This window comes from Peribacillus sp. AS_2 (assembly GCF_026891895.1).
Lineage (GTDB): Bacteria > Bacillota > Bacilli > Bacillales > DSM-1321 > Peribacillus > Peribacillus frigoritolerans.
Genome location: NZ_JAPTGA010000010.1, coordinates 115,188 through 172,339, shown reverse-complemented (window position 1 = coordinate 172,339; position 57,152 = coordinate 115,188). Strand labels below are relative to the sequence as shown.

The 57,152-nt window shown below is 38.8% G+C and carries 64 protein-coding genes, 2 pseudogenes and 1 riboswitch (1 of these 67 only partly in view); of the genes and pseudogenes, 24 read left to right on the top strand and 42 right to left on the bottom strand.

Annotation, left to right across the window (positions count from 1 at the left end):
* From OTG27_RS18565 to OTG27_RS18555, 3 genes are all read right to left on the bottom strand, one after another.
* Nucleotides 1-751, bottom strand: the 5' portion of a protein-coding gene (locus tag OTG27_RS18565; protein ID WP_268937709.1) for a sigma-54 interaction domain-containing protein. Its footprint begins 920 nt before the window's first position; 751 of the gene's 1,671 nt are visible here — the first part of the coding sequence; the start codon lies at nt 749-751; the stop codon falls past the left edge of the window.
* A gap of 64 nt (nt 752-815) precedes the next feature.
* On the bottom strand, nt 816-1,991 hold the full coding sequence (locus OTG27_RS18560; RefSeq protein ID WP_268937708.1) for an acetyl-CoA C-acetyltransferase: 1,176 nt from the start codon (nt 1,989-1,991) through the stop codon (nt 816-818).
* On the bottom strand, nt 1,988-2,935 hold the full coding sequence (locus OTG27_RS18555; protein WP_268937707.1) for a 3-hydroxyacyl-CoA dehydrogenase family protein: 948 nt from the start codon (nt 2,933-2,935) through the stop codon (nt 1,988-1,990). The genes OTG27_RS18560 and OTG27_RS18555 overlap by 4 nt, the downstream gene beginning before the upstream one ends.
* 246 nt (nt 2,936-3,181) lie before the next feature.
* Here OTG27_RS18555 and OTG27_RS18550 point away from each other — a divergent pair, with 246 nt between their 5' ends.
* Both OTG27_RS18550 and mleCBF read left to right on the top strand, forming a co-directional pair.
* On the top strand, nt 3,182-3,958 hold the full coding sequence (locus tag OTG27_RS18550; protein ID WP_034309729.1) for a 3-hydroxybutyrate dehydrogenase: 777 nt from the start codon (nt 3,182-3,184) through the stop codon (nt 3,956-3,958).
* A 288-nt stretch (nt 3,959-4,246) separates the two neighbouring features.
* A complete protein-coding gene (mleCBF, locus tag OTG27_RS18545; protein WP_268937706.1) occupies nt 4,247-5,089 on the top strand; it encodes a CBF family alpha/beta fold macrolide esterase in 843 nt (280 codons plus the stop codon).
* Nucleotides 5,090-5,149: 60 nt separating this feature from the next.
* Here the strand turns inward: mleCBF and OTG27_RS26535 are convergent, their stop codons facing one another.
* Nucleotides 5,150-5,329 carry a YjcZ family sporulation protein gene (locus OTG27_RS26535; RefSeq protein WP_307730119.1) on the bottom strand — a complete coding sequence of 60 codons (180 nt, stop codon included), beginning with the start codon at nt 5,327-5,329 and terminating at the stop codon, nt 5,150-5,152.
* Nucleotides 5,330-5,612: 283 nt separating this feature from the next.
* Here OTG27_RS26535 and OTG27_RS18535 point away from each other — a divergent pair, with 283 nt between their 5' ends.
* The gene (locus OTG27_RS18535) at nt 5,613-6,155 is read left to right on the top strand and encodes a hypothetical protein (RefSeq protein ID WP_268937705.1); all 543 of its coding nucleotides are present in this window, start codon (nt 5,613-5,615) and stop codon (nt 6,153-6,155) included.
* On the opposite strand, the gene OTG27_RS18530 is transcribed toward OTG27_RS18535, so the two are convergent.
* Complete coding sequence (locus OTG27_RS18530; RefSeq protein WP_268937704.1) at nt 6,133-6,354, bottom strand: DUF4083 domain-containing protein; 222 nt, start codon at nt 6,352-6,354, stop codon at nt 6,133-6,135. The genes OTG27_RS18535 and OTG27_RS18530 overlap by 23 nt on opposite strands.
* 765 nt (nt 6,355-7,119) lie before the next feature.
* Here OTG27_RS18530 and OTG27_RS18525 point away from each other — a divergent pair.
* Together OTG27_RS18525 and OTG27_RS18520 are read left to right on the top strand one after the other, a co-directional pair.
* Nucleotides 7,120-7,884, top strand: a complete 765-nt coding sequence (locus OTG27_RS18525; RefSeq protein WP_268937703.1) for a hypothetical protein — start codon at nt 7,120-7,122, stop codon at nt 7,882-7,884.
* Between the two features lie 149 nt (nt 7,885-8,033).
* Nucleotides 8,034-8,855, top strand: a complete 822-nt coding sequence (locus tag OTG27_RS18520; protein ID WP_268937702.1) for a hypothetical protein — start codon at nt 8,034-8,036, stop codon at nt 8,853-8,855.
* A gap of 563 nt (nt 8,856-9,418) precedes the next feature.
* On the opposite strand, the gene OTG27_RS18515 is transcribed toward OTG27_RS18520, so the two are convergent.
* The 3 genes from OTG27_RS18515 to OTG27_RS18505 form a co-directional block, all read right to left on the bottom strand.
* Nucleotides 9,419-9,871 carry an SRPBCC family protein gene (locus OTG27_RS18515; protein ID WP_057276932.1) on the bottom strand — a complete coding sequence of 151 codons (453 nt, stop codon included), beginning with the start codon at nt 9,869-9,871 and terminating at the stop codon, nt 9,419-9,421.
* Between the two features lie 152 nt (nt 9,872-10,023).
* A complete protein-coding gene (locus tag OTG27_RS18510; RefSeq protein WP_268937701.1) occupies nt 10,024-10,896 on the bottom strand; it encodes an AraC family transcriptional regulator in 873 nt (290 codons plus the stop codon).
* A 103-nt stretch (nt 10,897-10,999) separates the two neighbouring features.
* Nucleotides 11,000-11,452, bottom strand: a complete 453-nt coding sequence (locus OTG27_RS18505; protein ID WP_268937700.1) for a GNAT family N-acetyltransferase — start codon at nt 11,450-11,452, stop codon at nt 11,000-11,002.
* A gap of 221 nt (nt 11,453-11,673) precedes the next feature.
* Here OTG27_RS18505 and OTG27_RS18500 point away from each other — a divergent pair, with 221 nt between their 5' ends.
* Nucleotides 11,674-11,853, top strand: coding sequence for a small acid-soluble spore protein H (locus tag OTG27_RS18500; RefSeq protein WP_054399815.1), 180 nt, complete (start codon nt 11,674-11,676; stop codon nt 11,851-11,853).
* A 205-nt stretch (nt 11,854-12,058) separates the two neighbouring features.
* Here the strand turns inward: OTG27_RS18500 and OTG27_RS18495 are convergent, their stop codons facing one another.
* From OTG27_RS18495 to OTG27_RS18485, 3 genes are all read right to left on the bottom strand, one after another.
* A complete protein-coding gene (locus OTG27_RS18495) occupies nt 12,059-12,571 on the bottom strand; it encodes a DUF3189 family protein (RefSeq protein WP_063575302.1) in 513 nt (170 codons plus the stop codon).
* 195 nt (nt 12,572-12,766) lie between these two features.
* Nucleotides 12,767-13,876, bottom strand: coding sequence for a D-alanyl-D-alanine carboxypeptidase family protein (locus tag OTG27_RS18490; protein ID WP_268565491.1), 1,110 nt, complete (start codon nt 13,874-13,876; stop codon nt 12,767-12,769).
* Between the two features lie 558 nt (nt 13,877-14,434).
* Entirely contained in the window at nt 14,435-15,406 is a 972-nt protein-coding gene (locus OTG27_RS18485) for an acyltransferase family protein (protein ID WP_268937699.1), read from the bottom strand.
* A 350-nt stretch (nt 15,407-15,756) separates the two neighbouring features.
* On the opposite strand from OTG27_RS18485, the gene OTG27_RS18480 reads away from it, so the two are divergent.
* Nucleotides 15,757-16,149, top strand: a complete 393-nt coding sequence (locus OTG27_RS18480) for a thiol-disulfide oxidoreductase DCC family protein (RefSeq protein ID WP_268937698.1) — start codon at nt 15,757-15,759, stop codon at nt 16,147-16,149.
* A 76-nt stretch (nt 16,150-16,225) separates the two neighbouring features.
* Here the strand turns inward: OTG27_RS18480 and OTG27_RS18475 are convergent, their stop codons facing one another.
* From OTG27_RS18475 to OTG27_RS18445, 7 genes and pseudogenes are all read right to left on the bottom strand, one after another.
* Nucleotides 16,226-17,572, bottom strand: a complete 1,347-nt coding sequence (locus OTG27_RS18475) for a DUF3238 domain-containing protein (RefSeq protein WP_268937697.1) — start codon at nt 17,570-17,572, stop codon at nt 16,226-16,228.
* 135 nt (nt 17,573-17,707) lie between these two features.
* Entirely contained in the window at nt 17,708-18,154 is a 447-nt protein-coding gene (gene gsiB / locus OTG27_RS18470) for a glucose starvation-inducible protein GsiB (protein ID WP_063575296.1), read from the bottom strand.
* Between the two features lie 170 nt (nt 18,155-18,324).
* Nucleotides 18,325-18,528: pseudogene (locus OTG27_RS18465) on the bottom strand (KGG domain-containing protein); the annotation flags it as partial.
* Nucleotides 18,529-18,684: 156 nt separating this feature from the next.
* Entirely contained in the window at nt 18,685-18,840 is a 156-nt protein-coding gene (locus OTG27_RS18460; protein ID WP_034309764.1) for a YvrJ family protein, read from the bottom strand.
* Nucleotides 18,841-18,880: 40 nt separating this feature from the next.
* Nucleotides 18,881-19,099 (bottom strand): DUF2922 domain-containing protein, encoded by a 219-nt coding sequence (locus tag OTG27_RS18455; protein ID WP_268937696.1) that lies wholly within the window; start codon nt 19,097-19,099, stop codon nt 18,881-18,883.
* A 42-nt stretch (nt 19,100-19,141) separates the two neighbouring features.
* Entirely contained in the window at nt 19,142-19,360 is a 219-nt protein-coding gene (locus tag OTG27_RS18450) for a DUF1659 domain-containing protein (protein WP_053536156.1), read from the bottom strand.
* A 145-nt stretch (nt 19,361-19,505) separates the two neighbouring features.
* A complete protein-coding gene (locus OTG27_RS18445) occupies nt 19,506-19,787 on the bottom strand; it encodes a DUF2798 domain-containing protein (RefSeq protein WP_268565924.1) in 282 nt (93 codons plus the stop codon).
* A gap of 129 nt (nt 19,788-19,916) precedes the next feature.
* Between OTG27_RS18445 and OTG27_RS18440 the strand changes: the two genes are divergently transcribed.
* Nucleotides 19,917-20,780 (top strand): LysR family transcriptional regulator, encoded by an 864-nt coding sequence (locus OTG27_RS18440; protein ID WP_268937695.1) that lies wholly within the window; start codon nt 19,917-19,919, stop codon nt 20,778-20,780.
* Nucleotides 20,781-20,926: 146 nt separating this feature from the next.
* Nucleotides 20,927-21,586: a hypothetical protein gene (locus OTG27_RS18435; RefSeq protein WP_034309777.1), complete on the top strand. Its 660-nt coding sequence runs from the start codon at nt 20,927-20,929 to the stop codon at nt 21,584-21,586.
* Between the two features lie 43 nt (nt 21,587-21,629).
* Here the strand turns inward: OTG27_RS18435 and OTG27_RS18430 are convergent, their stop codons facing one another.
* From OTG27_RS18430 to OTG27_RS18415, 4 genes are all read right to left on the bottom strand, one after another.
* On the bottom strand, nt 21,630-21,884 hold the full coding sequence (locus OTG27_RS18430; RefSeq protein WP_034309781.1) for a sigma-G-dependent sporulation-specific acid-soluble spore protein CsgA: 255 nt from the start codon (nt 21,882-21,884) through the stop codon (nt 21,630-21,632).
* Between the two features lie 108 nt (nt 21,885-21,992).
* Entirely contained in the window at nt 21,993-22,190 is a 198-nt protein-coding gene (locus tag OTG27_RS18425; RefSeq protein WP_034309784.1) for a helix-turn-helix transcriptional regulator, read from the bottom strand.
* 28 nt (nt 22,191-22,218) lie between these two features.
* Entirely contained in the window at nt 22,219-22,710 is a 492-nt protein-coding gene (locus OTG27_RS18420; protein WP_268937694.1) for a DUF6773 family protein, read from the bottom strand.
* A gap of 268 nt (nt 22,711-22,978) precedes the next feature.
* Entirely contained in the window at nt 22,979-23,548 is a 570-nt protein-coding gene (locus OTG27_RS18415; protein WP_268937693.1) for a dihydrofolate reductase family protein, read from the bottom strand.
* 190 nt (nt 23,549-23,738) lie between these two features.
* Between OTG27_RS18415 and OTG27_RS18410 the strand changes: the two are divergent.
* The 3 genes and pseudogenes from OTG27_RS18410 (at nt 23,739) to OTG27_RS18400 (ending at nt 26,946) form a co-directional block, all read left to right on the top strand.
* Nucleotides 23,739-24,662: pseudogene (locus tag OTG27_RS18410) on the top strand (NAD(P)-dependent alcohol dehydrogenase).
* Between the two features lie 292 nt (nt 24,663-24,954).
* A complete protein-coding gene (locus OTG27_RS18405; protein ID WP_268937692.1) occupies nt 24,955-25,422 on the top strand; it encodes a DUF7878 domain-containing protein in 468 nt (155 codons plus the stop codon).
* Nucleotides 25,423-25,794: 372 nt separating this feature from the next.
* Nucleotides 25,795-25,898, top strand: a riboswitch (purine riboswitch).
* Nucleotides 25,899-26,076: 178 nt separating this feature from the next.
* Nucleotides 26,077-26,946, top strand: coding sequence for a 5'-methylthioadenosine/S-adenosylhomocysteine nucleosidase (locus OTG27_RS18400; RefSeq protein ID WP_268937691.1), 870 nt, complete (start codon nt 26,077-26,079; stop codon nt 26,944-26,946).
* 106 nt (nt 26,947-27,052) lie between these two features.
* Here OTG27_RS18400 and OTG27_RS18395 read toward each other — a convergent pair whose 3' ends face one another.
* The 3 genes from OTG27_RS18395 to OTG27_RS18385 all read right to left on the bottom strand — a co-directional run bounded on the left by OTG27_RS18395 (nt 27,053) and on the right by OTG27_RS18385 (nt 28,814).
* Nucleotides 27,053-27,424 (bottom strand): hypothetical protein, encoded by a 372-nt coding sequence (locus tag OTG27_RS18395; protein WP_063575287.1) that lies wholly within the window; start codon nt 27,422-27,424, stop codon nt 27,053-27,055.
* A gap of 161 nt (nt 27,425-27,585) precedes the next feature.
* Complete coding sequence (locus tag OTG27_RS18390) at nt 27,586-28,311, bottom strand: ZIP family metal transporter (RefSeq protein WP_268937690.1); 726 nt, start codon at nt 28,309-28,311, stop codon at nt 27,586-27,588.
* Nucleotides 28,312-28,475: 164 nt separating this feature from the next.
* Nucleotides 28,476-28,814 carry a hypothetical protein gene (locus tag OTG27_RS18385; RefSeq protein WP_034309801.1) on the bottom strand — a complete coding sequence of 113 codons (339 nt, stop codon included), beginning with the start codon at nt 28,812-28,814 and terminating at the stop codon, nt 28,476-28,478.
* Between the two features lie 197 nt (nt 28,815-29,011).
* Here OTG27_RS18385 and OTG27_RS18380 point away from each other — a divergent pair, with 197 nt between their 5' ends.
* Complete coding sequence (locus OTG27_RS18380; protein ID WP_268937743.1) at nt 29,012-29,506, top strand: L,D-transpeptidase family protein; 495 nt, start codon at nt 29,012-29,014, stop codon at nt 29,504-29,506.
* Nucleotides 29,507-30,049: 543 nt separating this feature from the next.
* The gene (locus OTG27_RS18375) at nt 30,050-30,598 is read left to right on the top strand and encodes an SMI1/KNR4 family protein (protein WP_268937689.1); all 549 of its coding nucleotides are present in this window, start codon (nt 30,050-30,052) and stop codon (nt 30,596-30,598) included.
* Between the two features lie 50 nt (nt 30,599-30,648).
* On the opposite strand, the gene OTG27_RS18370 is transcribed toward OTG27_RS18375, so the two are convergent.
* The 4 genes from OTG27_RS18370 to OTG27_RS18355 all read right to left on the bottom strand — a co-directional run bounded on the left by OTG27_RS18370 (nt 30,649) and on the right by OTG27_RS18355 (nt 34,685).
* Nucleotides 30,649-30,852, bottom strand: a complete 204-nt coding sequence (locus OTG27_RS18370) for a hypothetical protein (RefSeq protein ID WP_063590236.1) — start codon at nt 30,850-30,852, stop codon at nt 30,649-30,651.
* A gap of 233 nt (nt 30,853-31,085) precedes the next feature.
* Entirely contained in the window at nt 31,086-32,687 is a 1,602-nt protein-coding gene (locus OTG27_RS18365) for a sodium:solute symporter family protein (protein ID WP_095393152.1), read from the bottom strand.
* Nucleotides 32,688-32,828 (bottom strand): hypothetical protein, encoded by a 141-nt coding sequence (locus tag OTG27_RS18360; RefSeq protein WP_153246165.1) that lies wholly within the window; start codon nt 32,826-32,828, stop codon nt 32,688-32,690.
* Nucleotides 32,829-32,927: 99 nt separating this feature from the next.
* Nucleotides 32,928-34,685 carry a sigma-54 interaction domain-containing protein gene (locus OTG27_RS18355; RefSeq protein WP_268937688.1) on the bottom strand — a complete coding sequence of 586 codons (1,758 nt, stop codon included), beginning with the start codon at nt 34,683-34,685 and terminating at the stop codon, nt 32,928-32,930.
* 335 nt (nt 34,686-35,020) lie between these two features.
* On the opposite strand from OTG27_RS18355, the gene OTG27_RS18350 reads away from it, so the two are divergent.
* The 7 genes from OTG27_RS18350 to OTG27_RS18320 all read left to right on the top strand — a co-directional run bounded on the left by OTG27_RS18350 (nt 35,021) and on the right by OTG27_RS18320 (nt 40,298).
* On the top strand, nt 35,021-36,979 hold the full coding sequence (locus tag OTG27_RS18350) for an oxidoreductase (protein ID WP_268937687.1): 1,959 nt from the start codon (nt 35,021-35,023) through the stop codon (nt 36,977-36,979).
* Nucleotides 36,980-37,193: 214 nt separating this feature from the next.
* Nucleotides 37,194-37,412, top strand: coding sequence for a helix-turn-helix transcriptional regulator (locus tag OTG27_RS18345; protein WP_034309806.1), 219 nt, complete (start codon nt 37,194-37,196; stop codon nt 37,410-37,412).
* A 17-nt stretch (nt 37,413-37,429) separates the two neighbouring features.
* Entirely contained in the window at nt 37,430-37,828 is a 399-nt protein-coding gene (locus OTG27_RS18340) for a hypothetical protein (RefSeq protein ID WP_268937686.1), read from the top strand.
* An 89-nt stretch (nt 37,829-37,917) separates the two neighbouring features.
* Nucleotides 37,918-38,751 carry a hypothetical protein gene (locus OTG27_RS18335; RefSeq protein ID WP_268937685.1) on the top strand — a complete coding sequence of 278 codons (834 nt, stop codon included), beginning with the start codon at nt 37,918-37,920 and terminating at the stop codon, nt 38,749-38,751.
* Nucleotides 38,752-39,114: 363 nt separating this feature from the next.
* Nucleotides 39,115-39,354, top strand: coding sequence for a hypothetical protein (locus OTG27_RS18330; RefSeq protein ID WP_268937684.1), 240 nt, complete (start codon nt 39,115-39,117; stop codon nt 39,352-39,354).
* A gap of 17 nt (nt 39,355-39,371) precedes the next feature.
* Nucleotides 39,372-39,527, top strand: a complete 156-nt coding sequence (locus OTG27_RS18325; RefSeq protein WP_268937683.1) for a YvrJ family protein — start codon at nt 39,372-39,374, stop codon at nt 39,525-39,527.
* Between the two features lie 180 nt (nt 39,528-39,707).
* Complete coding sequence (locus OTG27_RS18320; protein WP_268937682.1) at nt 39,708-40,298, top strand: sigma-70 family RNA polymerase sigma factor; 591 nt, start codon at nt 39,708-39,710, stop codon at nt 40,296-40,298.
* A 193-nt stretch (nt 40,299-40,491) separates the two neighbouring features.
* Here OTG27_RS18320 and OTG27_RS18315 read toward each other — a convergent pair whose 3' ends face one another.
* Together OTG27_RS18315 and OTG27_RS18310 are read right to left on the bottom strand one after the other, a co-directional pair.
* On the bottom strand, nt 40,492-42,909 hold the full coding sequence (locus OTG27_RS18315; RefSeq protein WP_268937681.1) for a DEAD/DEAH box helicase family protein: 2,418 nt from the start codon (nt 42,907-42,909) through the stop codon (nt 40,492-40,494).
* Nucleotides 42,902-43,228 carry a nucleoside triphosphate pyrophosphohydrolase gene (locus OTG27_RS18310; protein WP_034309825.1) on the bottom strand — a complete coding sequence of 109 codons (327 nt, stop codon included), beginning with the start codon at nt 43,226-43,228 and terminating at the stop codon, nt 42,902-42,904. Before OTG27_RS18310 ends, OTG27_RS18315 begins: the two co-directional genes overlap by 8 nt.
* Nucleotides 43,229-43,348: 120 nt before the next feature.
* On the opposite strand from OTG27_RS18310, the gene OTG27_RS18305 reads away from it, so the two are divergent.
* Complete coding sequence (locus OTG27_RS18305; RefSeq protein WP_268937680.1) at nt 43,349-43,762, top strand: (deoxy)nucleoside triphosphate pyrophosphohydrolase; 414 nt, start codon at nt 43,349-43,351, stop codon at nt 43,760-43,762.
* 5 nt (nt 43,763-43,767) lie between these two features.
* On the opposite strand, the gene OTG27_RS18300 is transcribed toward OTG27_RS18305, so the two are convergent.
* The 11 genes from OTG27_RS18300 to OTG27_RS18250 form a co-directional block, all read right to left on the bottom strand.
* Nucleotides 43,768-45,705, bottom strand: a complete 1,938-nt coding sequence (locus OTG27_RS18300; RefSeq protein WP_374941270.1) for a DUF3427 domain-containing protein — start codon at nt 45,703-45,705, stop codon at nt 43,768-43,770.
* Nucleotides 45,606-46,571: a DEAD/DEAH box helicase gene (locus OTG27_RS18295; protein ID WP_268937678.1), complete on the bottom strand. Its 966-nt coding sequence runs from the start codon at nt 46,569-46,571 to the stop codon at nt 45,606-45,608. Before OTG27_RS18295 ends, OTG27_RS18300 begins: the two co-directional genes overlap by 100 nt.
* A 245-nt stretch (nt 46,572-46,816) precedes the next feature.
* Nucleotides 46,817-47,371: a hypothetical protein gene (locus OTG27_RS18290; RefSeq protein WP_268937677.1), complete on the bottom strand. Its 555-nt coding sequence runs from the start codon at nt 47,369-47,371 to the stop codon at nt 46,817-46,819.
* Between the two features lie 150 nt (nt 47,372-47,521).
* Nucleotides 47,522-47,971, bottom strand: coding sequence for an SMI1/KNR4 family protein (locus OTG27_RS18285; protein ID WP_268937676.1), 450 nt, complete (start codon nt 47,969-47,971; stop codon nt 47,522-47,524).
* Between the two features lie 304 nt (nt 47,972-48,275).
* Nucleotides 48,276-48,731, bottom strand: coding sequence for an SMI1/KNR4 family protein (locus OTG27_RS18280; RefSeq protein ID WP_268937675.1), 456 nt, complete (start codon nt 48,729-48,731; stop codon nt 48,276-48,278).
* A gap of 93 nt (nt 48,732-48,824) precedes the next feature.
* Nucleotides 48,825-49,169: a tRNA-Val4 gene (locus OTG27_RS18275; RefSeq protein ID WP_268937674.1), complete on the bottom strand. Its 345-nt coding sequence runs from the start codon at nt 49,167-49,169 to the stop codon at nt 48,825-48,827.
* A complete protein-coding gene (locus OTG27_RS18270; RefSeq protein WP_268937673.1) occupies nt 49,166-50,905 on the bottom strand; it encodes a T7SS effector LXG polymorphic toxin in 1,740 nt (579 codons plus the stop codon). Before OTG27_RS18270 ends, OTG27_RS18275 begins: the two co-directional genes overlap by 4 nt.
* Before the next feature lie 279 nt (nt 50,906-51,184).
* Nucleotides 51,185-52,012, bottom strand: coding sequence for a MetQ/NlpA family ABC transporter substrate-binding protein (locus tag OTG27_RS18265; protein WP_063594653.1), 828 nt, complete (start codon nt 52,010-52,012; stop codon nt 51,185-51,187).
* 18 nt (nt 52,013-52,030) lie between these two features.
* Nucleotides 52,031-52,693 carry a methionine ABC transporter permease gene (locus tag OTG27_RS18260; RefSeq protein WP_268937672.1) on the bottom strand — a complete coding sequence of 221 codons (663 nt, stop codon included), beginning with the start codon at nt 52,691-52,693 and terminating at the stop codon, nt 52,031-52,033.
* Nucleotides 52,686-53,435, bottom strand: a complete 750-nt coding sequence (locus OTG27_RS18255; protein ID WP_268937671.1) for a methionine ABC transporter ATP-binding protein — start codon at nt 53,433-53,435, stop codon at nt 52,686-52,688. The genes OTG27_RS18260 and OTG27_RS18255 overlap by 8 nt, the downstream gene beginning before the upstream one ends.
* A gap of 231 nt (nt 53,436-53,666) precedes the next feature.
* Entirely contained in the window at nt 53,667-54,179 is a 513-nt protein-coding gene (locus OTG27_RS18250) for a helix-turn-helix domain-containing protein (RefSeq protein WP_268937670.1), read from the bottom strand.
* Nucleotides 54,180-54,343: 164 nt separating this feature from the next.
* On the opposite strand from OTG27_RS18250, the gene OTG27_RS18245 reads away from it, so the two are divergent.
* Together OTG27_RS18245 and OTG27_RS18240 are read left to right on the top strand one after the other, a co-directional pair.
* On the top strand, nt 54,344-55,642 hold the full coding sequence (locus OTG27_RS18245) for an MFS transporter (RefSeq protein ID WP_268937669.1): 1,299 nt from the start codon (nt 54,344-54,346) through the stop codon (nt 55,640-55,642).
* A gap of 34 nt (nt 55,643-55,676) precedes the next feature.
* On the top strand, nt 55,677-56,660 hold the full coding sequence (locus OTG27_RS18240; RefSeq protein ID WP_268937668.1) for an ornithine cyclodeaminase family protein: 984 nt from the start codon (nt 55,677-55,679) through the stop codon (nt 56,658-56,660).
* The last annotated feature ends 492 nt before the right edge of the window (nt 56,661-57,152 follow it).

Below are 57,152 nucleotides of genomic sequence, written 5' to 3'. Positions count from 1 at the left end.
AATGATCAAACGTGTATGAGGCCTTATTTCTCTCGCGAAAATCGCCTTTGTACTTTTTCAGCTCTACTTCAAGAGAATTTATCCGCTTGGAAAGAGCGGTGAATTGCCCGACATTCTTAAAAAGAATCTTCCCGACCGCCCCTATTAACTTGCCTTGTTTCCTTATCGGGGAACGGGTCGCAATTATATAATTATCTTTAATTTTTTGTAATTCAGCGACCTCTTGCTTGCCAGTTTTGGCGACCACATGCATACGGGTGTTTTCAATGACCTCCGTTACATGTTTCCCTATGGAGCTTTCCTGATCGACCCCAAGAAAATCCGCATAAGCATGGCTCAGCATTTGGACATACCCTTCCGTATCGACCATCACCAAGCCGTCATAGGCAAATTCGATAATATCCTTAAACAGAAGTTCTTCATGATTATCGATATTAAGAAAATCACTTTTATTATTTGTAAATAACAGGAGATAAATCTGATACTCCTCATCCCCCATTTGAATGATGGCCTTTCTGACAATCCCATTATTCTCATTCAAACGGATCGGAGTATTTACAGCTGGTACAAGGTTTTTTTCTAAAATCAAATGTATTTGCCGATCAAATTGATTCTCGGCAAAAGCCTCGGATAATACGCGATTGCATAGAACGATTTCTTTTTCGTTTTTCGTTACCAAAACACCAAAAGGCAATTCTTCCAATATCGCATTCACTAATTCCAATTGAATCGTTTCAATATCGCTGGCCATTCCTCTTCTCCTTAACCCGTCTGAAGTTTCCTCCATTATATCATAGGAAAATGAGGCCAAGTCATTACCGTTCCACAATCAGCGCAGTTCCCTGTCCGCCGCCGATACATAAGGTGGCAAGGCCTGTTTTTGCATCCCGGCGCTTCATTTCATACAATAAAGTCACTAAGATGCGGGCACCGGAAGCACCTACCGGATGACCCAGGGCAATCGCCCCGCCATTCACATTCACTTTCTCCGGCTTCAGTTCAAGGTCCTTAAGCACGGCGAGTGACTGTGCCGCAAAGGCTTCATTCACTTCCATCAATTCAATATCATCTATTGTCAATCCCGCTTTTTCCAAAGCTTTCCTTGTTGCAGGAACCGGACCGTATCCCATGATTTTCGGATCAAGCGCAGCGTTTGCATATGACTTGATTGTTGCTAATGCTTCCAGTCCCAGCTCGTCCGCTTTTTCTTTAGACATCAGGACTAACATCGCACCCCCATCATTGATTCCGGAGGCATTACCTGCCGTAACCGTTCCATTTTCCTTAAATGCAGGACGCAGCTTCGTTAGCTGGTCGATCGTCAGTCCATGACGCGGGTGTTCATCCTGTTCCACCAAAATTGTCTTTCCTCTGCGTTTATATTCAACAGGTACGATTTCCTCTGCAAATCGTCCCTCAAGCTGTGCCTTTTCAGCCTTCAGTTGGCTTTCTAAAGCAAATTCATCCTGCTTTTCACGGCTGATTCCCCACTGCTCGGCGATATTCTCCGCAGTCACGCCCATATGATATTGATTAAATACATCCGTTAAGGCGTCATATGTCATGGAATCGACCGCTTCAGCATTGCCCATTTTCTGTCCAAAACGATAATTTGGAAGTAAATACGGAGCATTGCTCATGCTTTCAATCCCCCCGGCAAGAATCACATCCGCATCACCAAGGGCAATGAATTGCGCTCCCATTATGACCGTACGGAGGCCAGATCCGCAAAGTTTATTAATGGCCATGGCCGGCGTTGTTTCCGGAATCCCTGCATGAATCGCAACCTGACGTGCCACATTTTGCCCTAATCCAGCAGATAGAATATTCCCAACCAATACCTCATCGATCATGTCAGCCGAAATATTTGCCCGCTTAATCGCTTCCTTAGCTGCCACGACTCCCAAGTCAACCGCCGAAACATTGGCAAGACTGCCTCCAAACGCACCAACCGGTGTTCTTGCTGCCCCTACAATCACCACTTCTCTCATAATACTTCCTCCTTCTCCATTTTTAATTTTCCCAGTTTAATAAAATTACGGTCCCTCTCATTGATTTTTTGAGAAACGGTAGATTCTTCATACGTAAAAATGCCTTCTCCCGACTTCGTCCCAAGCTTTCCCTCAGCCACCAAATCACGAATCAAATCAGGAGCTTCCTTACTCTGGTCCAATACCGGTGAAACATTATCGAAAACACGCTGCCATGTATCAAGTCCGCCAAAATCGGCAATCTCGATCGGCCCGGTAAATGCCCAGCGAAAACCTGGTCCAGCCGTTATCGCCGTATCGATATCCTCGGCATCGGCAACGCCCTCTTTTAATAGATAAAAGGCTTCACGCATCAAAGCAGTCTGGAGACGATTGGCAATGAACCCTGCTATTTCTTTTTTCAAGAGAATCGGAGACTTGCCGATTTTACGCATTAAATCCATGGTTGTCTTGACGATTTCCGGCTTCGTTTCGTCATGCTGAACAATTTCAACCAATGGAACCAAATGGCCAGGATTAAAGAAATGCGTGATGACCATTCGCTCCGCAAACGAGGCCTTCTCCATCAATTGGGAAATCGGAAAGGTCGATGTATTTGAAGCAACAATTGCATCCGGTTTGATTATTTCCTCCAGTTGCTGATATAGATTTAATTTCAGCTCGATGACTTCCGGAATCGCCTCAATGATAAAATCAGCATCCCTTACTGCCCCTTCCAAGTCCACGCTGTATGTAATATTCGCTAAAGCACCTTGCTTTTCCCGATCAGTCAAAGCCCCTTCTTCCATGAGCAATGATAGATTCTCAGAAATTCGATTTTGGGCATGGTATAGCAGCTCTTCCTTTATATCGTTAATGGTGACGAAATACCCGCTAACTGCAAAAGACTGAGCGATCCCACTACCCATTACACCTGAACCGATAATGGCTATTTTTTTAATCATCCAGCTTCCCCTTTCCGTTTCAATTACCTTTATTTACTCACCTTTTTATATATGCAATATCCATGCCAATGATAAGGGGAAATAAAATTCTTTTTTTATCTTGAAAATCATGATAGACTCTTACTCATTAACCTAAACCATATTTTTATACCCTTCCCTTTATATACTTACTCTACGGAATACTTCCCTGTTCACGACATAAAATGACAGACTTGGACCATTACATTTTTATTGGAGGAATGTAATATGGTTAAAGATAAAGTGGCGATAATTACCGGATCTGCTAGAGGAATCGGCTTTGAGATTGGAAAGATATTTGCTGAAAATGGAGCAAAGGTCGTTTTGTCCGACCTTGATCAAAACACAGTTGAAAAAGCTGCTCTAGACCTAAGGAACAACGGCTTGGAGGTTATCGGCTTAAAAGCTGACGTAACAAGTGAAGAGGATATTATCCAACTAATCAAACAAGCTAAAGACAAATATGGACGAATCGATATTTTCATCAATAACGCCGGCCTTCAGCATGTTGCACCAATTGAAGAGTTTCCAACTGAAAAATTCGAACTGATGATCAAAATCATGCTGACCGCGCCATTCATTTCAATTAAGAACGTTTTGCCAATCATGAAAGAACAAGGCTTCGGCAGAATCATCAACATCTCTTCCATTAACGGCCTGATTGGATTCGCCAACAAAGCCGCATACAATAGTGCCAAACACGGTGTAATCGGCTTGACGAAAGTCGCTGCCCTGGAAAGCGCCTCTTTTGGCATAACCGTCAATGCCCTTTGCCCAGGATACGTAGACACGCCTCTCGTCCGCGGTCAATTGGAGGACCTGGCAAAAACAAGACAGGTACCGTTAGAAAGCGTTTTGGAAGAGGTCATCTATCCACTTGTCCCACAAAACCGCTTACTCGATGTAAGTGAAATTGCCGATTACGCCATTTTCCTTGCAAGCGACAAAGCTCGGGGCATCACAGGCCAGGCAGTCGTATTAGATGGCGGATATACCGCTCAATAAAATGCATGTTAAAACCCCGAATAAACGGCACCAAAAAGTGCTCCTTATTCGGGGTTTTCTGTATGGAAATGTGGAAAAAATTGGTGGCGAAAAGATATGCCCCATGTTAAAGTAATATAGGGATACCTCCCATTTTACAACGATTAAAAGGAGGCCGCGTCATGATTATTAAGTGGGTTAGACTGCGATAATGAAAAGCGCAGGCCAATCATCATGCTCCGGAAAGTATATATTGATCTGCGCCATCGTAACGGCTATTGGATAATATTTAATACGGAGGTAAAAAACATGAGTGAACAGATACTGAAAATCAATAAAGTCGATATATGTACTGAAAGTTTTGGAAACCCTAAGGACCCTGCCGTGCTTTTGATCATGGGAGCGATGTCTTCATTAGATTGGTGGGATGATGATTTCTGTCTCCGCCTTGCCGATTCGGGGAGATTTGTGATTCGCTACGACCATCGGGATCTGGGACGGTCTACCGTTTATGAACCCGGTACCTCCAACTATACAATAGCGGATTTGGCTGACGATGCCGCGGGTGTCCTGGACGCTTATTCCATAGAACGTGCTTCTATCGTTGGGATGTCCCTAGGCGGTATGATCGGACAGATTCTTGCCTTAAGATATCCGGAACGCGTAAATACGCTTACGCTAATTGCTTCAAGCGTGTTCGGGACTGTAATGGAAAAACTGCCTCCAATGGACCAGAGCATATTGGATCATCATGCAAAAAGCGCTTCCATTGATTGGTCAAATCGGGAGACGGTCATCGCTTATCTTGCGGATGGATGGAAAACTTTAGCCGGTTCCAAACCCTATGAGCAGGAAAGAATGCATAAACTGGCAAAAAGAGAAGCAGACCGTGCCAAGCAGCTACCGAGCAGATTCAATCATGCCATGCTTGCTGGAGGAGACGAATATTTCGATCGAATGGGTGAGATTTCCATACCTGTCCTCATCATCCACGGCACAGAAGATCCAGCCTTGCCATACGAGCACGGACTTGCTCTTGCGAAAGCCATCCCTCAAGCTGAATTAGTGACTCTTGATGGATCAGGGCATGAAATTCATAGTGACGACTGGGATATGATTATCGAATCAGTCATAAAGCTTACTTCGCGATAATTAAAAAAGTTTGCATAAAGGAAGCCGACCAATAAAGGTCGGCTTTTCTTTATGCATTTGTTAGCAGAAACCGCCATATCCTTGAACGGGATAACAGCAATCGTTACCTCCATTGTTGCCGCCAAAACAAGCAGCTCCAACAATGATTAAAAGGATAAACAATACGACTATAAAAGCGAAACCGCCACCAAATCCACCAACATCGTTACCGCAATTTGAATCATGACCACAATTTGACAATAGAAACATCTCCTTATTTGTTTTAGGAGGAAAAAATTAAATGGGTTAATTCAACTTATGTTCTAAATAGGATAATGACACAAAAATCACTAAAAACTTTTTTCAACCACCCGCACGACCTAAAATTAACAGTTTTTCAGCGCCTATTTTTACTGTTTAGAGATTTCATACAGCTCCGCCTGACACCTTATTTACTCATTGAAATTAATGATTGTTTTACGACATCTAATTCCCACTAACTTAAGCTTATTGTACAATAAAGGTAAAAAGGTCCGAGGTATTTATGATAAAAGGAAATTCTTATATTCTTGTTTTTTCCATGGCTGTTCTGTTGACAATCATACTTGTTTCAACTACTCCAATAATAATTAAAACGTTACTCGCTTTTATAACGATTGCGTTCGTATTTCCTGTCATTAGGAAATCTCTGTTTAAAGACAAATTCAGAAAAATTAAAGTGGCCTTCTACTCATCAGTGACCTTTACAATTGGTTTATTTCTAGTCTCGTATTTTGAAGAACCATCCTTTAAAATGGATGGAGATTTCCTGATCATTATGGTTGTGCTTTTTTATAGTTTGATTGGGAATTTCTTTTATGGTTTACCAGTATCACTAATTTCTGAATTCATCTCAATGAAGTTTTCCAATATACGTTTCTGGTTATCTGGATTCATACATATTGGTTTCGGATTGGCTACATACTTAATTGACCCGGGAGGTTTCTTTATCTTTGCGGTTATATGCTCCATAATCTTTTTTGCACTAGATGAAATCACTAAGTTATATTCGACTTCTTATTCACCTAACCAGAAAACAAAAAAATGAAAAAAAGGATAAAAAGAAATGACTCTCTTTTATCCTTTTCAAGCAGCTCAATGACTCTATCAGGTTTTTTTTCTATGTTATTGGATTTGTTTAGCCTTGCAAGAAGAGAACGAACAAAAAAGTAAACTGCAAAAATCATACCAAGCAACAAAATAAACATAATAAGTTGATATACTAAATCACCGATATTGATACCCAAAGAACCCCACTCCTTTCTTCTTTTCTTATATCTAATAAACAGGACATAGAGTCGACAAAAAACTATTACTATAGTTTTTTAGATATCACTTTTATTTCTTTATATATTTGTGTAAGTACTATTTGTATATTATAGGGATACCGACTGCAAGTCCCACCAATGGCGAATAAGGCCCAGCGAAGGTAAAGAGCGATACAAGTGTAATAGTTATATATATTGATATAATTAACGCTGCCATAAATATTTCTCCTTTTTTGGATAATTATAGCATACGTGCACAGTCCGAAAATACTTCGGCTGTCTTGCTTCCCTGGCACTTAGTATTCAAAAGAAATAACAATATATAAAAGTAATAATTCCCCCTCTATAAACCTCATGAATTTAAAAACGAAATTTCAGACCGCCTTAAAAAGAGCCTAGGACTTCTTTGTTCACTTTTTGTAAAAAGCGAGCAAAGAAGTCCTTTTTGGGTTATCTATATTTTCGCTGGCATAACTTAGCTTTTTGCTTCCCTTTATATTCGTCCATTTCTTTACTCGCGTTCCATACTTCCTCTAATGCCAAATTATATAAGTGTAAGCCCGATAAATATTTACGACTTGTCCGGAAATATAAGCAACCTGTCCAAGCAATTACCTTATTTTATTAATACTATATTTTGTAACTACAACGAAAATGCTTTTGGCAGTGCTTTAGTACGGTTCGATACTACACTCCATTTCATTTTCGAAAAAAAAAATAGTTACAAGAAAGGATTGAGATTTTATGGGAAATTTCAGTAAACAAAATCCAATGCACAGCAACTGGGGCTCTGCCTGTTCCGACAGCGACTGGGGTATGGGCAATGATTCAAGATTTGGTCATGATTCCAAATTCAAAAAATCATGTAACGTTTGTAAGTCTCAAGACGCTTCTGCTTGCAATTGCAATTTTAGAGCTCCAGCTCGCCAACTCGCTGCACCATTAAACAGCGACTGTGTCCTAGTTAATTCAGTTGTAGGCTCAAAAGCGGTACAAAAGGTTGCAGAAACAACACTTCCTTTTACCGCGTTTGCTCCTGTTATACCAGCTGGATCCACAATTAGAACAGTATCTGTTGTACCGAATCTAGCTGGTATTACCCGTAACACGACAATTATTAGGGACAAAGTTGTTAACATCGGGCTTATTCCTGTAACTGTTACGGTAACGTTTACGGCACCAGGAACAACCACTCCTGTTTTAACAGCCACACTTGCAACTAGTTTACCATTCCAGGAGCATACAGATTTTCCAGGTGCCTGCCCTGAGGATATGATAGTAGAACCCCCATTAACAATAGAAGGAATCTTTGCTCAACCAGGCGTTCCAGTCATCGGCCCTACAGGACTTATTACTGCCAATGCTATTTTAGTCAAGATTGTACTACGCACTACAATTACAGTGACTCGACAAGTTATTGTAGATCCACAAGGTGGTATTTGCGACGTAAATGAACGTCGTTGTGAAACTACAACTACTCCAACAACTAATACTCTTCCTGCTCCGTAAATGACGGTGTTGATTAGTTTTTAATCTTGACTAGCAAAGCCCTCTCTAAATAGAGAAGGCTTTGCCTTTATCCATATTTTAAAAGATAGAAAGGAGTGACATTTCCATGTCTTATCACGAGGATTGTTGTAAGAAGAAACACTACGATAATGAGCATCACGATCATTGTTGGAAGAAAAAATGCTGTGATAATGAGCATCATGATCATTGTTGGAAGCAGGAGAAATGCTACGACAATGATCATCACGATCATTGTTGGAAGCAGGAAAAATGCTGCGACAATGAGCATCACGATCATTGTTGGAAGCAGGAGAAATGCTGCGACAATGAGCATCACGATCATTGTTGGAAGCAGGAAAAATGCTGCAATAATGAGAAGCACGATTGCTGTAAGAAGAAAAAACGCTGTGATGATGAGCATTGCGATTGTAAGAAGAAAAAACGCTGCGATGATGAGCATTGCGATTGTAAAAAGAAAAAACGCTGCGATGATGAGCATTGCGATTGTAAGAAGAAAAAACGCTGCGATAATGAGCATTGCGATTGTAAGAAGAAAAAACGCTGCGATAATGAGCATTGCGATTGTAAGAAGAAAAAACGCTGCGATAATGAGCATTGCGATTGTAAGAAGAAAAAACGCTACGATAATGAGCATTATGATTGTAAGAAGAAAAAACGCTACGATAATGAGCATTATGATTGTAAGAAGAAAAAACGCTGCGATAATGAGCATTGCGATTGTAAGAAGAAAAAACGCTGCGATAATGAGCATCATGATTGTAAGAAGAAAAAACGCTGCGATAATGAGCATTACGATCATTGTTGTAAGCAGAATAAATGCCATGTTGACTTTGGGTGTCATATGTCATGGGATTGGTAGTTTGTTAAATGAAAAGTACTTTGATACCTTAATTATCAAAGTACTTTTTTTGTTCCCAAAAGATGAGTTCTATCAACCTTACATGTTTTGAGTACTCATTCTGTTGCCCTTTATCACATTTCCGAAACAAATACATACCCATCGTCAGCCTCATTTTGCGCCACCTTGGAAAATATGATTTATGATTCGCTTGCTGCTTCAACTATCCTGCCCGTTCATCTTCAAGAGAATCAACTATATCCTTTATAAGATTTATTTTTGAAAAAAAGTAATAATTTTACACATTAACTCTGGAACATTTGTTCTGTTTGTGTTATTCTTATAAAAACAAAAGAAAAGATCTAATCGCAGCAAACGATTTGATCCGTAATTATAATTAACGGTCGGTTGTATCCGCGGGCCTAACACGGTTGTACCGCTGAGCCGAGCCATTCGCTAATCTTTAGGGTGCCGGTTATAAAGACAGCTCCGAACTTCAGCTAAGCACCCATTAGTTCTATAAAGCATTTATAACACTTGTCCATCTTCATCGTTAGGGAACTTTTAGGGATTAATTTCATTATTAATCAATGAATTAGTTCCTCCTGATACTAGGGGAACATAAAAAGGCTGCCGCAGCAACCCATGATAGCAGAGTATAGTCTTAAACGGTTATTACCTATTCTCGGCAATCTTTTTCAGTGCCTTTGCACGAGAAACGATAAATGCCCTCATATACTTCTCTAAAAACAACTTATCAGCTAATACTCCAATTGGACCGAACGGTGACTTATATTGAAATGTATCCATCATTATAGTTCCGCCTGGTTCTTCTTTAAACTGATGTGTGTGTACGAAGGAATGGAAGGCACCCTTCACCATAATATCTACAAACTTATTTGGTTTTTCCATTAGTGTCACTTTGGCTTCCAGCCTTTGTTTAATACCAAAGTGAATGGCTTCCCAAGTAACAGCATCTCCCTCCTCTAATAACCCTTCTGTCACACCATCAACAGCCATTTCCTTTGTGTTCGCTGTCGTTTTGGTATGGATATCCACACTCCTCGCTAGGTCAAAACATAATTCAACTGGGGCTTTAATAAATTGTTGATACTCAATAACAGGCATTTTCCAATCTCCTTATATTAGCACTTTCTATCCACCATTATAGCTCGTTAAAGCAAATTATCCAGCTCTTATTCCCTTATCCTTCTCTGTTTGCTCCATAAGAAAAAGCTGCCAGAAGACAGCTTTTCCGATAAATTCTTCGCCTGGTAAACTTACTTTTTCATAACGGGGATCCATATTTCACTTCTAAATGTTGGTGAGGTTATGTCTTTATTTTCATTCCAAAGGATTTCCGGCCCTTCTCTTTGTTCATAGTTAGAGGATGGAAACCATTCGGAATAAATGCGTCCCCAAACATTTTGCAGTGTTTCAGGAAAGGGGCCGACTGCTTCGAATACCGCCCATGTAGACGCATCAACATTCAGCTGTGTTAAGTTATCTGGACATTCCCTCGTTGTAGCTGCGCCGATATAATGATCAAGCTCCCCTTTTTCCTCCAACCTGCCTTCGGAAAAGTTCGCGGATGCACTAAGCAGCCCTAATGGCTCGACATTCGATAGGTTTTTAAGTTCATTTATCGTTTTCTCGTCTAAACTTTTCCACATAGATGCAATCTCTGGATTGACCCCGTTAAAAATGATTGGAACCCTTTTTTTAATTCCAATTATGTGAAATGCCTCTTTTTCTTCAATTCGATAGTTCATTTCACTGCCTCCTTTAATGGATAATTGGAAGGACATCGGTGGATAGGCTTTAAGTGAATGGCCATTACTTCTCGCTTCTGATGGCGTGATACCATGCAAATGCTGAAACGCCCTTGCAAACGAGTCTGGTGAACTGTACCCGTACTTTATCGCAATATCAATGACCTTTATGTTGCTACTTTTAAGCTCAAACGCTGCAAGTGTAAGTCGTCTTCGCCGAATATACTCGGATAGTGAAATACCGGCAAGGAAGGAAAACATCCTTTTAAAATGATATTCCGAGCAATAAGCGAGCCTTGCAACTTCTTTAAAGTCAATTTCGTTCGTAAGATTTTCTTCAATGAATTTAATGGCACCATTCATATTTTTGAGCGAATCCATTCAATGACCTCCCTTATATCAACAGAATAGCAGGAGTTGAAATGAAACATCCGACATTCTGTGCACGATTATGCAGGGTCTAATCCCTTTGTGTTAAAAGTACTTATTGTTGAAATGGGGTTTTACCGACTTTTTGCATAAATAGCTCTGGTTTATCAATCTGATTAAAACCAAACTTTTCATATAATGAATGTGCATCATTCGTTGCTAACATAAACCTGCGAACCTTTTTTAGTTCGGAATGGTCGGTGATAACGTCCATTAACCATTTTGATAATCCTAATTTACGATAGTCAGGTAATATAAACACATCGCAAAGATACGCATGGGTTGCTAAATCGGTTATTACCCTTGCAAATCCAACTTGATCACAACCTTCATTTCCTATTTCACCCTTATAAACCCCAAAACATAAGGTCGTATTTTCAATTGACTTTATTACTGTTTCCTTAGTTATCCCCTTTGACCAGTAAGCTTCATGATTCAAAAAATCATGTATTACATCTACATCTAAATACTCTTTATCAGTAGAAATCGAAAATCCATCATTATTCATTTTACATCCCCCTATACTTTTTAAATTTTCTGTAATTATATCAACTGATTTTATCTTGAACTATCCTGCGTTATCGAAATATTTAAAAACTGCCATACAAATAACTCACCCACCAGTTCGTTAAATATGGGATTCTTGGAAGAATTTTAATTACAACTAGTATATCTAAGTAAATCGGAACAAATATTAAACATGTTGCAAATTCAAAGGAGGTGGCTAAAATGAACGCACAACGAGCAGAAGAAATTGCTTCTTCACCAAATATGGTTACTGTAACCTATAATGAGGAAAGTATCTACATTGAGCACGTGGATGAACAAAATGGAACAGCTACAATCCATCCCCTTGATGATCCAAATAAAAAACAAAGTGTTTCTGTAACCAGCCTGCAAGAACAGTAATTTCCTCGATTCATTAATAAACCTCCACTTCCGGGTGGTGGTTTATTGTTCGATTAAGTGCAAGCACCACCTCTTATATAGCATGTATCCATCCAGAAGCGTAACAAAAAAAGCCAACATCAATTGTTGACTTGTATCCCTATACAGTTGACAGCCTGCACTTTCAAAAATGATTTTTGATAGGCTAAGTAAATTTTTAATAGGATTACTTATATTTTTCATTTTCTATTATAATCACTTTTTCCCCATTCGCTGCTTTTCCTATTTGTTTCGTGTTTTCAACCAAGCGAAAAATATTATCACAGCATTGTTTGGTGCCTATAATTAATAATGGCACACCTATGAAATCAATTTTTAATGCTCTTGATAAAAATCCCCCTATAGACATGGCAATAGGGACAGTAGGGGATGTATTGGAGAATACTATTTTTTCGTTAAAGTGAAATTTCTCCTCCAGTAGTAAAGTCAATTCTTTTAATGCCGGTACAACGAGTTTCTCTCTTTTATGTCCCATTGTATAAACGGAATTGCCATCTTCATCGATCCCGCGAAAAATCAGCTTTCCAAATTCCTTTTTCGTTAATTTATTAAAATATTTCACATTTAATATTTCTTCAGAAGTTAGTTTTCTTTCCGATTGAGGTAATTGTTTTAAATGATAGGCGGCAGCCAAAGACGTGGTATGTGTACCCCCATAATCATTATAGATATACATCATGAAATCATCCCTAATAGTTTTTTAATACTATTATGGTCATATACTCCATTTCCAATTCAGGTAGCCTTTTGCTGTCCGATTAGTATAGTCCTGTCCTCGGATCATCAATAAAAATAAAAGAGTACACCTATCATTCATGGATGATAAGGGCACACTTTTATTTTTTATAAACTGGGGTATGTATAGGAACAAGTTTTAAAATCCTCCCAACCCTAAAGATGGGACAGAAAATTTAATTAGCTTATCATCGATTGTTTCTTGTTTAATCGGGGCAGGCAATACTGTGTTCCTAACATCAGCGACCGTTTTAAGGTCAAAGGAGTCGATTGCTTCCCCTTCTTGGTTCATGATTGAAAGCATTCCATCATTACTCGTTTTTAGACTAGGTTGATCACTGATTAAATGAGTATAGTATATGTCTTCGTTCAGCGTGTAGGAATTAGAGTAATCCGCTGAATAAAGTTTGCTTTTTTTATCAATTTTTCCTGATTTAAAGTTTTCAAAGCCATAGTTGAATAAAAGCTTGGTATCAGAGTAGGCAACTTTGTCTGAAGGAGCTTTTAGAGTGACAGCAATCAATTCCTGTTCTCCTCTAGTGGCAGTAGAAATCAGGGTGTAGCCGGATTGACTTACGAAACCGGTTTTCCCGCCGGTTATTCCCTTATAGGGGAGTTCGCCTTTTAACATTTTATGATGGGTAATCAGAGTTGTGTCCCATGTTTCCACTTCCCATGGTAACTCCTTCTTCCCAAAATACTCACGGAATGTTTCATTTTTCATTGCATATTGGGTAATTTTCGCAAGGTCACTGGCCGTAGTTACATGGTCTTTGTCAAACAATCCATGGGGGTTCGTAAAATGAGTATCGGTGACGTTTACTTCTTTTCTTAAAAACTCATTCAAATCTTCCATGAACAATTTTTCACTGCCAGACATATGCTCGGCAATTGCGATGGCTGCATCATTTCCGGAGTTGATCAGCATGCCTGCAATTAATTTGGAAAGCTCTATTTCCTCCCCAGGTTCAATAAATACGGAAGACCCGTCTGCCTTCGCCGCTTTTTTGCTAACAGTCACCAGTTCGTTCTTATCCCCGTGTTCTATAGCATATATCGCCGTGGCCACTTTCGTTAGACTGGCTGGATACATACGTTTATCCATGTTTTTTCCGTATAATACTTTTCCACTTTTCGCGTCAATAATGATCCCGGCTTCACTATTGAGAGGTAAGTCAGATTCTGCACTTACCTTCGTAGAGGCGAAAGGGATTAAAGCCAAAATGAAGATGATGAAAAACTTTTTCATATGCCGCTCCTTTGATGATAGTTAAATCTTATATAGTTATAATAAAATAAATCTAAATGTTTAAAGTTGTTTTATTGAAAGTGAAATACAAAAGTAATTACCCCTTAATAATTTTGGAAACATTTCGGGTAATCACCTTCATTTTCTTTCCTGAAATAACTTTAAAAGGGTTGTAACCCTTTTAGTGGAGCCTCCATTTAATCCCCATTAAACGGATTTTTTAGCAGCTCACTAAATACCTGGAAATTTCTTTTCATGAAAAAACCCTTCAAACGGAAGGGCTCTGGCTGTAGAGAAACTCAATAAAGAACAAGTTAGCCTTAATTTTTATTTAGGTTTATAAAATCTGGAACGTCGATTTCCACTCCAGGCACTCGCTTTCCGCGGGCGGTCCGGGAGCCTCCTCGGCGCTTTTGCGCCTGTGGGGTCTCCCCTCGACGCGCTTTTCCCGCAGGAGTCTCGTACCTTCCGTTCCAATCAACTCTGTTTTGAAATTTAGATAAAACCTAACTCACACCTTTAAACTGAAGGGATATTTACTTTATAGGTAGATTTCTGTTATGTTTTCATTTTCATTCCTATTAACGCACATTCCACTTTTACTATCGGTTTTCTTGATAATATAAATATTATGGTTACAGGTATGACTAATAAAACATAGTATTGGCCACTTTCTTTGATCCAATCATAAATAAATGAGTTGTAAACATATTCCAGGAAAAACATATGAAAAAGATAAATACCTAATGTAATGGATCCTATTTCAGTAAAAAACGTTTGTTTTTTAGGAACTATACATAAAAAACAGTAAGTTGCTGCTCCCATAATTAAATATACGAGTAACTTATATATAAAACCGAGGGCAATGGAGCCTTCCATTAATTCTTGATAACCTAAGCGGCCATAAAACCATTCCCTCCAAGTCATTTCCCCATTGAAATAAATACCGATAAAGATTAACCCTAGTACAGCCCAGCCGATAAGGGCATTACTTTTCTTTTTAACCCATTCAAAATGATTTTTTTCTAAAAAATGACCAATTAAAAAGAAAGGAAAGAAAAAGAAGGTTCTCGACAAACTTAACCATTCATTCACTTCACCAAAGTAACCGATTATTAGAGAGACAATGATTGAAAGGGCGATTCCATATTTCCTGGAGGAAAATATAAACAATAATATATTCCAGCAGAATAAGCTTATTAAGAACCATAAAGCCCATCTTGGAGTCAATATTGTGAAGTCTATTGGTTCATCAAATACCTTCCGATAATAGAAGGTATATATCACCTGGAATATTACATAGGGAATTAATATTTTCTTAATGAGCCCCCAGAGGTCCTTTTTGCTTTTTATCTTTCTGGAAAAATAACCGGATACTAAAATAAAAGCTGGCATATGGAATGAAAAAACAAACAGATAAATAGTTAAAATCCATTGGTTTTCTTCCACCATTCTAGCTAATGTGTGCCCTAAAACAACTAGTACGATTAAGACAGCTTTCGCATTGTCAAAATACGGATCACGTTTCATGAAATCTTACCTCCTATAAAGAAACTGCCAGTTATATTTTCTAACCTTCATTTATGGTTTGAATGAAAAAGCCGGCGTTCCTCTACTATAGGATTGCCGGCTTGGAACTTCATTGGAGTATCTACCATATCACAGCTTGTTTACAGTTTAGTTAATGGAAAATAACAGTTTGATAACAGTCAAAATCCACCCGCCAATTGGCTTACGTACCCGTTAGTGACTTGCCGGAACGAACAATCTCTTCGATCATCAAAACTCCAGGCAGTTCCAGACGTTTTCGTCTTTTCAAAACGGGTAGTGTATTATTATAAGCATGAGTATGATAACGTCTCTCTATAGGAGGAATGTTCATGAATCCGGTCATTTTGTTTGATGGTGAATGCAACTTTTGCGATTCGAGTGTCCAGTTCATTATCAAGCGGGATCCGCAGGGGCTTTTTCATTACGCTTCGCTTCAAAGTGAGGCAGGACAAGAGTTGCTGAAGAAGTATGATGTTCCTGCAGATATAGATAGCATGGTGCTGATCGATAAGGATAAGGCCTACTATAAATCGTCTGCAGCCTTGAGGATTTGCCGCGGCTTACAAGGGGCATGGAAATTGCTTTACGGTTTCATCATCGTCCCAAGCTTCATCCGGAACTTCTTTTATGATTTCATTGCCAGGAACCGTTACAAATGGTTCGGAAAGAAAGAAGAAAGCTGTATGCTGCCGTCGCCAAGTGTTCGAAAGCGGTTTTTATAAAAAAATGTAGTGGTTGGATTGGCATTGGTCCCCAACAAAAAAAAGGACGATAAGCGATCTTGGCTTTTCGTCCTTTTCATTGTGTGAATGTGGAGTATCTCCATAAATGATTGGCCGTAGGGTGCGCCATCATTTCGAGCCCTTTGTTTTCCGCTAGGTGCAGCGGTTCCCAGTTTTGGTCGTCTGCCTCCTTAAGGTAGACTTCGTGATGCGGGGCCTGATCATGATAGCCGGCGATATTGATTTCACCATTTCGGTAAAAGGTCCCGATCACTTTATAATCCACGGCAGGTGAAATGATGATCGGATTGCCTACAGAGTGTGTCAGCTGGATTGTCGTTTTCTCATGATTGGATACTACGCGCTTCACTATAACACCTTCATCCGAGGCCACTCCCTCCTCAAGGAAATCCCCATCATGGTTGTAAGCCTCACTTTTCCCGACCTCTTTGGAAAATTCAATCTCGGCTTCCCTTTCCTTTTCGTGAATGAACACATCGACCCTAGTCCGGAAACGGGATGATTCAGGATCAAACCCGCGGTTGTCTCCTTTAAAATAGGGAACCTTTGAGGCCAGATTGGGGTTTTTCAGCCACTCTTCCGGTAAAAAAGTGGAATAGCGCAGCTGCCAATTTCTTTTCCTTTTACCATCCACATCGTTTTCAACTGACTGCAAAAGCTGTTTTACAGGTCCTACTTTTTTAGTATTCGTTATTTCCTCGATCGCCGCCTTTGCTTGGGATGAACCTTTTTTTACGGTTCCGACAATACTAGCTACAAGGGATTTCACGGCAAAGGACTCCTGCTCCGAGCGCGGAAGGGGCCGCTTCGCTTTAATGGTATATGTGTATTCCTGATCTTCACTAATACTCCGATCATTGAAGGAACATCCGCTCACTTTCCCAATATCCACGCCGTTTCGATAAATCGTATATTCTTTTATTCCCTTGATAGGCTCCCATTCCAGGCTGGCTTGGCCTTTTGCGACAATTGTGGTGAATACCAAATCCAAAAGGATATTATCCTCTTTTTTATTTTCGGCGGTCGTTGATGTCTGTATTTTCATCCTGTTCACTGCCTGTCCTTTTTCATTCAAGCTATCTATCGTGTACGTATAGATGGTTCCTGGAGCCAGACCCCGATCTGCCATCTTCGGCTCCGAGCCGCTGTAAATCAGCTCTCGCCCCCTGAATACCCGATAGTAACCACCTTCATCAGGCCAAATAAGCTTTATCGAATCTTCTTTCCGTTCAATTTTGCACATCAATGAAGCCGTTTTGAATACCGCTTGATGCTTCCTCTTATTGGAAACCAGATAAGCAATTCCCGCAAGACCAAGAGCAAGCAATGAATGCCGTGCAGTGAATGTAACTCCGCCTACTTTTAAACGGGGAAATGAATAATGGGCAATCAACTTCTTCATCACCTCTTCTTTTCTAGGTGTTATTCTTTACCCACTTTAATCCCTGAGCACACTTTGCGATGTGCTGTGATGGCATAAAAAAACCGAGGGAATGTTTACTCCCTCGGTCATTTATAAGTTTCACTGGATTATATTTTAACGGCGGCTTTTTTCCCCGCCTTTGCGTCCTGCTTCTTCACGGCTCATTTTTCCATCATCGGAATCATCACGTTGATTGCCCCGTGCCTCTCCGCCTTTTTCGCCGATTTCCTGATAGAATTCCTTGCCATGACTTTCGGAAGTGGCTTCTCCGCCTTTTTTACCAATCTCTTGATAGAATTCCTTATCATGATTTTCGGAAGTGGCTTCTCCGCCTTTTTGGCCAATCTCTTGATAGAATTCCTTATCATGATTTTCGGAGGTTGCTTCTCCGCCTTTTTGGCCAATCTCTTGATAGAATTCCTTATCATGATTTTCGGAAGTGGCCTCTCCGCCTTTTTGGCCAATCTCTTGATAGAATTCCTTATCATGATTTTTCGCTGTTGTTTCTCCACCTTTACGTCCTGCTTCTTCACGACTCATTTTCTCATTGTTGTTAGCCATTAAAAATTCCTCCTTATTATTTGGATTTTCCATGTACTAGCTACATATGTCATGTACCCGCTTGAACAGCCATAAAACTAGATTTAGCTATAAACTTCAGATCGTTTTTTTTAGCGGCGGCTTTTTTTTCCCGCCATTAAGTCCTGCTTTTTCCTGCTCATTTTTCAATCATCGGAATCACGTTGATCGGCTCTAGCCTCTCCGCCTTTTTTGCCGATTTCCTGATAGAATTCCTTATCATGATTTTCGGAAGTGGCCTCTCCGCCTTTTTGACCAATCTCTTGGAAAAATTCCTTATCATGATTTTTTGCTGTAGCTTCCCCGCCTTTGCGGCCAGCTTCTTCCCTGCTCATTTTTTCATTGTTGTTAGCCATTAAAACTCCTCCTTATTATTTGGATTTTTGATGAACTAGCTACAGTTTTATGTATACCCGATAGTTTTGATATAAAACTAGAATCTATTAAAACTTTTCCATTTTAAAAGGAAAAGCCTCATGGATGATATCACCCACGAGGCTCCCCGCTTATCCTTAACCTGACTTCGGAATTCCTTCTCGCAGGCGTTCTGGCAGCTCCACAAGGGTTTCATTCAAAGTATCCAATTTCGTTTCAATCCTATGAAGCAAATAAAGGGTAACAATGATCGGGAACCCAATATCACTGACAAACGGCAGGATTTGATCCACTTTTTCCACCTCTCTTCCAGGGTGACAACAAGACCCGTTCTTAGATGAGTTCCACTTCCTCGACATTCCGCTCGACAAGGCGTGCCGCTTTCAAATCGACGAAATCCCCTGAAGATGTAACGAACACGTTCCCCAAAATGATTTTTTCCATTGCCAGTTTAACCGTATTCGCTTCGACCGGCTCCTTCGGATTATCAACGGAAATCGTCGCTGACTTTCCTTCCTCCGTAACGAAAATCAATTCCAGTACTTTAGCCATTTCCAATCACCTCCCCCGCTTCCGGTATCTTTCCAATACTGTTTAGCCAATCAATGAATACATATCGACCCTGGTTACTTCACCCATTGGATAATTCTGCACACTTGTGATTGCAACAGCCGTCGAAAACAACTGATCCGCCGTAGCCTCGACCTTGATGTTCGAAAAGGTCCTCCGCTTGAAAACGAGAGCCCCTTTTTCATTTAACCCCGTCTCAAAATCGATTCGCAACGTACTTGAAACTGGAATCTGCTTTGCCATGCCACTCACCCCCTTTCACACTCTATATAAACTTTTACAGGATGAAAGTAGCATGATCTTGAAAATTTGCAGGTAAACGCAAAAAAGGCTCCCCATCATTTGGGCAGCACTAAAATCAGGAAATCCTTTTAATTATCTACTGGCATCATCCATTGTCTTCTTCTCTCACTAATAAATTCTTCTCAATCATGAGCGGTTTTTCTACAAAATTAATTCTTCTCATTATTTGTTGTATGACTCTCGGAAAGAAGTAAGCTCCAAAGAAAGCACAAATAAAAGCCTGTGACCAAGTTTTTAACCATGCAGATAAGAATTGATCATCATACCCCCTATTTATTGAGACTAATATGAATGAAATAAAAAAGGACATACAAAAAGCCATTAAACATGCATAAATAATATTTCTGTATTTAACGTTAATCTCCATTATTTTTCTGCTTCAACTCCATGATTTAATTTTAGATTCCAACTATATTTTATTTCTTCCATTTACATTAGTAAAACCAATCTTTATAATAGTTCTATTAGAATTACTAATGCAAAGGGGTCAGATCGGTTGAATTCGTATTATGCTTTTATCAAAACCATAGAAACAGGCAGTTTTACAAAAGCGGCTGAAGAACTTGGCTATACGCAGTCCGCCATTAGCCAGATGGTCCATTCATTAGAGGAAGAGCTTTCCACCACTCTTATCTTACGTTCTCGAAAGGGTATTACACTGACACCAGATGGCGAGGAATTTTTGCCATATATCAGGAAGATTTGCAATTCACATAGGGAACTGACTGAAAAGCATAAAGAGATGGAGGGACTGCAAAGCGGCCTTATTCGAATTGGCACCTTTTCCAGTGTTACATGTCATTGGATACCAGGATTGATCAAGGATTTTAAGGAACTTTATCCAACTGTACATTTCGAATTACATCAAGGAAATTATACGGAAATCTCAAACTGGATTAAAGAAGGCAGCGTAGACTTTGGCTTTGTGAATTCAAATGTTTCGGATTTAACCACGATTCCCTTGCAAGAAGATGAGATGGTGGCTGTGATGCCAGTAGATCATCCTTTAACATCATCCACAGAAGTCTCCTTGGAGGAATTGCTAAAAGATCCTTATATTCTGTTGGATGAGGGAGTGATACATGAACCATTAATGATTTTTAAACAGTTCGATTTTGAACCTGATACACAATACCGGGTATATGATCCTTATGCGATTATGTCCATGATTGAACAAGGGCTTGGCATTTCGATTTTACCGAAACTGCTCTTACATAAATGTCCCTATAATATTGTAACGAAAAGCATCTCTCCTTCTATTATCCGAACCATTACTTTGGCGTATAAGGATAAAAGGGTATTGCCAATCGCCAGCAGGTATTTTATTGACTTCATCATTGAAAGGTATAGGGAAATCTAACGTTTTTGCTTTTATCTTATTTTCCCTTTATATTCATTTTTTATAACCGACATTCCTGATACGAAGTTAAATTGCAGCTGCCTTTAAATGGCATGTCATGTTCGGCTTTTCTGGGAAATAATAATCTCGAAAGGAAGTGGATGTTGATGTCATTAGAATGGTTTGACAGAGTAAGCGGGGAATTGCAGGATCATCTTAAATCAATTTGTGAGAAATACGATCGCAATGGCAGTATGATCGTGGAGCGCGGGTCTAAGCATCCACGCATCGAGTTTTATACAGAGCTGGAAGACGATGAGCGGGATTATTTTTCCTCGCTGTTTTTTGATCCGTATAATGAAGAATTTTATATGGAATCGTTCGATCCGGATTTAGGGCAGATCAGCAAGGTCATTCTTTCGGATATTGAAGATATCATCGATGCTGTCCATGAGAGCTTCCATAACTATTTGGAAGAAGATGAGGATGATGATGATTACGATTATGCATATGAAATGGATATGGATGATGATAATGATGATTTGTATGATCCTGACGGCGAAAATTCCGATATATACGAAATCGATGTAGATTGGGAAACGCCTGAAGTGACTGCCTATATTCAGGATAATGAAGTGGAGGTCACCTACCAGTTCGGTATCGTTCAGGAGACGGGTGATGGTGTGCTGAAACGGATCAATCGGATTCGGACAGCGGATGATGACCTGATAAAGGATGAAACGAATTTCATTTTTAGCAAGGAAGAAGCAAGCACGATCATCGCCATGATAGCCAGTCATATGGATTCACTTAGTGAAATGGAATAAAACCAACAAAACCTTGTCCATGATCATCATGGACAAGGTTTCATCATATAATGATCAGTTCATATACCTCTGATAATTGCGTGACCCGTTCCGAATCACTCGCTTCCTTTGCATGCTTGATTTCCTGAGGAAGAATATGGTTAAGGAGACTGGCCTCTTTACCGGATAGCTTATTGACGAGTTCTTCTTCCGAATGAAAGTGTCCGCTTTTGATTTTATTATATATTTCCTGCGCCTCAGGATATTGGTCCGTATAGTTAGACAATATCTCACGTAAGTAACCAATCGTACGATCCATCAAACCATCCCTCTCGAATGTTAGATTTTTGCTTACATGCTATACCTTCCCCCATTTTTTGATGATAAATTCCTGAAAAAAAAGATATCCAAGTCAATGGATACCCAATTAGTCTTCCTCCCAAAACAAATCATCCAATGTACGGGATAATGCTTTACAAATTCCGACACATAAACTTAATGAGGGATTATACTTTCCGGATTCAATCAATCCTATCGTTTGCCTGGATACGCCGACAATCTTGGCCAGTTCTTCTTGTGACAAGTCCTTTTCTACTCTCGCAAGCTTCAGTTTTATATTTTTCAAGGGACAGCACCTACTAATTCTTATTATCTTAGCTATTTTTCATTCCGATTTTCTTCGCCAGCAAGTATATACCGCCAAAAAACAGAAGTAAAATCGGCAAATAGATCATAACGGATACAAACGATACCAATATAAAATACCATACGCCCTGGGAACTGCCATCGGCATAGGATACAGCACTATTCACGCCCATGAATATAGCGATGATAAGTGCTAAAGCAACCGCTCCAAGAACCGTCTTCTTGCTCATCGGTGTTTTGCTGTTGCGGTCATGCATCTCCACCTCATCCCAGAATACACCTAAGAAAATCGAACGAGCTAAGTAATACAGCCCCCCTCCAACAAGGATCGCGAATTCCGGATATAACTCCCCGCTGCCTGCACCATATTTATATAATTTGAAAAGTGCACTTGCCAGGCAAATGACCAAAATGACATAGTACATTTCTTTATAAATTTTATTTCTTACATTCTCAATCCGCTCATCCGTGATCTTTTTCGTTCGTTTAAATAGATTCATCTTTAATCGACCTCCATTTAATTCCATCTCTTCCCCTTATTATATGATTCATTTTACTTTTTGCAACATATATATTACATTCTATAATTTATAAATTGCATTATGTATAAAAAAAGGGACCCACACATCAAGTATGGATACCTATTTATGGCTTTACTCGTAAGTTTTGGGGATTTACTCGTGAACTCTAAGCATTTACTCGTGAGTTTTTGGGTTTTACTAGTGAATTTCAACGTTTTACTCGTGAATTATTCATCATGCTTAAAAATTACTCTTCATTAAGATGATAGCAAAGTTGGACAACTCCAGAGGAAAAGCTTTTTGTATTAACCAGTGTTAGGTTCAATCTCTCCTTTATGTCAATAAACAAAGGTTTTCCTTCCCCTAAAATAACAGGGTGAACAGATAATCTGAATTCATCAACCAGCCCAAATTTTATAAAAGATGTAATAAGACTTGACCCTCCATAAAGCCAGATGTCTTTACCAGGCATATTCTTTATTTTATTTACTTCTTCAACAATATCTTCATTTATGATTGTTACGTTATTATCCGTGCTTTTTTTCGTTTTGGAAAACATGAATTTTTCTTTTCCATGAACGATATTCCACAATTCTTTTTCAGTATCGGATACCTCATTTTCTGGAGTATATTGCCCCCATAAATCATAGCTTTTTCTCCCATAAAAAATAGTATCAATTTGATTCAAGAAATCAATGAACCCCATTTCAGAATCCATAATGCACCAGTCGATTTCTCCTTTCGGCCCTTCAATAAATCCATCTAATGTAACTGCTAAATCTAAAATAATTCTTCTTGGTCTTTCGTTAATGGCCATACTTTAATCTCCTTCTTTTATAGAATTCCCCTTGTTGATCAGCGTTACTGCCCCTGACCGATACTGGACAAATACCTGCTGCTTTTAAGCATTCATTCTAAAGTTTTTTCCGTTTCTCTTACATGTAGTTTTATATTACAGCTTCTATCATAGTATTAAAAGATTGTATCAAAAACTAAGGAGACTCGCGATGAAAGCAATGGTATGCACGAAATACGGTTCACCCGATGTACTGGAACTCAAAGAGGTAGTAAAGCCAACCCCAAAGGATAACGAAATACTGGTAAAGGTTCACGCGGCAACAGTGGCTTCTGGGGACGTAAGAGTCCGAAGTTTCAATAGCCCGTTCTTATTATGGCTGCCGATGCGAATCTTCCTGGGCCTTAGAAAACCGCGAAAACCGATACTCGGAGTGGAGTTGTCCGGGGAGATAGAAGACACGGGGAGGAATGTGACAAAATTCAAAAAAGGCGACCAGATTTTTGCCATGACTGGAATGAATTTCGGGGCCCATGCCGAATACACATGCTTACCTGAAGACGGCCCTATCGCAATGAAGCCTGCCAATATGACCTATGAAGAAGCTGCCGCCGTTTCTTTTGGCGGAACGACAGCTCTGCATTTTTTCAGAAAAGCCAATATCCAGGACGGACAAAAAGTCCTCGTCTATGGCGCATCCGGTTCGGTGGGCACTTCCGCGGTGCAGCTGGCCAAATACTTTGGAACAGAAGTTACCGGAGTATGCAGTACCGCAAATTTTGAATTGGTGAAATCATTGGGAGCCGATAAAGTAATTGATTATATGGAAGAGGATTTTTCGGAAAGACAAGAGCAATATGATATCATCTTTGATGCAGTCGGGAAAAGTTCGAAAGCCGATTGCAAGAAAGCACTGACCCCGAACGGGCGATATGTGACCGTCTAAGGGCAAGGAATAGCAAAGGTACTTACGGAAGACTTACTATTTCTCAAAGAGCTAATCGAAACTGGAGAATTAAAATCGGTCATTGATAAACGCTACCCGCTGGAACAGATTCCCGAAGCTCATAAATACGTAGAGCTAGGACATAAAAAAGGAAATGTCGTGATAACTTTGGTTGATGATAAACCCTGACAGCACTTTGCATACCGCCGCTTTTTGCGTACTTTTGTCACCCATGTTTCAGCTTCTGGAATCTTTCTCCTTTTAGAGAATGGCTCCAATAATTCTAATGACCGAATCCCAACCTCATACTCCTATGGATTTTCCCGTAGGAGTTTTAGCATATAATCACAAATATGAATTAACACTATCTAGGTATTTTTAACTATAAATCTCTTTTATTTTTAATTGTTTTAATATAGCATGGTAAGCATAACCTTAGCTTCCATGTAAAAATAAAAAGGTGATAGGATGATGGTGAAATATGGACAAGTTATCCAATAGCGTAAAATTTGAATATGAGTTTACAACTGATAAAGACTCTATTCCCTTTGATTTAAGGCATTCTCCTGCCGTTGCATTAAGGGTTGAGGGGATTCTTACAATTAAAATAAATAATGATATATATTTCCAAGCGGATATTGCATTGTTAGAATTTTATCTCTATTTACTAAAATGGGTACAAACAAATAAAAAAGGTAGAGACGTACAAGAATTCAAATATTATTCTTTGGAATTTGATGAAGATGAAGCAATAATTTCTTTACTTCCCTTTGGAAATAGCGCAAGACTAGCATCCATTTGGGAAGTGAATAAATTATACAATGTTTTTGAATTAAGCTATATAGTACAAAAGCTAACCCAACTTACAAACAGGCTTGGGAGGGATATTGAAAATCATTATGATATTCAAATGAATACTTTCATAGGGAAAGTACCTTTAAAAGGTTAACTATTTTAATAAAGAATTAGAAGCTTTTTGGCCTCACCCCTATATGGTTCGGAATGAGGCCATTCCCCCCTCTCCAGACTATAGTCAAACTAGAGGAATAGTCAGTTTGACTATATTTTTTTATTTGAAAAACTCTCCAGTTGATTGGAACGGAAGGCGCGAGACTCCTGCGGGAAAAGCGCGTCTAGGGGAGACCCCGCAGGCGCAAGCCGAGGAGGCTCCACGACCGCCCGCGGAAAGCGAGTGCCTGGAGTGGAAATCAACGTTATTATCGAATTAGCCCCCTTAAACACGAACATTAAATTATATTTATATTTTAATGTTCACTTTCTCATTGATTATCTAGCATTTGTTTGTTATATTAGCAAAGTAATAATCATACATATCATTACTCGTATATGCTCGGAAATATGGTCTGAGCGTTTCTACCTGGTTCCCAGTTAAAGAACTAGACTACGAGTTAAAGTATTCGGCCGCCCGCTTTTTGAGCAGCTAATGATTTAGCAATCGCTTCATTTTTGCTTGATTATCTATACTTTGACTATCGTAGGTCTAGAAGGCAGCATTCATTCTGCCGTTCTGGACCTTTTTCTTTGACCACAACTGCGAGTGTTTCAAACAATTGGATAATTTGTTTTTAAGGAGAGAAAAAACATGTTAAAAAAGTACACTCTATTAGGAATCATTACTTTACTTTTCGTGTCGGTGATTGCAGCTTGCAGTTCCACTTCCAAAAATGAAACGGTCGAGAAAAAGACTCAAAGGCCGATCATGATTCAAGGTCCAATGCCGATCGAAGCTGAAAATTTCGCTAAAAGGCTAGAAAATGTTAAAGAAGAAAAATCAGGGGATTTTGTATTTTACATAGGAACTTTAGACAATTATCCTGTAATCGTGGCAAAAACAGGTAAAGGGATGGAAAATACGGCTGCCGCTACAGCATTGGCCATTGAAAGATATAACCCTATTGCCATCATCAATCAAGGGACATCAGGCGGACATGATCCAAGCTTAAACGTTTTTGATATTGTTTTAGGAAAAAGAACGGTAAACCTAGGTTCATTAAAAACGGCCGATAAACCTGAAAACGAAGGAATCGATCCAACCGTTTGGAAACCAATGGACCTAATGGCTTCTGAAGGAAGTGCAGGAGAAGATCCTAATGCTGAAAAACCACGCTTCTACGAGGGAGATAAGGATTTACTCGCAGCTGCTCATGCAGTTAAAGATACTTACACAAAAGGTAAGGTTGTCGATGGTACTATCGGTTCTGCAGACGTTTGGAATAATGAAGTGGATCGAATTAAGTGGTTCCATACGAAATATGGTACATCTGTTGAAGAAATGGAAGGAGCTTCGGCAGCACAAATCGCCAAAGCTTATGATGTGCCCTTCCTAGGTATACGAGTGCTATCCAATAATAAAGTGAATGGCGGTAAATATAACCCTAATACAGCAGCAGCCAATCAAGAATATGTGTATGAAGTGGTCAAAAAATATATCTCTTCGATGCCAAGCAAATAAGATCGGGCTCGGAGCATATAGAATTAGAATCTTTTGGTCAACTATCCCTATAATGAAAAAAAGAAGAGCACATAATATGTGCTCTTCTTTTTTTCGCGGGCCCTAATTAGCTGACTATTGATTCTTCCTCCTTGCAAAAGGTTAAGCTGAGGCTATTCAACGTGTAAAGTCTAGCGGTGAAAATGAATAAATCGCTGTAGTTATTTTCAACGTACTCTTCAATGATTGCCATCCCTTTTCTGAATCTATCAACTAATAAGTGCGTATAGTTTTCATCCCAGGTAAACCGGTTGATCCGTTTAAGTTCATCGGCCAATACTTGAAACTTAAACTCCTCAACAAGAAGCTTCAATTGATACAATTTATCTTTATTTAAACAAAAGCAATTATTTTCATTTTCATGATTTTCCCGGACGAATGTAATGAAACCATTTAAATTATCAGCTAACATATTCGCTATTTGCATCTCGAAGTTCATTTCCAACAGCTCCTCAATGTCTAAAATCTATATGAAGAGTGTATGATTTGAAATGATATTTTAACACCAACAATTCTTTTTCGAGATAGATTCCTTGTACATTTCCTTCTATGATAGAATTCACAAAAAAAATTGCCCCCCTTCCTTCCAAGGGGACAATCTTACATCGAATCCAGAACTAAAGAGATAAGCAGGCCCGCAGCGGTGAATATGCCCGTGATCGGCCCTCCGTCTTCATATGCTTCAGGCATCATCGTTGAGGCGATCATGGCGATGATTCCCCCTCCCGCAAAGGCTGCCATCGCTGCCAGGACATAGTCCGGGGCATGATCGAGGAATAGATAGCCGGACATCGAGGAAAGTGCCGAAATGATCAGGACGGAAAACCACAGCAGCATGATTTTCTTCTTGGAGTAATCACTTTTTAGCAGACCTGTCGTACTTGAGAGCCCCTCTGGAATATTACTGATGAAGATGGCAATGACCAATAGCCAGCTTACCGAGCCGCCACTTATCAAGCTTGCGCCAATCATGATCGACTCCGGTATGGCATCCATCACCGTCCCGATGAAAATGGCTATGCCCGCTTCCTTCGAAGAGCTATTATTGGACCGTTTCCTTTTATCCGCACCTTTTTTGGAAATAAGAAAATCCAAGGCAGTAAACACGGCGGCCCCTGCTATGAATCCGATACCCGTCGCCCAGATTCCTCCATCACTCACCGAATCAGCAAGCAGCTCATATGCCGCGGCACCAATCAATACACCCGTACCAAAGGCCATAATATAGCCAATGATGTTTTTCTTTATCGGGATGAGGATGGCGGCAAGTGCGCCAAGCAGGACGGCAGAACCTGATACCCCTCCCCAAAAGACCGCATTCCACATAGAATTCCCCCATTTCCTTTTTATAGGATAGTGTACCCGGGTTAATGTTGGGGTAAACAAGGGACGCTTTTTGCTATTCCAGCAAAAAAAAGCAGGTATATTCGCTGCCTAGTTTTTGGGTATAGAATAGTAGAGTACTTATGAGTATCCTTCCCTTCGCTGCCTTATATGACTGATATTTGCGGTTTTCCTTCTTCTCTTTCACTAACCTTTTCGATTTTATCGACAAACATTTGAAAAACCTTTCTCTTTTCTTCCAGCTCTTTTATCGACTCTTTCAATTCGTTCAATTTTTGTTCAAAAGGTTTATGATAGAGCTCGCGGATGTTTCGAATTATTTCATCATTTATAGTGGATTGCACAACTTGCTTGGTGATATTGAATTTATAGGAATAAACCTGAAGGTCACGCTTAACTTCTTCATACTCTTTTTCTATCCCATTTAATACATCACTGATTTCTTCATTCCATTCGATTAAAGCCTTTTTCACATGTTCCTCCACCCTTATTCCCCCTCTTCAACTAACAAAAAATCCATCTCGCTAAAAACTTATTTTATCAAAAGAACATTTCGGTTTCTTTTCGGCTTAGTTACTTTACATATAAGTTTTATTAAAAACAGATAACAGCGAGTTATGAAACACTTTTGAAAAATCACATAGAATGGAACATGACCACTAAACCTATGGAGGTGTTCAGACTGATTCATACAGTTAAACCAGGTGAAACACTGACACAGATATCCAGGGACTACCGGAAACCGCTATCGGCAATCATCAATGCTAACCCGACAATAAACCCTAATGTCATTTATCCTGGCCAACCCATTATGATCCCTGGTTTTCCCCCTCCTGATACCATTCCATTTCAGATCGATGTGTCCGTTAACAATCGTAAGCTAAGGCTGCTAAAAAATGGAGTATTGCAAAAGCAATACCCGATCGCCGTTGGAAGAATGCTGTTCGGTACACCGGTAGGAAAATTCATCCTCATTAATAAAGCCCCCAACCCCGGAGGCCCATTCGGTACGATGTGGATGAGTTTATCAAAAGAACACTATGGCATTCATGGAACGAATGACCCCAGCTCGATCGGTAAAGCCGTCTCAAAAGGCTGTATTCGCATGCATAATCGGGACGTGGAGGAATTATCAAGGATTGTTCCAATCGGGACGCCGGTTACGATTCATCCTTAATGGATGATTAATAACTCTGGAGGTTTTTTATCAAAGGTTGGTAGGTACGTATCATGAAGATAATGTGGAGACTGAAGAGGACAGCCTGACGTCGGCTGTTCCTTTTTGTTTTGATTTTAAAAAAACCGCTCCCTAAAAAGTAATTATTTTACAATTAAATTTTGCATGATATTATTAATAATTAAGTAGGTAAGAGCAATGAAACGATAGCATCTAAGGATTGAAAAATATGAAAAAGAAAATCCTCTCATGTGGGTTACTGGTGTTCTAGTAGCCACCATTCTTCTTGGGTCAGCGGGAATGACATTCTATAAATACGCTCCAACTGAAGGAAAAACAACTGCTGAAACCATTGAATAATTTTACTTTTGATTTCTATTTCAATAAAGCATGTTCCACATCGAAATGATCATCATGAATTGCCAATAAAATATGGCGGAACAAACTCGATGTCTAATTTATTTCTATTGCCAAGATGACTCCATCAACAAACAGTAACTCTGGCGGGCTTCATATTAATTAATAATGGAGGGGATTAGTGAATTGAGTAATTTTATACAAAACACCCTATCCGGACTTAAAAAATTGTTGAATACCAATGACCAAATGAAAATAATATCTTACGAAGGAGAAGTTAGAGAGATAACTTGTTCTTTTAATTCCGAAGCTGTTGCATCTGAAATAGAAAAGTTTGTAAATGAAAATAGCATCAAACTTCCTGAAGACTATAAGGCCTTCTTAACACTCCATAATGGAGCTAGAATATATGAGTCTATCGATGAAGACGGTGATAAACTAGGTGATGGTCTTGAGATATTTAGTTTAGACAAAATAAAAGAATATCAAGAGATTGAATATCTAAGTGAACACGGGATTCCTATTGCACATCTATTAGAGGATTGTTATCTAATATTAGATACGGATAAATTAAAGGGTGGAGATCCAAATTACCTTAACATTATGGAGTTTACAGATTTATCATCTCTAAACCTTAATTTTGAAATCTTCTTAGACCGTTACATTATTTCGCAAGGTGAGGCGTTTTGGAGTTGGCCTATATACACTGCTGAAAACTACTATGAGACCAGGTAAATAAATAATAAGGAGCGATTGCTAATTAACTGCAGTCGCTCTTTTTAATATTATTTCGACTCGAATTCAAGTATCACTGTTTGTTTATGTTCAGTTTTGTTTGTTTCGTAGATAAAAGAGTCTGCGGGATCTTTTAGTTCAGATTCTTCTTTAGATGTCTTTCCTTTAGATGCCTTTACATTCGATTGAGAAGAACAACCAATTACCATTAAGCCAGCAAGTAAAATTAAAATGAAAGCATATATTCTAATCATGTATGCAGCTCCTTATTTGTTTACTCAAAGTATAACATGGAAATATATTACTTTTGTGTCTCGTTTGATAAAAGGGAGATAAATATTGAAATCTACTCTTTCAACACAATATTAATTTAGTTGAAAGACTGACATAAACAAATCATTTGGTTTTTACTCATGAGGCGATTGAAAATAGTCATAGTGATAGTTTTCAGAAAAAAATGACAGGGGATTCCCCCCTGCCATCTCATTCAATTCATATTGATCGGCCAATAATAAAACACCAGTGTAACCATGATGATCATGACGCCGCTGATCATTAAATAGGCAGGGTATCTGCGGGTGATGTTCATTTCTTTTTGCTCGTCTATTTCAATCGGGGTTTGAAGGATATTTGCATGAAATTCCCTTTCTTCGATGGTAATCGTTCCATACTTGGAGCCAATGATAAGTGCGCCTATGCTTAAGATTAAACCAATGATGACAGGATTGAGGTAAACGGGTAGGCTGATTCCGAACATGCCGAGACTTTCTCCGAGTATCACGCCAACGAAGCCGAATACGATGCTCCAGAATGCGCCTTCCTTCGTTACCTTCTTTGAAAATACGCTTGATATGGCAATCGGTCCCCATGATGCCGCAAATAGTGTAGCCGCAAAGTAGCCGATCCACATGACGGCAGGCGGCTGGAACAATCCAATCAATAAGATGATCAAGCTGATCACGACCATGGAAATGCGGCTGGCCCGTAATAGATGATGATCTGTGTATTCCTTTTTCCGCGATTGTTCCATGATATCCCGTGTAATGCTGCTTCCTATAATCTGCAGGAAGCTCGAACAGGATGATAAGGCCGCAGCCATGATGCCGCTGACAATGATGACTCCAAGCCATGTCGGGACAATATTCATCGCTGCCCAAATGAATACCTTTTCCGTCGGAGCGATATCCGCTTTAATGGTGGTGATTGTCGATATGCTGATATGAAGAAACAAATAAACGGTCAAAATGGATATCGTTGCCCAAACGCCGGCCCGGATGGCTACGTGTTCATTTTTTGCCATTAAATATCGGCTGCTTTGCCATGGACTCACGGCAATGACAATGCCCCAGACCAAGCCCATGATGACGGCCCAGGCCAATGCTTCCCAAGGAGTGCCCATCGTTGCGGCAGGTCCGGTAATGCCATGCCAGCTTAATAAATCAGGTCGTTCAGCCAGGTTTGCCGCTTTCGTAACGGCATCAGGAAACCCGCCTGCGGATTTGATGATATAAGGAAAACTAAGATACGTTGCGATCGAGAATAAAAAGAACATCACCGTATCATTGACCATGACCCCCTTCGCTCCTGAGAGAATGGTGAAGGATGAATACACGACCCACATGATCACCAGAGCCATTGGATAGGAAACACCAGAAACCTCGGCCAATAAAACGGCTGCCCCTTGAGTAACAGCAACCAAGTATGCAGCGATTCCAAGAATCGTCGTGATCGCAGCCGCCAGCCTTACCTTCTTAGAATGAAAGCGGTTACCAAAAAATTCAGGAACGGTCAATGATTTGCTTCTTCTTAAATATCTGCCAAACAGGAACACTCCGAATATATAGCCGCTTGCATTAAAAATAACGAGGATAAGCAGCAGGATCGGATACCCTTCATAGGAAAATCCCGCTTCTCCCATGAAAGATACCGTACTTAGGAAAGAGGCCACAAGCGTACCCGTAATCATCAATGTGTTTCCGCTTCGTCCAGAAACATAGTACTCCTCTGAGCTTTTCACTTTCCTGAATAAAAAGATACCAATCGAGACGTATACACAAAAGGATATGATAATACCAAGGAGAAAGGCCAATTACATCCCCACCTTTTCAATCGGATCTTTTGCCTTTATTTCTTCTTGATTTCTTTTCATTCTTACTAGGAAAACCTTCGTGATCCACCCCATGACAATTAAGGAACCTCCATAGCTTAAAGAGAAAATCAGCTCACCCATTTCTTGACCCCCTTATCAAAATAAAAATATCAATCATTAAATATGCAATATCCATACCAAGTTTTTGAATATTCAGATTTTAAAGAGGTTAATTTATTATTAATCGTCCTGATAGCTAAATTGGTATTTGCCCAGTTTGCGCATGATCGTCGTTTGGCTGACCTCCAGGGCCTTGGCCATTTTTCTTGTTGATTTATAGGTGGAAAGGGCCTGTGACAATAATTGCTTTTCCGTTTCCTCTAACGCTTTTTTCAAGGGAATGATTCCTGTTAAATTGACCAGTGCCGTATCTTTGTAGGTTAAATCGGAAGGCAAATCCTCAATCGTTACGATAGGCTTTCTAGCCGTCACGACGATTTGTTCAATTACATTTTCCAACTCCCGAACATTGCCCGGGTAATCCTGCAGCTGCAGAATTAACTTGGAATGATCATCAATTGTGATGGATTGACCGTATTTTTCATTGAATTTCTTCAGAAAATAATCGGTTAATAATAAGATATCTTCCTTCCGCTCACGCAGCTGCGGTATTTCCATTGGAACGACATGCAGCCGATAATATAGATCTTCGCGGAACTGATTATTCTTGATCATTTGCTTCAAGTCTTTATTCGTGGCGGAGATGATGCGGATGTTCACCTTTTTCTCCTTCGTTCCTCCCACCTTCATGAATGTTCGATCCTGTACCAAATGGAGGATTTTCACTTGAATGTCGAGCGGCATTTCCCCGATTTCATCAAGAAACAACGTGCCGCCATCAGCACTCTCAACAAGCCCCTTTTTCCCATGCTTATTAGCTCCCGTAAATGCACCGCTTTCGTAGCCAAACAGCTCGGACTCAATTAAAGCCGATGGAATCGCGCCACAATTCACTTGAATGAAATTTTTATCCTTTCTGCTGCTGAGATCGTGAATTACCCTTGCTAAAACCCCTTTTCCGACTCCGGTTTCTCCATGAATAAAGATGGAAGAATCCATCGGAGCGACTTTTTCAGCTAATTCCAAAACCTTTATCATCTTATCCGAATTTGTAATGAAGTTATTGAACGAAACGGTTCTCAAATTTTCATGCTGGGCCCGGTGGTTCCTAAAGTTCACTCTATTCAATTGATTCTTCATCTCAACCAATTCCGTGATATCCCTGGAATTCGAAACGATTCTATATAAGTTCCCCTCCTCATCAAAAATCGGCTTCGCTGTGCTGAATACCGTCAATCCATGCGGATAGGTTTGCTCCGCCGAATGGATCGCTTTCGTTTTCATCGTTTTTAATGTAACCGAATTGACGATCAGTCCCTTTTCAACTAACTCATTAATGTTCTTATTAATAAAGGCCTCCGGCGGCAGCCCTGTAAGCTTCTTGCACGCCTCACTCACGAATAACGTGTTTCCGTTCGCATCCGTCACGAAAATTTCATCATAGCTGGAATCCAAGATTTGCGTTAGCTCCTTTACCTTCTTTCTTTTCACCTCCAGCTCTTTCTGCAGTGATTCATTTAGACTTAGTAAGCTCTTCATCTTCTTTTTAAGCAGCATTTCCCTGACCTCAGAGATCGGATAGCAGCTATATTGGTTATCGCCATGTTGAATTACAAAATCATAGGTGCTTATATCCTCTTCACTTAGCTTATCTAAATCATCAACGACGACAAACGAAGTATTAAGATAAGCCGAGATTTCCTGATTATCGCCATCGCTATCCAATCTCTTCAAAAAGAAACCTTCATCCAATATGCCGAGGATCTCCAAGTGATTTTTCATGACAATAAAAGGCGAGGAATTAATTTTCAATAATGCTTTCACATCCAAAATAGAAATATCGGAAAATACAATTAGTGATTCCTTTTTTACTTCCATCACATCACCCCATATTTTGATTTCGAACCGATTTTGTTACACTTTTTTATACGAAAAGAAATAAGTATCATTTTCATAAGCGACGAATGTCTATATATCAACCAATCTAATGCTGAACCTTTTATGAATCACCACTTTTCAAAAAAGGTTCAGTTATCTATCTATAAAATACGATACTCATGAGCCATACCCTCTTTATCCAAGTAAAAAAACGAATATGAAACCCCACTCCCCCAAACGGCATGGTTATTGCATATTGAACCTGTATAGGGATAGGTAGAGGCGGTTGCCCTCTATACTCTCATTCTATCTAACATTAGGGAGTGGTCATGGATATGGCTCAATTCAAGAATCTGTTTACCCAATTAACGATCGGTTCTACTGAATTAAAAAACCGGATCTTAAGTACAGCACATCAAACAAATCATGTCACGGACGGAATCCCCACTTCCGATATGGTGGCCTATCATGAAGCCCGTGCTAAAGGGGGCGTCGGATTGATCATCCTTGAAGCGGCATCGGTACATCCATCCGGCATGCTTACATCCAAAACGATCGCAGGCTATGACCGGAGAATCGTCGATGCCTACAAAGAGCTTTCCGAAACGCTTCATAAATATGGAACGAAGGTTTTCTCGCAGTTATTCCATGGCGGACGGGAAGTCGTATCGAGCGACTATCGAAATGCGGCATGGGCGCCTTCAGCCGTTCCCAGCCTGCGCTTCGGCGTGATGCCAAAACCAATGAGCTTAGAGGATATTGAAGGAGTGGTTGAAGGGTTCGCCCATTCAGCACAGCTGGCAAAGGAAGGCGGACTTGATGGAGTGGAAATTTGCTGTTCACACGGATATCTTCCTGCCCAGTTTTGGTCACAGCATACAAATAAGCGTACGGATATCTATGGCGGATCATTTGAAAATCGGATGCGATTCATCGTGGAAATATTGGAGAAGGTATGGGAAAGAGTCGGGGAAGACTTTACCGTCGGCATTCGCATGAGCTCAGATGAACTGACGATGGACGGGACAACGATGAAGGATTCCGTGCAAATCGTCGAATATCTCGCTGAGAAAGTCCGTTTGGATTTCATCAATGTCACAGCCGGAGATTCAAGCACCTTCGAGGGATCAACACATATCGTGCCGCCATCACCGATAAAGCACGCTTACCTTTCACCACATGGATTCAAAATCAGGATGGCAGGAGCCGTACCGGTCTTTGTCGGTAATCGAATCGTCGACCCCGTTGAAGCGGAGCAGATCGTATCCACCGGAAAAGCCGATGTCGTCGGAATGACCAGGGCCTTAATCGTCGACCCAGACATGCCCAACAAGGCAAAAGATGGCGACCTGCAGGCAATCGATGCATGCATCGGCTGTTTACAAGCCTGTATCGGTCACTATCATAAAGGACTGCCGATTGGCTGTGTCCAAAACCCGACAACAGGTAAAGAAGCATGGATTTTACCAGAATTAAAGAAAACGAGAAACAAACAGAATGTCCTCGTCATCGGCGCAGGACCTGGGGGATTACAGGCAGCCATAACCGCGGACTACCTAGGTCATTCCGTTACACTGATCGATCAAAGCAAATCCATCGGCGGCCTGCTTCGCACCATGCGCAAAGCACCGATGAGGCATGAACTCGCAGAATCGATGCTCGATAACTACTCCAGGAAACTAATGAGAAGCAATATAAATGTACAATTAGGCAAAACAGCCACCGCCCAGGAAATAACCGAATCAAAACCGGACGCCATCATCTGTGCCACAGGCTCACGGCCCTATACACCAGCCATCGAAGGAATCGATGACCCACGGATCATCATGAGTGATGACCTCTTCAGCTCAACAAAAAAAGTCGGGGACAACGTACTCGTATTCGACTTTGGCGGCGACTGGCCCGGCATGGAAGCAGCCATCTATCTAGCCGAAAAAGGCCACCAAGTCACACTCATATCATCACGACTGCACATCGGTGAAACCGTCCACCAATATCTCAGGAACGAATACCTAAAAAAACTATACAACCTAAACGTCACACTCCTCCCCCATTACGACATCGGGGCAATCAAAAAAGATCACGTCATCATCCGGAACCTATTCACCCAACAAAAACAAGAACTAACCAACTGGGACTCCATCGTCCTCTCCCTAGGCCGCATTCCCAACACAGAACTATTCGAAGAAATGAAAGGCCATGCACCTATTGTTAAACAGATTGGAGATTGCCTTGGTCCGCGTACCATAGAAGAAGCTACGCATGAAGGGATGATGAGTGTTATAAGTTTATGAAGAAAAGAGACATTCCTTGGGGGGATGTCTCTTTCTTTTGATGATATAGGTCTGACACGACTGGCTTATTTTTATCTTCTTTTCTAACACTTTAAACCAACTATTATATACTCTATTTTTTTCTCTTTATCTCCAATTCAATTCCTTTTATACTTTAAAATGTATTATTTTCAATCCATTTTGTATATAATACTATACATAAGAGGTGGAGAATTTGAAAAGAGGAAAAGTAAAAAACAACGTGAGATATTTTCGAAGATTACATGATTTTACTCAAGAAGAACTTTCGGATCGAATAGGTGTACACAGACAAACCATCGTTGCTTTGGAAAAACAAAAATACGAACCATCAATAGGAATTGTTTTAATGCTCTCTGCTGTATTAAATGAACCAATCGATAAATTATTCTTTTTAGAAGAAAAAACAGATTAAATTCAGGAGGGATCTTTATGCGTTTGAAAAAGTGGATGCTTTTAGTTGGTTATATGTGCTTGTTCTTAGGCTTTGGATATTCATGTTATTCAATTTTTGTAGATGAAACAGGAAGTAACTTCTGGGTTATGTGGGGGATAGCTTCTCTTGTTATGGGTTATCAAGTAATTAATTTCTTAGTCAAGAAAAAAAACGATAATTGGAACGATAGTTACGTTGTTGCAGATCAACGTGTTTTTCGTAAAATTTTAGTTTCTCTCTCTATATCATATGTTTTTATTCTGATTTTTTTATTGATTGGAACAATTGGATTCTATAATGATTTCATTTCAGGCTATAATATTTTGGTCGGAGCTATTATTTCAAGTTTGTTGGTTTTTATGATTTCTCAAATTGTGCAACGCTTTGTACACTAATCCAAATAAAACTTCATATCGGTTGTAAAAAAGTTAGTAAATCCTCCCTTATAGAATTGTAAGGTAAAAAATTATAAGGAGGATTTTAAATGACAATCATTAAACCATTATCTTTAAATGCCCTAGAAAAACAATCATTTAAAGAGAAAATCCAGGAAAAAGTAACATCCCAATTTAATCTTGCAGCTTACTTTGGTAAGTTGCAGGCAAACGAAATTGATTATTCTGTGTTAAATGAAGGCAAAGTTGCAAAAATGGAAAGTACGATTGGTAAGCAATTTACTATTCCTGTGAAAACACACGAAGGATTAGATGGTGAAGTACATTACACCGAAGTAAATGGGTCCTACCTTTATAACGTTGCAACTAAAACGACAGATGATAAGCTATTAGCAGATCTTCGTAAACTTGCTAATTCAAATGAGGAATTTAACAAACTATCAAAGCACATCACTAAAGATGGTTATACTCTAAACAATGATGAAGAGTATGTAATTCAGAACACCAAGTATTTAGAAGATAAAGAAGGTAAAGTACTTTCATACTCCCTAAATATGTTTTCTCTTCCTTTATACCAAAAGGAAAATTTAGTTGGTATGCTATCTATTGATGAAAGTAATATGAAACCAGTTATTTTAATTGGTAATGAAAGAATATTTGTTCATGAAAATGGAGAAATCGTAACAATCCAGGCAGGATCTTGTTCTCTATCATGGGCTGCATGTATGAACAAACAATTAGGATGTTCTACTTGGAATAGTTGTTTAATAATATATGGAAGTTGTCTTGGTGCGTGCTGTACCTGTCTAAATCCACTTTCTTGTATTGTATGTGCAGTATGTGCAGTTGCAGTTGTAGGTGCTGCATGGACCTGCAGAATGTGTGTTCCAGGTGCCGCAAGACCAAAAGAATGTCCAAAATAATTTTCAGAGACTGTCTAGTTTAGACAGTCTCTTTTTCTATTTTAAAATACTAAAAAACTAAATTAAGAAAATCACTAAAATGGTTGTTTTATTTGTGACTTTCGGACTTTAAGAAGAGAAGGGGGAAAATTCTAATATTCTGGTTGTGCTGCTGGAAACAATGGCAATGTGGATAGTTATATTTTCAAATCCCGATTACTATCCATTTGAGCTGTAAACTATCCTATTATCCCTAGGTTAAAAAAGGAACATTAACAAACATATGCTCCAATTATTTCTTTTTATAAAATAGGAGAAAATAACCAATTAAAGTATTATTTAACTAATAATAAACAATGTTATAGATGTTAAGGAGGATATAAAATGAATAAAGATTTATATGAATTGGTGAGTGAAGCTAAGTCTAAACCTCATAATTTAGAGCCGATTATCTTTTTATTTCAACCTAAGATTCTAAAATCATTATTTCAAACAAAACAACAAGAAAGAGAAGATTTAACTCAAGAATTAGTTATTTTGATTATTAAAATCATTAATAGATACGACGTTGATAAAACTCCAGGATTTTTTGAGTTTCAAACTAAATATCACAAAAAGAAATAAAATGGAGGGGATCTTATATGAAAACTTACACGACCCTTGTTAATATAATTGGTAATTTCGGATTTCCAATCTTTGTTGCCTTATATCTTTTTATTAGGTTCGAAAAAAAGTTGGAAAAGCTTGAAAAAGCTATTGTGGAATTAGGAAATAATATTCGAGGTGAGAGGAAATGAATCCTAATATTTTCAAGTGTTTTTGCGAAGTAAGAAATACACAAACATTTATCACAAAATGTTTAGATGACAACTCACTCTCCAATGAAGACAGAGATTTTCTGATTGATTTAGTTCAACGGACATCAAAAATCTCTAATAAAATAGAACAGTATTATCCACAAAAAGGAGGTGATGATAATGATTAAATCTGATTGTTGCAGCAATCAACTTTTCGAGTTTGAAGATAACAATAGAAAGTTTATAAATAGTAAGATTTTAAAATCCTTTTTAAAAGAAGAAAAAAATTATGCACTGTATAAAAAAGCCATATGTACTCCTTCAATCAAAAATAGGAATAAATTAGATGAAGAATTCAAAAAACATTTATTTTATATTCGTTTTGTATCGCTTATATCCAAAACTATACATTTTACAGCAGTTAAATACGATATAAGTATTAACGATCAAAATAAAAATTTTCCTATCATTCTAAATGCTGAAAATGATGAGTCTATCCCCTTATTAAACACGATTGAAGTTAAAGAAGAAGGATATGAAAAGATTTATAATGAAGATGCCGAAACCATCGAAGATATTACCTCAGATAAGGAAATTGCCAACGCCCTATCCCAATTAACCAATACTCAAAAGAAAACACTAAAGTTAAAATATGTTGATAATTTGGCTTTTAAAGAAATAGCAGTAATTATGAACGTTTCGCAGCAGGCAGTTTCTAAAAACCACAAACTAGCAATTAATAAATTAAGGAACCTCCTTCAAGAAAAATAGTTGATTGTCCCCTCATTTTGCCTGCAACCACATTCCCCTTGGGAACCACAAAAATAAGCTCCCATATTAATGCGAAATGAAGTTTCGAATCTTTTTTTAATTGATGTTTTTCATTTTGGGTTCCTAACTGCTGAAACAATAAGGAGTTGGAGACATTCCTTTTGGGAATGTCTCTTTTTTAGGATGGGTTCTTTTACTTAGCCTTCCGCTCAAAGTGATAATGAAGTCTATATTCACAAATATCCTTGGTCATATCAAACAAAACCCTCTGGTCTTCTGGTCTGACATTAAAGTTCAGCATAAAAATATCATCTTCGTAAGAAATTAACCCTTTAGAGCTGCCACTCCACTTAGACATAGGCATAGTCGAAATCAACTTACTCACTCCTGCTACATCGTAGTTCCATAGCTTTTTAGATGATTTGTCAGCAAAGTCGATTTGTTTTCGATACTCTGTTTCTGTTAAGTAGCTATGAAAGAATGGTGCTGCTTCCTTAGAAGTGATTGACTTGAACCAACTATCAACTCCACGATCTAGCATGGCTAGCAGAACGACCATCTTATAACTCTTCGCCATACCCGTTTTCTCTACTTCCACTAGCCATGGCTCATACCGATGATAGATTTCAGATTCACGTTCTGAAAGCTCTTTAGCATATTCCAAGAATCCATAATATGAAGAGAATTCCTGACGATAATGCGGGGAATCAGAGGCACCTTTTAGATGTAATTCCAAATAGGAAGGCCTTCTTCCTAATTCCTGCTTTAATATGTGATAATCATTTACTAATTTATCTCGTCTAGGTTTCTTCTTCTTCGCCATTTCCTTTAAGAGGTTTATAACCTGGATATCTAATTTTATATCGCATAACTCAGGAACAATTGGCTCAATGGTTTTCGTCTTTTGCTTGCTCAAATTTGTATCAAACAAACTTAATTTAACATCTGCATTTCGATAATTACCGATTAAATCAATAATAACGCAATGATCCTTAGAGTCATGTAGTCTTAGCCCTCTACCAATCTGCTGGGTAAAGACCGTTAACGATTCTGTTGGCCTAACAAATAAAAGCGTATCAACAGCCGGGATATCGACTCCCTCATTGAATAGATTGACTGTAAAGATAATATCGAGGGCTCCAGTTGCAAGCTGACTTATTGCATCATCTCTATTCATATCTTTTTGTTTTGAATGCAGACTAATTGCTCTAAATCCCTTTTGGTTAAAATAGGAAGAAAGAAACTCTGCTTGCTTAATGGATGAACAGAAGCCTATTGTACGAGTCTTTCTTTTGTCCTTCCATGCATTCAATACCTTTTGAGCCATCTCATCCCGTAATTGAAGCTGTAGTAACTCCTTTTCATCATATCGATTTCCGAGCCAAGTAATCTGACTATAATCTGTATCATCATACACACCAAAATATTTAAAAGGCGCTAACCAGTTCCGTCGAATTGCCTCAAGGAAATCGATCCGGAATGCTACATTTCCACCACAGATAGCATATACATCCTTGTTATCATTTCGATCCGGTGTGGCCGTGATTCCAAGCAAAAATTCCGGTTTAAAGTAATCTAATACTCGTTGATAAGATTCGGCCGCTGCATGATGAAACTCATCGACGATAATCAAGTCAAATTCTTCAGGATCAAAAACTTGAAGATGCCGCTGCATGCTTAACGTGTAAATCGATGCAAAAATGGTATGTCCATGCCTTTCTTTCACCTTGCCATTATAAATAGAAAAGCTCTCTTCTGGCATAACCGTTTGGAATGACTTCTTAGCCTGATATAGAATTTCTTCAAGATGTGCAATAAACAGCACCCGTTTGAAATTGCGCGCAAAGAACCCGGCTAAATATGTCTTTCCTAATCCAGTGGCCATTACGACTAACGCCTTATCATAATCTTCTTCCATTGTTTTATTTAATTCCTCTAATGCCTCCATTTGTGCAAAGCGAGGATAAATTTTCCCATACGGTGCAGATGATTCATGAATGATTTCCGCTGTCGGAATTGACTCATCAACTTCACTTGGAAGCATTAAATCCATTTCCTCTGTCTCTGTCCACTTTTGAGGAAGATTTGGATTAGTTATATGAAACTTCTCATAGCTTTCTTCATAATTCTTCAACGTTTCTTGATTTAAAGAAATCGTATGGTCACTATAAAACGTTTCTAAAAATAGATGCAGACCTTGAGAAAATACTTCTTCGTCATCACTAACAGAAAGACTCCATTCCACTCCATTACTTAAAGCCGAACGTGAAAGATTAGACGAGCCAACAAACAGGCTATCTTGGTTCTCCTTTTGAAATAGATAAGCTTTAGGATGAAAGGATACCCCGTTACTCTTCCATAATCTGACCTCAATCCTTGAATCTATCCCTAATAATATCCTTAATGCTTCTGGCTGGGTCACAAACAAATAATCGCCAGTACACACTTTAATTTCCGCTCCACGGTCAGCAGCCGCTTTTAATGCTTCTCTCAAATATTGAACACCAGATTTCATCACAAAAGAGGTCAAAATACAAATAGAAGAAGCAGAATCAATCTGCTTCAATAGGTGTGTCCCTAATTGACCGGTAATTAATTGGACCTTACTCATCTTCAACCTCAATCAGATAAATCTTCTCCTTAAATCCTCCGCGCTTATCTGCTTTGATCTTCCTTACTTTCTCCACTTCCTCGATAGAAGCCCCATGATACTCAGCCAAAGCATGAAGGATTTCTAACACATCTGCCAACTCTTCAATCGCATCCTCTTTACTTTCTGTCTCTACATATTCCTGTAACTCTTCAAAGCTCTTCTTTTTCAATTCTTCTATGTATTCCTTCTCATCTAACACTCTTGTTGTAAACTTCTTACCTGTAGCTTCAATCACTTCTGGAATCCGATCACGGACTAATTTATTGTGAACTGGCATAAAGTGGCCTCCTTCAAAGTTTATCTTACAATTATATCACTTACCCAAATTTTGTATTTATAACAAACCCCACTTAATCATGATATTATTTAATCATAGCAAAACCTATAGGAGGATAACATGAAAAAGCAAGTTAAAGTAGTTGCAGCCATTATTGAAAATGAAAATGATGAAATACTATGTGCGTTACGCTCTCCAGAAATGAGCATCCCAAACTTGTGGGAGTTTCCAGGTGGAAAAGTAGAAAAGGGAGAAGATATTTTTACTGCTTTAAAAAGAGAGATTGATGAGGAATTACAATGTCAGGTTGAAACAGAGGCTTCAATCTTTAATGATAATACGCATGAATATGAAACCTTCATCATTAACCTACTGTCTATAAAATGTAGAATCATTGGAGGTACCCCAACAGCCAATGAACATTCTAAACTGATATGGTTAAAGCGAGAGAATCTAAGTTCTCTAAAATGGGCTCCCGCCGACATACCAGCTGTGGAACAATTAATAGACGAAAAAAATAGTCTTCTCAAATGAGAAGACTATACTCTTTTAGTGAACTCCGTATATAAACTAGCCGGAACTTCATTCTCCAATTCCATTGTAACGGTAATTGGCTTTTCCCCTTCATATTCCACCGTGTTGCCCTTACCAATATAAATATACGGTTCTGTCTTTCCGTCTATTTCTTTATACTTTCTAATAAATAAATGTAAATGTATCCCTCTATCCTGATTGAATACAATATTCTTTCCTCTCTCAGAACTTGGGGCAGTACTATTTGGAGTCTGCCATTGAAAAATGCGTTCGCTTATAAATTCATCGTGGTAATTAATACTCTCTTTAATATCTTCTTCCTTGTGCAGATCAATAAATAAGAAATAGTCATTTCCATTTGAAAGTAGACCAGAACCCCTAAAGGCACTGTGGCTTTTGCGATAATTTGAGAGTAATGCAGCATCAGCCATTTGATACTGTTCATATAGCTTCAAATGTGGCACACCATAGTAGTCTTCTTTAAATTCCTTTTCATATCTAAAGATTCCATAAATAATAAGATCTTCTACATATCTTCTATATTCTTCATTCTGTAAAACCTTTTGATAAGAAGCTGTCTTAGTTAAATGACCATCTTCAAGAGCAAATAACTTAAAGTTCCTCTTTTTCTGACCAGGATCATAAAAATCCTGATTTAGACACTGCAAGGCATGTAATACGCTATCTTCATCTACCTCTTTAACCAACTTCAATATCTCATGTTTTGCGGTTTCTAAAGAAATCTCATTATGGTCCAATAGATATTTAGCAATAGCAAATTCATACACTCGCTTTAAAGGTAACTTGCTCGATAATTCCTTTAATACTCCTTCAAAATTTTCGTCTAGTAAAAGCCTTTTCAAGGAATCTTCTTTTTCTACTTTTGCTACAAATTGCAAATATGTTTTTTCGCGATTAATAAACTTAGTCGGATCTGGAGCTCCATCAAATTTCATATAATCCATTAATAATAAAGGAATTCTACCTTGATTCATTTTCTTAAATTCAAAGTACTCTTCCTTCAAATACTTCAAAGAATTAAAGTTTTCCTTATCAATCTGCGCTAATATCCGTTCTTCAGAAATTTTATCCATTTGAATATGCGTACACCCTGGAATATTTGCAAAGCCAGTTGCAATAGCAACCTTCAAGCTTTCTTTATCATAATAACGGCTTCCATTTAATGCGATGGCAATTAAGAACGTTTTACTATGATTCCCAATGAAATCAAGTACCGTTAGGAAAGTCTTGTCTTTATGCTTACGAAGTCCTCTTCCCAGCTGTTGAATAAAAACAATCGGAGAATTAGTAGGTCTTAACATTAGTACGGTATTTACTGAAGGAATATCAACACCCTCATTAAAAATATCAACGGTGAAAATAAATTCTAAATCATCATTGTCATCTTCTAATCTATTTATATAATACGATCTCTGCTCGACTGAATCATTACCAGATAAACAGATACTTTGAATACCCCTACTATTAAATTCTTGTGCCATATATTGTGCATGTTCAACGGTTACGCAAAAACCTAGACCTTTTCTTTTTTCACCGTCATGGCCATAGAAATCCATATTCTTAATAATAAAGTCGACTCTCTCATTTACCTTTAATCTCTTAGTTATCTCCGCTACATCGTCAATATCTACATCACTTAAATCAATTCCCTCAATATCGGTAATACCAAAATAATGAAAGGGAATAACCAGTTCATCCTCTAAAGCCTCATGTAAACGAACTTCTAATGCCACATTATTATCAAATAGGTCAAAGACATTTTGTTGATCGCTTCTCTCTGGAGTAGCTGTCATCCCTAATGTGAACTGTGGGTCGAAATATTCTAGCACTGCTTGATAGCTTGGGCTTGTTGCATGGTGAGCCTCGTCAAAAATAATATAATCAAATTCGTCTCGTTTAAATTCCTCATAGCATTTAGACAAAGTTTAGAAAAAATATAATCGGCATTTTTTTGCTTTTGATTCCCAGTCAGTAATCCAAATGTCAGTTTTTCATTAGGAAGGAGCTTTTCAAAGGTCTCTTTTGCTTTTTTTAATATTTCTTCTCTATGTACAATGAACAGTAATCTTTTAGGCTTGAATCCCTTTACATCAAAAGCAGACATATACGTTTTACCCGTCCCTGTTGCTGCTATAACCAAAGCCTTCTTTTCCCCAAACGATCTAATTCTTTCAAGGTTTTCAACCGCACGTTTTTGCATGTTATTGGGAATAATATATTCAGAGCTTTCATAAATAAATTGCTGTGTATTCGTATAGCCCTTTAATTTACTCAGAAACTCTTCATACTTACTTATGAAATTGTCATCCGCTACGACACTACTATTCCATAAGCCATCATATTCCTTTAAAACATCTTTCAGAAATTGAGCATCCTCTTTAGCAATGATCTCAACGTTCCACTCAATATTACTCTTAAGGGCACTTTGAGTAATATTAGAAGAACCAATAATCACCTTATAACTATCCTTAAATTCAAAAATATACGCTTTCGTATGAAAACCAATCGCCTTATCTGTTTCAAAAACCTTCAAATGGATATTACTAAACTCATTTATTTTCTTTAAAGCCTTCGCTTCAGTAAAGTTAAGATAAGTAGAAGTAATAATCTTCCCCTTTACTCCCCTTTTTTCCGCGTTCTTAAAGGTATCCAACAACATCTGAAGACCACTATAATTAATAAAGGCCACACTGAAATAAAACCTTTCACACTCATTAATTGAAGAAATTAATTCATTTAATAAATTACCCTTGTCTGAATTGACAATTAGCTTTTTCTCGATGTTCATGATTTGCTCCTGACTGTGGTTATATATCTCTGGCCTGTTTCTTTAGGCGATATTTTCTCTTCAACTATTTTATGAGATAGGAAAATATATTCTATTCTTACTTCATTAAGTAGTTTTAGTAAGTCTTTATCTTTTTTATATTGCATATTTCTTAAAAGACCATTTTTGCTTTTATATTATTAAATATTTATCGTAATTATTCTTAATTGTTATTATTCCAAAACACCAAGAATCGTAAAAAACTCTTACAATAGACCATCTATTATCTGTTTTAATTCTTCATATGTACTTGGGTGAACTATTTTTTTTAGTGAATTTAAAGATATTGTTTTTTGATTAGGAAAATATATATCTAAGTCTTTAGTTAATGCAACGTAAAAATCCCATTGTTTCACATTTAATGGTTCAATTATTTCATGATTTTTTTCTTTTAGTAAACAAAATACATATATATCAGCATTCCGTTTTACCGTAGGGTTATATTTATTTGTAGAATAATCATATTCTTTTTTTGCCCCAATACTAAAACTGATGTTTGAATATTTTTCCTTATGCCATGCTTGGATATACGCAGAAGATTTGACCTCAATTTTCATGCCTTTATAAACTAAATCATATGAATCCCATTCAACTCGTAATTGATTTAAACAGCCAAGAGCAGTTCCGATTAAAAACTCAGCAAAAATTCCCCTTAGGTTGTTTGTTAGAATATTTGAAAATCCCCATTTCCAGAAATCTAAAATAGTATGGTCTGTTCCTAATATTGGAGTTTCTGATTTAAGATGTTTATCATTATTCATTTATAACCACATCCTTTTATGCACATTTCAGGTAAACTACCAACGTTTCCCAATACATTTTATCTTCCCAATTAAGTTTCATATAAACCTAAAAAACTTATCCCATTGGATAACGAGATCCCTTTTATATTTTGCTTCTTGTTATCAATTTTAGAAATCTTCTTCCCATGCTTCTTTTGCATCCAATAACCTTTGTGATAAAAACTCATAAAAGTTCTTTGCTGTATTGTAGTCATCAAGTCCACCTTGTCTATTCCACGCTATTACTGGGCACTCATTATTCTCCATTTTGTTTGTATATAAACAATATACATATTCTTCAGCATTTTCAATAACTACTAAATCCTTTTCCAATCCTAAATCTCTATAACTCTTCGTGTTAACAACAACTGGAGCTCTATTTGACTTAGCCACTCCTAAAATATCAACACCAAATGACCCACCAGAACCATAAGTCGTTAAAAACCACTTATAACTTTCTGGTAATTCCACCCCTAGCTCATTTTGGACAACATTGATTTGACTTTCAACTACTCCACCTGTGTAGTCATCTGATTCGTTATGTTCATTAATAAAATTTGTTAATTCCTCTTTATTCATTCAGTACTCCCCCTGCCAACAACAGTTGGTTTTTAAGATTGTAAGGCAATAGCTTAGGAGTTGAGACTAATTCTTTTGCCTTCATAACGCCTTTTACTACAGCTGCTTTTAGAGTGGTTACCTCAGGAGTTTGTGACAGAGTCCCAAAATCCACAAACTCCTTACCTATATGAATAGTTTTGTTCCTTTTTTCTGAATAAAAAAAAGGATAGCCCCTTTTTCGAAAGGCACTATCCTTTTTTCTTTAGATAAAGTATTTCTAACTTTATAGTAAATCATGATAAATACCTATTCCCCTCAGCTTTTACCAATCCTCTTCATCTTCATCCCAATCTTCTTTTGCCAATTCAAGGCGTTCCATAAAATAGTCTAAAAAATTATCGGCAAGCCTTCGACCATAGCCTTCATGATTATCCCACATTATAACTGGACATTCACCATTCTTCATTTTATTAGTATCGAGGCAATACGCAAATTCATCAATGTCTTCTATAACCACAAGTCCATCCAATAAATCATAATACTTTTGATGACCTTTGGTAGCATCTACTACTGCTGGTCCCGTAAAACCATATCCAATTATCCTCACTCCAAAAAGTCCACCGTAACCACAATTTCTTAAAAACCACTTGTAACTTTCCGGTAATGAAACCTGTAATTTTTGTTCAGTTTCTTTTACTTTGTCTTCACTTACACCACCAGTAAAATCATCATCTTTTCCATATTTCTTAATGAATTCCTGTAGACCTGAATAATTCAACGAAATCACCTTATAATCCTTAGTTTCGTAACGCATGGAGCACGGACAAGTATGAAGATAAACTAAGGGAATAATCAAATTAGAAGCATAAATTCAATTCTCATTCTTCTTGAATCTTTCTGGAATTTTATCTTTCCAAATTAACATGAGTTCTTTAAATTGTTCTGTCTCCATTTCATTTTCAAAAGGCTCTTCATATGTAAAAAGATGTTCCAAGACTGTCATATCTTTTTTTATTAACACACTTGTGGCGTTGAGTTGAATCTCAAAATCCTGGTATAAACCATTTAAAACATTTTCAACCTTTGTAATATACTCATCTGCTTTTTGCTCAGTAGAAATGTCTTCAATAAAATCAGCGAATAATTCTATCTCACCTGGTAATTTTATTCTAAGCATTTCTAAATGATCTCTATAAAACTCGTATGAATATTTCATAATCGACCTCCTTCATAAATTGGATAGGCAGTTGCAATTGAACCGTCTGGTTTTAGATACATTTCTATTGTAATTCCTGAAGAAGTTAAAGTTGAATATTTATTTCTACCTATTTGCCTTTTATTATTAAAAGCCTCTTCAATAGATTTTAATACCTGAACACGATCCCATTCTTTTGGAAAAAAACTTGAATCTACATTTTTTCTAACTCCATTAATTTCGATCGTTGCTCTATATACTCCATTTCTATCAGGCCTTGTTTCTGTACCTGGAACTATCTTACCACCCATCATACTCTCGTGATGATAACCGACAGCTTTCCCACGTCGATTAATCTCTCCGTGATAAACATGCCTCATTGTATCTATAGTAAACTTTTTCCCACCATCTCCATTGACTTGAGACTCCACTTTCGCCATAGAAATTAACTGATCCTTCAACCCAGCACCATTAACCACATTATAAGGTACTCCACCTGCCAACGACAGTTGGTTTTTTGGATTGTATGGCAATAGGTTAGGGATAGTGGCCAGTTCTTTTGCTTTCGTAACACCTTTTACTGCAGCCGCTTTTGTAGTGGCTACGCCAGTCTTCGTTATGGCTCCTGCGCCTTTTGTTCCGACTATTGATGTGACGACAGTTCCAAGGGCATAGGATACCCAGTGAGCCCGCGAGTAGGCATCGCCATTTACCATATCCCGTTCATATGAATCTGAGATTGACTTTGATATATATTTATAGGTTTGAATCGGGTGCATGATTGAATTTGCTACACCTTCAACCGTTTCCCCAGGATCTGTGACAAAGTCCCAAACTCCTGTCACAAAGTCTTTACCTACATCATAAAGGCCTACGCCGATTCCTTTTGTAATGTCTGCGGTTTGCTTAGCCGCTTCTAGCTGCATGACATATTGCTGCTGGGTGGGTGCTAAGTTTTCGTACCCGATCTGCTTGGCGATTTTGAGGAACTCATCTGGATCTGTTACATGATCGAGTTGGGCCTTCAGGTCTTTGATCCGGCGATTCTCCGCTTCTTCTTTCTTAACCTTGAGATATTGCGCGGTTTCTTTTTTCCTAACTTCCAGGTTTTTATAGGCTTCACTATTTTTATAAGCTGCTGCATTAAAATAGAGAGGGGATACTACTCCTCCCCTTGTACTGGATATTTTCAATTGCTCCATGAGTGCTGCCACTGCCGCTTGGTCCGCTTCGGATTTGGCATATTCAGTCGTCCACTTATGATCGATTTCGTTTACTTTGTCTATCGTTTCGGTCCGTTTCTTTTCTGCCTTCTCGATATTTTCAAAGAACGCATCATCGGAAAAGGGCTCTAACTGAATGATGTCATCAATTCCAGCCAATATTTTTTTCAGATCATTTTTCTGGGCTGTGACCATTTCCTTTGAATTTCGAGTCGCATTTGTCAGCTCTTCCTCTAAAAAAGGAACAGTAACCACGGTTTCACTAAGGTTCGCTTCGATTGTATCTCCTTGAATTCCACTTAAAAATGCTACATGCCGATTAATCAGACGCAGCCAAGAATTCACGACATCGATCTGTGCTTTGTAAAACCCTTTAATGGCCTCTGCGCCTTGCCCCTGCAGCTCATCATCCAAATGAACGATACTCTCAAATCCTTTTTTTAATTCCGTGAGCTGTTCCTTTAGATCCTTATATTGTCCGACACGCGTTTGCATGGCAGAAACTAGTGTTTGAGATTCGTAAATCATCGACATAATGGAAAGTCCTTTCAACTTCTTTTCTTATTCATTTCTATGTAATATTTTTATTCACTGTAAAATTATGGACTAAATATATTTTAGAAGAGTTTCTATATTTATTCAAGAAATGAAGGGACTTTTTATTAAACGGATTTATAGTATAAAGAAGGTAGGATAATAGAATATTTCTTTATGCTTTGTAATTTTCCAGGAGCCACAAAATTGGCAATGTTAAACTAATACGTAAAAAAGGACTATTCCTATTGAAGGAATAGCCCTTTCTTTGTATCAAAATTAAAAGGCCGGTATGGCCGTTTCACTATATTTCTCTTCTAAAAATTTGCGTACCTCCGGGCTTGTCATGGCCTTGGCCAACTTTTGGACTGGCTCGGAATCCACGTTATCCTTGCGTGCCACTAATGTAATCGCAAAGTCATTTTCAACACCTTCTGTGAGAAGGGCGTCATTTTTTGGTGTCAAACCAAGCGGTGCAGCGTAAGCAGGTGTTATTACTATCGCATCTGCTTCATCATACGTTCTCGCTAGCATTAATAAATCTACTTCTTTAAACTTATAGTTTTTAGGGTTCTCAGTGATATCAGACATTGTATAGTATGGACCCTTTTTTTCCTTTAAAGTGATCACTTTATGCTGTGCCAGCAAGGCCAATGAGCGATCGATATTCGACACATCATTTGCAATGGCAATAACGGCACCCTCTGGCAATTTATCCATTGAATCGTATTCTTTGGAGTACACACCATAATTGGCAAAATAAATGGGTTTCACGGGTACTAGCTCGGCATTTTTGTTTCGATTGAATTCCTCCATATATGGAACGTGTTGGAAGAAGTTCACATCCACTTCTTTTGCCGCTAGTGCGGTATTAGGCTGCACATTATCACTTAATACAACCATTTCCAGGTTAATGCCCTCCTCTGCCAGCTTTGGTTTAACAAGCTCAAGGATTTCCGTCATTGGGGGAATGAGTGAGGCCACTTTCAATGTTACCTCTTCCTTCTCCTGATTCTGCGCGTTTTCTTTCTCTTTTACTTCATTCGTCTTTCCACATCCTACTAAAAACAACATAATTGCTGCCATGAGAAAGAGTATTTTTTTCATGATGTTTCCCTCCATTATTTATCTTTTATCAATCATTCTGGCTACAGCTGTTCCAATGAATTGGATAAGCTGTACTAGAATAATCATAATGATAATCATATAAATCATTAGCTCTGTTTTAAACTGCTGGTAGCCATACCTGATGGCAAAGTCGCCGATACCGCCGCCTCCGACCACCCCCATGATCGTTGAATAGGAAATAAAGCTGATAATCGATGTTGTTAGTCCGAGGACAAGCCCTGAACGAGCCTCCACGTAAAGAAATTTAAATATGACATCCTTAACGGAAGCCCCCATGGAAATGGCTGCCTCGATCACACCCTTTGGCACGTCCAATAAAGATTGCTCGACCAATCGCGAATAATGGGCAATGGCAATGATCGCTAATGGAACGCAAGCAGCTGCTGTACCAATGGCTGTGCCGATTATGAGCCTTGTAAAAGGGATTAAAAAAACAACCAATAATAAAAACGGGAATGAACGGATAATATTCACAAGTAAATTTAATATCGAGAAAGCCCAAGGATTTTCAAGCAAATGACCCTTCCTAGAAAGAAATAGCAAGGTCCCGACAGGCAATCCAATCAAAATCGCAGCTAAAATGGACACACCAACCATCGTAATGGTTTCTCCAATTGACTGCCAAATTTCTACCTCATATTGAACTAAAATCTCAGGCATGACCTCGCCCACCATTCTCTGCTAATTGTTCGATAAAGTATTCTGGACGATTATCCTTTTTTTGAATCCCGGTTGGTTCGATTAAGACCGTGTCATAAATCTCTCCCTCTGCCATGATCGATACACGATTGCATATACTTTTAATGACATCCAGCTCATGACTAACAATGACTATCGTAACACCGAAGCGTTTGTTGATGTTTTGTAGCACGTCTAATATTTCAGCGGTTGTATTTGGATCAAGGGAAGAGGTCGGTTCATCACATAACAACACTTGAGGGTTATTTGCCAATGCCCTTGCAATGGCAACACGCTGCTTTTGTCCCCCGCTTAATTGTGCAGGATATCTCTCCATCTCACCCTCCAATCCGACAAATTGGAGACATTCTAAAACACGGCTCCGACGTTCCTTCTTTGGATAATTTGCCAGCTCTAAAGAGGCTGCAACATTGTCATAAACCGTTTTATTTGCCACAAGATTAAAATGCTGAAAGATCATGCCAATCGACTTCCGTGCCCCTCGAAGTGCTTTATTGTTCAATGTTGTCAAGCTTTGGCCGTTTACCTCCACTTCGCCCACATCTGGGGTCTCCAACAAATTCATTAGCCGCAGCAGCGTTGATTTCCCTGCTCCGCTTGCTCCGATTATTCCATGAATTTCACCTTTAGGTATTGTTAAAGTAACAGACTTAATAGCCTGAAATTGTGAAAAATTTTTACTCACTTGATCCAGGTTAATCATAAAATCCCACTTTCTATTTGTTGAAAGGTATGTATAGCGCTCCTCATTAATAGTTTCATCAAAGAAACACAGCTGATAAATCATTCTATCAACTAATGAGGACCTAATGCAAAGACACAAATTAACAGTTAGAAAGGATAGATGAACAGTGAGGAATCCCTGTTTACATCTATCCTTTTGTACGACATGTTTCGTTAACTGGATATACTTTTATTACACAGCACCGTGACGTTATTTCGACGACACCACCAAAAACCGGACAATATGATCCGAGAAGTTAAACCAGTAATGGGCTTTTCGAGCATCGAACATGAAAGACTGCTGTTCATGGAGTTCCATTCTTTCTCCCTCTATTTCCACTGTCAACTTACCTTCGATAATGAATAAGAATTCATGTCCGCTATGAGAAAAGGCGCTTCCTTTATTTTCACCTGGCTTTAAGGTGACAAGAATAGGCGAAAAAACAGCATCACGAATGCCGCTGGATAAATTCTGATAGTGAAATTGTTCATGATTATAATCTGAATTTCCTTGGGAACGGTCCTCAGAAAAAAAGAAACTTGGGCTGACATCCAATGTATCAGCGATTTTTTTTAATGACTCTAATGTGACGCTTGATTTACCCCGTTCTACTTGTGATAAAAAGCTGATCGAAACACCTGTTTGTTCAGCAAGGCTCTTTAATGTTAGTTTTCGCACTTTCCTCAATGATTTCATTTTTTCCCCGATTGAATCAAAAGGCATGGAGATGCCCCCTTTTTTTACATAGTATCTAGCTTCATTATACAGTACAAATTTTGATGAATGTTCCGTCATTAATAAAATAATTGACAGAAAATTATAAATTATTTACAATGAAGGAAATAATAAATTGAAGTGACACTTCAATTTTAACGGGGTGACTCAAGATGGAGAAGAAACAAATGCGGCGAATATTAGTCGCGAGTTTAGTCGGAAGTTCGATTGAGTGGTTTGACTATTTTTTATATGGGACCGTTGCAGCTCTCGTGTTCAATCAGCTATTCTTCGTGAATGAGGATCCGACAATAGGGCTGTTGCTTTCCTATGCATCCTTTGCGTTAGCATTCTTCATCCGTCCCTTTGGCGGGGTGATCTTTAGTCATATTGGTGATCGTATTGGGAGAAAGAAAACCCTTGTTATAACACTTAGTTTAATGGGGATCGCAACATTTGGGATGGGACTTCTTCCCACGTATCAAGCCGTTGGGATTTGGGCGCCGATTTTATTAATCACGCTGCGCTTAGTACAAGGTCTGGGAATTGGCGGTGAATGGGGTGGCGCGCTTTTATTGGCCGTTGAATATGCTCCCGCTGAGAAACGGGGCTTGTTCGGAGCCATTCCCCAAATGGGTGTTACGATAGGAATGCTGCTTGGAACCGTTGCCCTATCCATTATGACAATGCTGCCTGAAAACGCATTCATGACTTGGGGATGGCGTATCCCATTCATTTTTAGTGCTCTGCTAGTATTTTTTGGCCTATGGATTCGTAAAGGAATTGATGAAACACCTTCATTCAAAAAAGTGAAGGAATCGGGAGAAGTTCCAAAGCTGCCGATTGTGGAAACTCTTAAGAATTATTGGCGTGAAGTGCTTATTGCCGTCGGAGCCAAAGTGGTAGAAACAGCTCCATTTTATATTTTTAGCACGTTTGTCGTATCATATGCTACTGCAAATCTCGGTTTCTCACGGACAGCTACATTAACTGCAGTCATGATTGCGACAATTATAACGACGATTTTAATACCTATCATGGGGAATTTATCTGATAAGATTGGCCGCAAAAAGCTGTTTATAGGCGGAACGATTGGGATGGCCCTGTTTGCATTCCCATACTTCTGGTTGCTGCAGCAAAAATCGGTCCTGCTATTAATCGTTGCAACAGTGATAGGTTTAGGGGTTATTTGGGCTCCCATCACAGCTGTTCTTGGAACGATGTTCTCGGAAATTTTCGATGCAAAGATCCGTTATACCGGCATCACGCTTGGCTATCAAATCGGAGCAGCTCTGGCAGGAGGAACAGCGCCGCTAGTTGCAACGGCTTTACTTGATAGGTTTAATAACTCCTATGTTCCTGTCGCCATTTATATTATTTTTGCATCTGTCCTGTCACTAGCAGCGATTTGGGCAGTTAAGGATCGCAGCAATCAGAAATTAGACGAAACACATAATACTAGTGCCATGTAATCTATGGATTTTTCACTTCAAGGAGGACAATTGAATGTTGGTAATAAGTGAGAAGGAAATTCAACAATCATATGGAATGAAAGACGCAATAGCGGATATAAAGGCCGTATTGCGTGCACATGGTGCTCAACAAATAGATAACCCTCATCGCACAGTGCTTGCTTTCCCTCAACACGAGGCATCGGCCCTTTACATGCCAAGCGCTGATTTATCTGAAGAAGTTTCGGCAGTCAAAGTCGTTACCATTTTTCCAAAGAATCCTTCAAGGGGGATGGCAACCACACAAGGAGTCATCTTGCTGTCAGATGCAGAAAATGGCGAACACCTAGCATTGTTGAATGCCTCCTATTTAACACGTCTCAGAACGGGGGCATTGAGCGGCATTGCCACAGACTTTCTTGCTCGTAAAGACGCAAGGGTTCTCACGATCATCGGAACAGGAGCTATGGGATTTGAACAAGCAATTGGTGTGTTAGCCGTAAGGGACATTGAGCGTATTTTATTAGTAAATCGCACACAAGAGAAAGCGCAGAAATTCGGTGAAAAGCTGCGGGCATTCGGAGTAACCGCTCCTTTTGAAGTTTGCGAAGATGTTTCAGCAGCTGTTCGTCAAGCAGATATCATTTGCTGTGCAACCCGCTCGAACGAGCCTGTATTTAATGGGCAGGATGTAAAGCTGGGCACACACATTAATGGGGTCGGGTCTTACTTACCGGATATGAAAGAAGTGGATAATACCACCATTTCACGCGCTGCTAAAATTATCGTCGACGATTTGGCGGGCGTGAAGGCTGAAGCAGGAGAACTCATTTCTGCAGCCAATCAGGGGAATTGGTCGTTTAATGATATACACGGGGAGCTTTATGAACTTGTCATGCGGACCAAAACAGGCAGGGAAAACGAAGAGGAAATTACCTTCTTTAAATCAGTCGGTGCTGCTTATTTTGACCTCGCTGTGGCAAAAGGTGTTTACAGCCAATCGAAAGAACGGAACATCGGGATGGAGATTGAGGTATAGAAGAAGTCATACATTTTGCTAACGCTGAATGTAATAACAACCCGAAACAAGCGACGTTCAAGCTTGCAGTAACATTTCATCTTTAAATAAAGAGACCCTTCTTTCGGAAGGGCCTTTTGAATAATCCATATCTTTCACAAGCGATCAAGCCTTTATCACGGTCGCTTTTTTTATTGGCATCATATAGTGCCATGTGGCTTGTATTTCAGTTTGAATCCACCTTGAAAAAAGATGGATTATTTTTAATTTGTGTTGCTGTGTCGACTTAGTTTTCACGCAGAGTTGATTGGTGCGGGTGTCCGAGACTCCTGCGGGAAATACGCGTCCAAGGGAGACCCCACAGGCGCAAAGCGCCGAGGGCGGACCGCCCGCGAAAGCGAGTGCCTGGAGTGGAAATCTAATTTTCACATACCTTCAAAAGACTGTAGACAAAAGGGGTTCTATCAAAAGTTTAAAATAAGTTGATTGGAACGGAAGGTACGAGACTCCTGC

Coding starts and splice junctions, on each gene's coding strand:
- OTG27_RS18560 (WP_268937708.1), bottom strand. CDS start 1,991: ATGAGAGAAGTGGTGATTGTAGGGGCAGCAAGAACACCGGTTGGTGCG.
- OTG27_RS18555 (WP_268937707.1), bottom strand. CDS start 2,935: ATGATTAAAAAAATAGCCATTATCGGTTCAGGTGTAATGGGTAGTGGG.
- OTG27_RS18550 (WP_034309729.1), top strand. CDS start 3,182: ATGGTTAAAGATAAAGTGGCGATAATTACCGGATCTGCTAGAGGAATC.
- mleCBF (WP_268937706.1), top strand. CDS start 4,247: ATGAGTGAACAGATACTGAAAATCAATAAAGTCGATATATGTACTGAA.
- OTG27_RS18535 (WP_268937705.1), top strand. CDS start 5,613: ATGATAAAAGGAAATTCTTATATTCTTGTTTTTTCCATGGCTGTTCTG.
- OTG27_RS18525 (WP_268937703.1), top strand. CDS start 7,120: ATGGGAAATTTCAGTAAACAAAATCCAATGCACAGCAACTGGGGCTCT.
- OTG27_RS18520 (WP_268937702.1), top strand. CDS start 8,034: ATGAGCATCACGATCATTGTTGGAAGAAAAAATGCTGTGATAATGAGC.
- OTG27_RS18515 (WP_057276932.1), bottom strand. CDS start 9,871: ATGCCTGTTATTGAGTATCAACAATTTATTAAAGCCCCAGTTGAATTA.
- OTG27_RS18510 (WP_268937701.1), bottom strand. CDS start 10,896: ATGGATTCGCTCAAAAATATGAATGGTGCCATTAAATTCATTGAAGAA.
- OTG27_RS18505 (WP_268937700.1), bottom strand. CDS start 11,452: ATGAATAATGATGGATTTTCGATTTCTACTGATAAAGAGTATTTAGAT.
- OTG27_RS18500 (WP_054399815.1), top strand. CDS start 11,674: ATGAACGCACAACGAGCAGAAGAAATTGCTTCTTCACCAAATATGGTT.
- OTG27_RS18495 (WP_063575302.1), bottom strand. CDS start 12,571: ATGATGTATATCTATAATGATTATGGGGGTACACATACCACGTCTTTG.
- OTG27_RS18490 (WP_268565491.1), bottom strand. CDS start 13,876: ATGAAAAAGTTTTTCATCATCTTCATTTTGGCTTTAATCCCTTTCGCC.
- OTG27_RS18485 (WP_268937699.1), bottom strand. CDS start 15,406: ATGAAACGTGATCCGTATTTTGACAATGCGAAAGCTGTCTTAATCGTA.
- OTG27_RS18480 (WP_268937698.1), top strand. CDS start 15,757: ATGAATCCGGTCATTTTGTTTGATGGTGAATGCAACTTTTGCGATTCG.
- OTG27_RS18475 (WP_268937697.1), bottom strand. CDS start 17,572: ATGAAGAAGTTGATTGCCCATTATTCATTTCCCCGTTTAAAAGTAGGC.
- gsiB (WP_063575296.1), bottom strand. CDS start 18,154: ATGGCTAACAACAATGAGAAAATGAGTCGTGAAGAAGCAGGACGTAAA.
- OTG27_RS18455 (WP_268937696.1), bottom strand. CDS start 19,099: ATGGCTAAAGTACTGGAATTGATTTTCGTTACGGAGGAAGGAAAGTCA.
- OTG27_RS18450 (WP_053536156.1), bottom strand. CDS start 19,360: ATGGCAAAGCAGATTCCAGTTTCAAGTACGTTGCGAATCGATTTTGAG.
- OTG27_RS18445 (WP_268565924.1), bottom strand. CDS start 19,787: ATGGAGATTAACGTTAAATACAGAAATATTATTTATGCATGTTTAATG.
- OTG27_RS18435 (WP_034309777.1), top strand. CDS start 20,927: ATGTCATTAGAATGGTTTGACAGAGTAAGCGGGGAATTGCAGGATCAT.
- OTG27_RS18430 (WP_034309781.1), bottom strand. CDS start 21,884: ATGGATCGTACGATTGGTTACTTACGTGAGATATTGTCTAACTATACG.
- OTG27_RS18420 (WP_268937694.1), bottom strand. CDS start 22,710: ATGAATCTATTTAAACGAACGAAAAAGATCACGGATGAGCGGATTGAG.
- OTG27_RS18415 (WP_268937693.1), bottom strand. CDS start 23,548: ATGGCCATTAACGAAAGACCAAGAAGAATTATTTTAGATTTAGCAGTT.
- OTG27_RS18405 (WP_268937692.1), top strand. CDS start 24,955: ATGGACAAGTTATCCAATAGCGTAAAATTTGAATATGAGTTTACAACT.
- OTG27_RS18400 (WP_268937691.1), top strand. CDS start 26,077: ATGTTAAAAAAGTACACTCTATTAGGAATCATTACTTTACTTTTCGTG.
- OTG27_RS18395 (WP_063575287.1), bottom strand. CDS start 27,424: ATGAACTTCGAGATGCAAATAGCGAATATGTTAGCTGATAATTTAAAT.
- OTG27_RS18390 (WP_268937690.1), bottom strand. CDS start 28,311: ATGTGGAATGCGGTCTTTTGGGGAGGGGTATCAGGTTCTGCCGTCCTG.
- OTG27_RS18370 (WP_063590236.1), bottom strand. CDS start 30,852: ATGATTAGAATATATGCTTTCATTTTAATTTTACTTGCTGGCTTAATG.
- OTG27_RS18360 (WP_153246165.1), bottom strand. CDS start 32,828: ATGGGTGAGCTGATTTTCTCTTTAAGCTATGGAGGTTCCTTAATTGTC.
- OTG27_RS18355 (WP_268937688.1), bottom strand. CDS start 34,685: ATGGAAGTAAAAAAGGAATCACTAATTGTATTTTCCGATATTTCTATT.
- OTG27_RS18350 (WP_268937687.1), top strand. CDS start 35,021: ATGGCTCAATTCAAGAATCTGTTTACCCAATTAACGATCGGTTCTACT.
- OTG27_RS18340 (WP_268937686.1), top strand. CDS start 37,430: ATGCGTTTGAAAAAGTGGATGCTTTTAGTTGGTTATATGTGCTTGTTC.
- OTG27_RS18335 (WP_268937685.1), top strand. CDS start 37,918: ATGACAATCATTAAACCATTATCTTTAAATGCCCTAGAAAAACAATCA.
- OTG27_RS18330 (WP_268937684.1), top strand. CDS start 39,115: ATGAATAAAGATTTATATGAATTGGTGAGTGAAGCTAAGTCTAAACCT.
- OTG27_RS18325 (WP_268937683.1), top strand. CDS start 39,372: ATGAAAACTTACACGACCCTTGTTAATATAATTGGTAATTTCGGATTT.
- OTG27_RS18320 (WP_268937682.1), top strand. CDS start 39,708: ATGATTAAATCTGATTGTTGCAGCAATCAACTTTTCGAGTTTGAAGAT.
- OTG27_RS18315 (WP_268937681.1), bottom strand. CDS start 42,909: ATGAGTAAGGTCCAATTAATTACCGGTCAATTAGGGACACACCTATTG.
- OTG27_RS18310 (WP_034309825.1), bottom strand. CDS start 43,228: ATGCCAGTTCACAATAAATTAGTCCGTGATCGGATTCCAGAAGTGATT.
- OTG27_RS18305 (WP_268937680.1), top strand. CDS start 43,349: ATGAAAAAGCAAGTTAAAGTAGTTGCAGCCATTATTGAAAATGAAAAT.
- OTG27_RS18295 (WP_268937678.1), bottom strand. CDS start 46,571: ATGAACATCGAGAAAAAGCTAATTGTCAATTCAGACAAGGGTAATTTA.
- OTG27_RS18290 (WP_268937677.1), bottom strand. CDS start 47,371: ATGAATAATGATAAACATCTTAAATCAGAAACTCCAATATTAGGAACA.
- OTG27_RS18285 (WP_268937676.1), bottom strand. CDS start 47,971: ATGAATAAAGAGGAATTAACAAATTTTATTAATGAACATAACGAATCA.
- OTG27_RS18275 (WP_268937674.1), bottom strand. CDS start 49,169: ATGAAATATTCATACGAGTTTTATAGAGATCATTTAGAAATGCTTAGA.
- OTG27_RS18270 (WP_268937673.1), bottom strand. CDS start 50,905: ATGTCGATGATTTACGAATCTCAAACACTAGTTTCTGCCATGCAAACG.
- OTG27_RS18265 (WP_063594653.1), bottom strand. CDS start 52,012: ATGAAAAAAATACTCTTTCTCATGGCAGCAATTATGTTGTTTTTAGTA.
- OTG27_RS18260 (WP_268937672.1), bottom strand. CDS start 52,693: ATGCCTGAGATTTTAGTTCAATATGAGGTAGAAATTTGGCAGTCAATT.
- OTG27_RS18255 (WP_268937671.1), bottom strand. CDS start 53,435: ATGATTAACCTGGATCAAGTGAGTAAAAATTTTTCACAATTTCAGGCT.
- OTG27_RS18250 (WP_268937670.1), bottom strand. CDS start 54,179: ATGCCTTTTGATTCAATCGGGGAAAAAATGAAATCATTGAGGAAAGTG.
- OTG27_RS18245 (WP_268937669.1), top strand. CDS start 54,344: ATGGAGAAGAAACAAATGCGGCGAATATTAGTCGCGAGTTTAGTCGGA.
- OTG27_RS18240 (WP_268937668.1), top strand. CDS start 55,677: ATGTTGGTAATAAGTGAGAAGGAAATTCAACAATCATATGGAATGAAA.